Source organism: Pseudomonas sp. NDM (assembly GCF_003105095.1).
Lineage (GTDB): Bacteria > Pseudomonadota > Gammaproteobacteria > Pseudomonadales > Pseudomonadaceae > Aquipseudomonas > Aquipseudomonas moraviensis_A.
The window spans coordinates 56276-106279 of the sequence record NZ_QETJ01000006.1; the positions used below are offsets into that span (position 1 = coordinate 56276).

At 59.9% G+C, this 50004-nt stretch carries 44 protein-coding genes, 1 tRNA gene and 1 pseudogene (1 of these 46 running past the window's edge); 21 read left to right on the plus strand and 25 right to left on the minus strand.

Going from position 1 to position 50004, the window contains the following annotated elements; genetic code table 11:
- Window positions 1-205: the 5' portion of an ABC transporter ATP-binding protein gene (locus DCO47_RS02895; protein ID WP_042608622.1), read on the minus strand. The gene continues 569 nt to the left of window position 1, outside the view; 205 of the gene's 774 nt are visible here — the first part of the coding sequence; it begins with the start codon at window positions 203-205; its stop codon lies beyond the left edge, outside the window.
- Window positions 206-748: 543 nt separating this feature from the next.
- Between DCO47_RS02895 and gabP the strand changes: the two genes are divergently transcribed.
- The gene (gene gabP, locus DCO47_RS02900) at window positions 749-2140 is read left to right on the plus strand and encodes a GABA permease (RefSeq protein WP_116657397.1); all 1392 of its coding nucleotides are present in this window, start codon (window positions 749-751) and stop codon (window positions 2138-2140) included.
- Between the two features lie 71 nt (window positions 2141-2211).
- Here the strand turns inward: gabP and DCO47_RS02905 are convergent, their stop codons facing one another.
- From DCO47_RS02905 to DCO47_RS02960, 12 genes and pseudogenes are all read right to left on the minus strand, one after another.
- Window positions 2212-2664 carry a hypothetical protein gene (locus DCO47_RS02905; protein WP_041477513.1) on the minus strand — a complete coding sequence of 151 codons (453 nt, stop codon included), beginning with the start codon at window positions 2662-2664 and terminating at the stop codon, window positions 2212-2214.
- 6 nt (window positions 2665-2670) lie between these two features.
- Window positions 2671-3084 (minus strand): hypothetical protein, encoded by a 414-nt coding sequence (locus DCO47_RS02910; RefSeq protein WP_042608625.1) that lies wholly within the window; start codon window positions 3082-3084, stop codon window positions 2671-2673.
- 29 nt (window positions 3085-3113) lie between these two features.
- A complete protein-coding gene (locus DCO47_RS02915; protein WP_116657398.1) occupies window positions 3114-4088 on the minus strand; it encodes an alpha/beta fold hydrolase in 975 nt (324 codons plus the stop codon).
- Window positions 4089-4156: 68 nt separating this feature from the next.
- Window positions 4157-5215: a YhcG family protein gene (locus DCO47_RS02920; protein ID WP_116657399.1), complete on the minus strand. Its 1059-nt coding sequence runs from the start codon at window positions 5213-5215 to the stop codon at window positions 4157-4159.
- A gap of 179 nt (window positions 5216-5394) precedes the next feature.
- A complete protein-coding gene (locus tag DCO47_RS02925; protein WP_102899563.1) occupies window positions 5395-5742 on the minus strand; it encodes a hypothetical protein in 348 nt (115 codons plus the stop codon).
- A gap of 113 nt (window positions 5743-5855) precedes the next feature.
- Window positions 5856-6647, minus strand: a complete 792-nt coding sequence (locus tag DCO47_RS02930; RefSeq protein WP_116657400.1) for a TSUP family transporter — start codon at window positions 6645-6647, stop codon at window positions 5856-5858.
- 71 nt (window positions 6648-6718) lie between these two features.
- The gene (locus DCO47_RS02935; RefSeq protein ID WP_116657418.1) at window positions 6719-7801 is read right to left on the minus strand and encodes a hypothetical protein; all 1083 of its coding nucleotides are present in this window, start codon (window positions 7799-7801) and stop codon (window positions 6719-6721) included.
- A 311-nt stretch (window positions 7802-8112) separates the two neighbouring features.
- A tRNA-Phe gene (locus tag DCO47_RS02940) sits at window positions 8113-8188 on the minus strand.
- Window positions 8189-8279: 91 nt separating this feature from the next.
- A complete protein-coding gene (locus DCO47_RS02945; RefSeq protein WP_016772129.1) occupies window positions 8280-8552 on the minus strand; it encodes an oxidative damage protection protein in 273 nt (90 codons plus the stop codon).
- Complete coding sequence (mutY, locus tag DCO47_RS02950) at window positions 8549-9616, minus strand: A/G-specific adenine glycosylase (RefSeq protein ID WP_042608633.1); 1068 nt, start codon at window positions 9614-9616, stop codon at window positions 8549-8551. The genes DCO47_RS02945 and mutY overlap by 4 nt, the downstream gene beginning before the upstream one ends.
- A complete protein-coding gene (locus DCO47_RS02955) occupies window positions 9613-11829 on the minus strand; it encodes an AsmA family protein (protein WP_116657401.1) in 2217 nt (738 codons plus the stop codon). Before DCO47_RS02955 ends, mutY begins: the two co-directional genes overlap by 4 nt.
- 78 nt (window positions 11830-11907) lie before the next feature.
- A pseudogene (locus DCO47_RS02960) lies at window positions 11908-12126 on the minus strand (acetyl-CoA sensor PanZ family protein); the annotation flags it as partial.
- 228 nt (window positions 12127-12354) lie between these two features.
- Here DCO47_RS02960 and DCO47_RS02965 point away from each other — a divergent pair.
- From DCO47_RS02965 to DCO47_RS02995, 7 genes are all read left to right on the plus strand, one after another.
- The gene (locus DCO47_RS02965; protein WP_042608635.1) at window positions 12355-14019 is read left to right on the plus strand and encodes an OFA family MFS transporter; all 1665 of its coding nucleotides are present in this window, start codon (window positions 12355-12357) and stop codon (window positions 14017-14019) included.
- 264 nt (window positions 14020-14283) lie between these two features.
- On the plus strand, window positions 14284-14877 hold the full coding sequence (hisB, locus tag DCO47_RS02970) for an imidazoleglycerol-phosphate dehydratase HisB (protein WP_016772125.1): 594 nt from the start codon (window positions 14284-14286) through the stop codon (window positions 14875-14877).
- Window positions 14877-15515: an imidazole glycerol phosphate synthase subunit HisH gene (gene hisH, locus DCO47_RS02975; protein WP_042608636.1), complete on the plus strand. Its 639-nt coding sequence runs from the start codon at window positions 14877-14879 to the stop codon at window positions 15513-15515. Before hisB ends, hisH begins: the two co-directional genes overlap by 1 nt.
- Window positions 15516-15776 (plus strand): DUF2164 domain-containing protein, encoded by a 261-nt coding sequence (locus DCO47_RS02980; protein ID WP_042608637.1) that lies wholly within the window; start codon window positions 15516-15518, stop codon window positions 15774-15776. It abuts the gene before it with no gap.
- Window positions 15777-15879: 103 nt separating this feature from the next.
- Entirely contained in the window at window positions 15880-16617 is a 738-nt protein-coding gene (gene hisA, locus DCO47_RS02985; protein ID WP_116657403.1) for a 1-(5-phosphoribosyl)-5-[(5-phosphoribosylamino)methylideneamino]imidazole-4-carboxamide isomerase, read from the plus strand.
- Between the two features lie 9 nt (window positions 16618-16626).
- Window positions 16627-17397 (plus strand): imidazole glycerol phosphate synthase subunit HisF, encoded by a 771-nt coding sequence (hisF, locus tag DCO47_RS02990; RefSeq protein ID WP_116657404.1) that lies wholly within the window; start codon window positions 16627-16629, stop codon window positions 17395-17397.
- 73 nt (window positions 17398-17470) lie between these two features.
- Entirely contained in the window at window positions 17471-18226 is a 756-nt protein-coding gene (locus DCO47_RS02995) for an ABC transporter substrate-binding protein (protein ID WP_042608639.1), read from the plus strand.
- Here DCO47_RS02995 and DCO47_RS03000 read toward each other — a convergent pair.
- The 5 genes from DCO47_RS03000 to gpmI form a co-directional block, all read right to left on the minus strand.
- A complete protein-coding gene (locus tag DCO47_RS03000; RefSeq protein WP_116657405.1) occupies window positions 18207-19580 on the minus strand; it encodes a Vps62-related protein in 1374 nt (457 codons plus the stop codon). The two genes, DCO47_RS02995 and DCO47_RS03000, sit on opposite strands and share 20 nt — an antisense overlap.
- 118 nt (window positions 19581-19698) lie before the next feature.
- The gene (locus DCO47_RS03005; RefSeq protein ID WP_116657406.1) at window positions 19699-20475 is read right to left on the minus strand and encodes a divergent polysaccharide deacetylase family protein; all 777 of its coding nucleotides are present in this window, start codon (window positions 20473-20475) and stop codon (window positions 19699-19701) included.
- Between the two features lie 2 nt (window positions 20476-20477).
- Window positions 20478-21797: a S41 family peptidase gene (locus tag DCO47_RS03010; RefSeq protein ID WP_042608642.1), complete on the minus strand. Its 1320-nt coding sequence runs from the start codon at window positions 21795-21797 to the stop codon at window positions 20478-20480.
- A 31-nt stretch (window positions 21798-21828) separates the two neighbouring features.
- The gene (locus DCO47_RS03015) at window positions 21829-23115 is read right to left on the minus strand and encodes a murein hydrolase activator EnvC (RefSeq protein ID WP_042608643.1); all 1287 of its coding nucleotides are present in this window, start codon (window positions 23113-23115) and stop codon (window positions 21829-21831) included.
- Window positions 23116-23345: 230 nt separating this feature from the next.
- A complete protein-coding gene (gpmI, locus tag DCO47_RS03020; protein WP_083354002.1) occupies window positions 23346-24875 on the minus strand; it encodes a 2,3-bisphosphoglycerate-independent phosphoglycerate mutase in 1530 nt (509 codons plus the stop codon).
- Window positions 24876-25028: 153 nt separating this feature from the next.
- Here gpmI and DCO47_RS03025 point away from each other — a divergent pair, with 153 nt between their 5' ends.
- From DCO47_RS03025 to secB, 3 genes are read left to right on the plus strand one after another with little or no spacing between them, the layout of a single operon-like run.
- Window positions 25029-25442 carry a rhodanese-like domain-containing protein gene (locus DCO47_RS03025; protein ID WP_016772116.1) on the plus strand — a complete coding sequence of 138 codons (414 nt, stop codon included), beginning with the start codon at window positions 25029-25031 and terminating at the stop codon, window positions 25440-25442.
- Window position 25443: 1 nt separating this feature from the next.
- On the plus strand, window positions 25444-25698 hold the full coding sequence (gene grxC / locus DCO47_RS03030; RefSeq protein WP_116657407.1) for a glutaredoxin 3: 255 nt from the start codon (window positions 25444-25446) through the stop codon (window positions 25696-25698).
- A 57-nt stretch (window positions 25699-25755) separates the two neighbouring features.
- A complete protein-coding gene (secB, locus tag DCO47_RS03035; RefSeq protein WP_016772114.1) occupies window positions 25756-26241 on the plus strand; it encodes a protein-export chaperone SecB in 486 nt (161 codons plus the stop codon).
- 123 nt (window positions 26242-26364) lie between these two features.
- On the opposite strand, the gene trmL is transcribed toward secB, so the two are convergent.
- A complete protein-coding gene (gene trmL, locus DCO47_RS03040; RefSeq protein ID WP_065615411.1) occupies window positions 26365-26820 on the minus strand; it encodes a tRNA (uridine(34)/cytosine(34)/5-carboxymethylaminomethyluridine(34)-2'-O)-methyltransferase TrmL in 456 nt (151 codons plus the stop codon).
- Between trmL and DCO47_RS03045 the strand changes: the two genes are divergently transcribed.
- The 3 genes from DCO47_RS03045 to DCO47_RS03055 all read left to right on the plus strand — a co-directional run bounded on the left by DCO47_RS03045 (window position 26819) and on the right by DCO47_RS03055 (window position 29463).
- Entirely contained in the window at window positions 26819-27259 is a 441-nt protein-coding gene (locus tag DCO47_RS03045) for a hypothetical protein (RefSeq protein ID WP_116657408.1), read from the plus strand. The two genes, trmL and DCO47_RS03045, sit on opposite strands and share 2 nt — an antisense overlap.
- Before the next feature lie 190 nt (window positions 27260-27449).
- Complete coding sequence (locus DCO47_RS03050; protein WP_165839177.1) at window positions 27450-29105, plus strand: leucine-rich repeat domain-containing protein; 1656 nt, start codon at window positions 27450-27452, stop codon at window positions 29103-29105.
- Window positions 29074-29463, plus strand: coding sequence for a hypothetical protein (locus DCO47_RS03055; protein WP_133247387.1), 390 nt, complete (start codon window positions 29074-29076; stop codon window positions 29461-29463). The genes DCO47_RS03050 and DCO47_RS03055 overlap by 32 nt, the downstream gene beginning before the upstream one ends.
- Window positions 29464-30044: 581 nt before the next feature.
- On the opposite strand, the gene ntrC is transcribed toward DCO47_RS03055, so the two are convergent.
- From ntrC to glnA, 5 genes are all read right to left on the minus strand, one after another.
- Window positions 30045-31481 (minus strand): nitrogen regulation protein NR(I), encoded by a 1437-nt coding sequence (ntrC, locus tag DCO47_RS03060; protein WP_016772108.1) that lies wholly within the window; start codon window positions 31479-31481, stop codon window positions 30045-30047.
- Window positions 31478-32563 (minus strand): nitrogen regulation protein NR(II), encoded by a 1086-nt coding sequence (gene glnL, locus DCO47_RS03065; protein ID WP_039756599.1) that lies wholly within the window; start codon window positions 32561-32563, stop codon window positions 31478-31480. Before glnL ends, ntrC begins: the two co-directional genes overlap by 4 nt.
- Before the next feature lie 230 nt (window positions 32564-32793).
- Window positions 32794-33417 (minus strand): DUF4124 domain-containing protein, encoded by a 624-nt coding sequence (locus DCO47_RS03070; RefSeq protein WP_116657411.1) that lies wholly within the window; start codon window positions 33415-33417, stop codon window positions 32794-32796.
- A complete protein-coding gene (locus tag DCO47_RS03075; protein WP_116657412.1) occupies window positions 33414-33926 on the minus strand; it encodes a DUF4124 domain-containing protein in 513 nt (170 codons plus the stop codon). The genes DCO47_RS03070 and DCO47_RS03075 overlap by 4 nt, the downstream gene beginning before the upstream one ends.
- A 309-nt stretch (window positions 33927-34235) precedes the next feature.
- Window positions 34236-35642: a type I glutamate--ammonia ligase gene (glnA, locus tag DCO47_RS03080; protein ID WP_016772104.1), complete on the minus strand. Its 1407-nt coding sequence runs from the start codon at window positions 35640-35642 to the stop codon at window positions 34236-34238.
- Between the two features lie 327 nt (window positions 35643-35969).
- Between glnA and thiI the strand changes: the two genes are divergently transcribed.
- Window positions 35970-37424 (plus strand): tRNA uracil 4-sulfurtransferase ThiI, encoded by a 1455-nt coding sequence (thiI, locus tag DCO47_RS03090; protein WP_042608651.1) that lies wholly within the window; start codon window positions 35970-35972, stop codon window positions 37422-37424.
- A 139-nt stretch (window positions 37425-37563) separates the two neighbouring features.
- Window positions 37564-39384, plus strand: a complete 1821-nt coding sequence (gene typA / locus DCO47_RS03095; protein WP_016772102.1) for a translational GTPase TypA — start codon at window positions 37564-37566, stop codon at window positions 39382-39384.
- A gap of 284 nt (window positions 39385-39668) precedes the next feature.
- Here typA and DCO47_RS03100 read toward each other — a convergent pair whose 3' ends face one another.
- Window positions 39669-40106, minus strand: a complete 438-nt coding sequence (locus tag DCO47_RS03100) for a YkgJ family cysteine cluster protein (RefSeq protein WP_065615414.1) — start codon at window positions 40104-40106, stop codon at window positions 39669-39671.
- Between the two features lie 259 nt (window positions 40107-40365).
- Between DCO47_RS03100 and DCO47_RS03105 the strand changes: the two genes are divergently transcribed.
- From DCO47_RS03105 to DCO47_RS03130, 5 genes are all read left to right on the plus strand, one after another.
- A complete protein-coding gene (locus DCO47_RS03105) occupies window positions 40366-42816 on the plus strand; it encodes a glycogen/starch/alpha-glucan phosphorylase (RefSeq protein ID WP_042608653.1) in 2451 nt (816 codons plus the stop codon).
- Window positions 42817-43067: 251 nt separating this feature from the next.
- Window positions 43068-46649 (plus strand): DUF2339 domain-containing protein, encoded by a 3582-nt coding sequence (locus tag DCO47_RS03115; protein ID WP_116657414.1) that lies wholly within the window; start codon window positions 43068-43070, stop codon window positions 46647-46649.
- Window positions 46646-48010 (plus strand): DUF3999 domain-containing protein, encoded by a 1365-nt coding sequence (locus tag DCO47_RS03120; protein ID WP_116657415.1) that lies wholly within the window; start codon window positions 46646-46648, stop codon window positions 48008-48010. The genes DCO47_RS03115 and DCO47_RS03120 overlap by 4 nt, the downstream gene beginning before the upstream one ends.
- Before the next feature lie 313 nt (window positions 48011-48323).
- The gene (locus tag DCO47_RS03125) at window positions 48324-49334 is read left to right on the plus strand and encodes a class 1 fructose-bisphosphatase (protein ID WP_039756611.1); all 1011 of its coding nucleotides are present in this window, start codon (window positions 48324-48326) and stop codon (window positions 49332-49334) included.
- 3 nt (window positions 49335-49337) lie between these two features.
- On the plus strand, window positions 49338-49940 hold the full coding sequence (locus tag DCO47_RS03130) for a DUF924 family protein (RefSeq protein WP_116657416.1): 603 nt from the start codon (window positions 49338-49340) through the stop codon (window positions 49938-49940).
- Window positions 49941-50004: the final 64 nt, after the last annotated feature.

Below are 50004 nucleotides of genomic sequence, written 5' to 3' on the forward strand. Positions count from 1 at the left end.
CACCGGCCACCAGGATCTGGCCCTGATGCGGGTTTTCCAACAGGTTGATGCAACGCAGGAACGTGGACTTGCCGGAACCGGAAGAGCCGAGGATCGAGATCACGTCGCCGTCGCGGGCGGTCAGCGAGATGCCTTTGAGCACCTCGAGCTGTCCGTAGCGTTTGTGCAAGTTGCGGATTTCCAGCGCGGGCGTGGCCTCAGCCATGTGCGTTCCTCATATATGTTGCGCTCCTGCTGTTGGCGGGCCTTCCAGGCGAGGCGGCCAAGCTAGCATAGCGTTTCAATGGCAGCCAACAGCGCTACGAGCGGTAATCGGGTGGCCTGTGGCGGGTTGTCGCATCGGCGCAGCAGACTGTCGCCCCATCAACAACCGAACGGGTGTTTGATCATGCAGACCCGTAGGTGTCGCGTAAAAAAAGGCGCGATGTTGCCAGCTTTGGCGGGGTGTTGGAAGCGCTATCCGGCCGAACGTTCCTTATTCGCCCTTTTTCTGTGCGTCGCACACTTTTTCTGTGTGTTTCTGGTGCGCGGATTCGTCTTCAAAGTGAGTCGCAGGGTAACGTTCTGGCGAATAGCCAGTAAACTCAATGACTTGCATCGGATGCCAGAGCCCGCGGCCTTCAAGGACTTGAAACATTTTGGCGCAAATATTGCGTGCAGAATAAGGAACAGGTCGTTGGATTCTTTTTACGAGAAAGAATTTTCAGACGTGCCGGATGCACTCGCTTTCCTTGCAAAGGTAGTCTCTATGAGCAGTACCCCAAGCTCCACTGGCCTCGAACAGGGGCTCAAACCGCGTCATGTGACCATGTTGTCGATCGCCGGTGTGATCGGTGCCGGTCTGTTTGTCGGCTCCGGCCACGCCATTGCTGCCGCTGGCCCGGCCGTGCTGCTGGCCTACGCCGCTGCCGGTACCCTGGTGGTGCTGGTGATGCGCATGCTCGGCGAGATGGCCGTGGCTTCGCCGGACACCGGCTCGTTTTCGACGTATGCCGATCGCGCGATCGGTCACTGGGCCGGTTTCACCATCGGCTGGTTGTACTGGTGGTTCTGGGTACTGGTGATTCCGCTGGAAGCCAACGCCGCCGCGACCATCCTGCATGCCTGGTTCCCCGGTGTGGATATCTGGGCCTTCGCGCTGGTCATCACCATGCTGCTGACGGTGACCAACCTGTTCAGCGTGAAGAACTACGGCGAGTTCGAGTTCTGGTTCGCCCTGATCAAGGTGCTGGCGATCATCGGCTTTATCGGCCTGGGCCTTGCGGCGATTTTCGGCTTTCTGCCGACCAGTCAGGTCAGCGGTGTCTCGCACCTGTTCGACAGCGGTGGCTTCCTGCCCAACGGCATGGGCGCCGTGCTGGGCGCAATCCTGACTACCATGTTTTCGTTCATGGGTACCGAAATCGTCACCATCGCGGCGGCGGAATCGAAAGACCCGGGCAAGCAGATCTCCAAGGCCACCAACTCGGTGATCTGGCGGATCGGCCTGTTCTATCTGGTGTCGATCTTCATCGTCGTGGCGCTGGTACCGTGGAACGATCCTACCCTGGCCAACCTTGGTTCCTACCAGACCGTGCTGGAGCGCATGGGCATTCCCAATGCCAAGATGATTGTCGACATTGTCGTGCTGGTCGCGGTGACCAGTTGCCTGAACTCGGCGCTGTACACTTCGTCGCGCATGCTGTTCTCCCTCGGCAAACGCGGCGATGCCCCGGCCATGTCGACCCGCACCAACAAAAGCGGCACGCCTTACTGGGCGGTGATGTTGTCGACCGGCGCAGCCTTCCTCTGCACCTTCGCCAACTACGTGGCTCCGGCCGCGGTGTTCGAATTCCTCCTGGCCAGCTCCGGCGCCATCGCGCTGTTGGTCTATCTGGTTATTGCCTTCTCGCAATTGCGCATGCGTAAACAAAGCGTGGCGCGTGGCGAGAAAATCGAATTCAGCATGTGGCTGTTCCCGGGCCTGACCTACGCGGTGATCATCTTCATCGTCGCCGCGCTGACCATCATGCTGTTCCAGGAAGCCCACCGCGTGGAAATCCTCGCCACCGGTCTGCTGAGCCTGATGGTGGTGGCTGCCGGTCTGCTGGTATCACGCCGTCGCAAGCTGGAGAAGCGTGGTGCGGTGGTGTTGAACTGAGTCGTAACGTGTAATCCAAAACGGCCGCTGTCAGGGATGACTAGCGGCCGTTTTTTGTTTCTGAGAAGGGCTTATTCGCTCTTGTCTTCCTGGGTCTCTACCGACTTCCCATAAGCATCCAGCGCCACCCCGAAATCCGTAATGAACTGCGGCTCGCTCAGCCAGGCCTGGGCTTGTTCGATGGTCATTCCGTCGGCCCACATGCGGTAGTCGATGAGCATGTCGGCGGCCAGGTGAGTAGCGGCCATGCCTTCGTTGTCGGCGTTTTCCATATCGAGCAGTTCAGGATGGTCGACGATGATGAAGGCCAGCTCGCGCAGCAGGGTCAGCAGCATTTCGTTGCGGCTGACGGCTTCGGCGTCGCGCATTTTGCTGAACATCGCCAGGGTGTATTCCGGGATCGGCTCGGCGAGGTGGCCGAGGTCTTCATCCTGATCCAGCGGTTTGCGCCCGACCATACGGATCTGCTTGGCTTTGGCCTTGGCGCGTTTGGCGCGTTTCTGTTGCTTGTTCAGGGATGCCATGGGAGCTCAGTTCTTCTGTTGGGTTTGTGCGGCGATCGCGTCGGATGCCGCTACATAGTCAGCCTGGAAGGCCGGGGATTCGATCCACGCCAGCGCGCCAGCCTCGTCGGTTTCCTGCGACCACTGGCGATACTCGATCAGCGCGGCGAGGATGAAATCCATCGCGCCTTCTTCACCTTCCTGCTCATAGACCAGTTCCAGCAGCGGGTCTTCAAGGAACGCCGTGCACATGGCCTGTTGGCTGATCTTTTCGGCGTCGATCATTTTCTTGAACAGTTCGGTCAGGTCCACCGATTCGAAATCGATGCGGTCGTCGTTCGGGTCCAGCTCGACCGGCGCTTCGGCGCGTTTGGTGCGGTTCTGCTTGGCCTTGGTCTTGGCCCGGGCGGCGCGTTTTTGCTGCTTGTTGGCGGAGGCCATGGTGTGTTCCGTCGTGCGTGGAAAAGGGCTTAACTGCGCGGGACTGGCCGTCCGGGTGTGTCGAGGGCCAGTGCGCCGGTCTGCAGCCAGGTCAGAGCGATGGGCCATAGTGTGGCTTGGTATGCGCTACGAAAAAAGCCGAAATGTCCGACTTGTTGTTCGTTGATGTCCTGCGGTTCGATGCGCAAGTGGGTTTTTGTAGCGTTGCTGAGGTAGCCGAGCAGGCGTTCGATGGCCGGGACGGTGCCGTAGGGATCGTCGCTGATGCTGATGGCCAGGGTTTCTGCGCTCACATTGGCGAAGGGGAGGGTGCCGTTTTTTTTCAACAGTACTCGACCACTGGGGCGCTGTTCAAAACGCGGGGCAGGCGTGCTCCAGTCGCGCACAACGCCCGTTGGCGTGTCTTCCAGCCAGCCGAGGCGTTTGCCAGGAAAGAAGCCGCAGAGCAGCGTCAGCAGCGGCATCACAACGTGCCATTTGCCAAACATGCGCCAGCGGTGCTCGGGAGCGTAATCGCGCCAGTAGGCGAACTGTGCGCCGACGGTGACCAACCGTCGGATAGCTCGCCCCGACTCGGCCAAACCTGCCGCGCAACCCCCAAAACTGTGGCCGACCACATCAATTGGCTGACCGGGAAACTCGCGTTGCGCACGTTTGAGCATCGCTTCGAAATCCAGGGCGCCCCAATCGCTCCATGAAGCGTTCAAGCCTTTGATCGAAGCCTGTCGCGATTCTCCGATGCCACGGTAGTCGTAGGTAATGACGTCGAAGCCATTGGCGAACAGATAGGCGGCGAAGCGCGAGTAGTGGCGGCAGCGCACGGAGGTGGCGGCGTTGATGATGACCACCGGGCGCTGAGCATCGAGTCCTGTGTGGCGCCAGGTAAAGCCGCCAAGCCCATGGCCGTCGGCAGCCGCTTCCTTGAAAGGCTCACCTTGCGTCGCAGCCAACGTCGGGGACTTTGACTGCGTGTCCTGCATTGCGGGCATGTCCTGACAGCTCATGACAATCGACCTGGGCGGGTAAGCTGCCAACGATAGTCTGCGCACCGCCCGGTAACAATCCGCAGTTTTTAATCAGTGGATTGAGTGAGCATGCGCTCTTCGATCAAGGCCTGTTCGCGATTGAGTTCTGTGCGCAGCTCCTCTTCACTCGGCAGGATCGTCTTGTAACTGCTGGCAAACAGTTGCTCATTGCCTTTGAGCATTGAGTAGCGCGCCACCGAATCGTTGCTCTCGGCAGACAGAAGGATCCCGACAGTCGGCTTGTCCCCCTCGCTGCGCTTGAGTTCGTCGTACATGCGCACATACATGTCCATCTGGCCGACATCGCCGGCGCTGAGCTTGCCGGGTTTAAGGTCGATGATCACAAAGCATTTGAGCAGGTAGTTGTAGAACACCAGATCGATGTAAAGATCGACGCCGTCGGTGCTGATGCGTTGCTGGCGAGCAACGAAGGAAAAGCCTTTGCCCAGTTCGAGAAGGAAGCTCTGCAGGTGGTCGATGAGGGCTTGTTCGAGACTGCTTTCCCGAACCTTGCCGGCTGACGGCAGGCCGAGGAATTCAAGCATGACGGGATCGCGGATGAGTTCGCGCGGATTGCATTTCATGGCTTCGATGTTGGTGGTGGCTTCTTCGATCACTTCGGCTTTGTCTCGACTCATGAGGAGTCGTTCGTAATAGAGCGTCAGGATCTGGCGGTCCAAGGCGCGGCTTGACCAGTTCAGGTTGGCGCATTCGTCCATGTACCAGTGGCGTGCTTTTTCGTTGTTCACTCCTAGAAGCCGGCGATAGTGAGTCCAGCTCAATTCGTGACGCAGTGCGTCACGAATTGGAAACGCCTGATAAAAGAGGCGCATATAGCGCAGGTTTGAGGCATCAAACCCTTTCCCAAACTGCGCGGTCAGATCCTTCGCCAGCAAGGCAAGCAACTGCTTTCCATAGCCCGCACGCTGGGCACCTTGCTGTTCAAACTCGACGGTATGTCTGCCGATCTGCCAGCAGGTCTGCACTTGAATCGTATCAACCGCGCGCAGCACTTTTTGCCGCGCCTGACGAATCAACTCGCCCAGCTCTCCCAGCAAGGAGTCAAGTTTCGGGTCTTGCATGTCTGCAGGTTTTAGCTGGCTCATTGGGTCTTCCGCTTCATTGTGAACAGACGCAGAAGCATGCCCAAAGTCGCCGTTTGAATATGTCGGGAGAGACGGTGAAATCCGCAGGAAGAGGCGATGGATATTGCAGGACGTTGCCGAGGAAAGGGACGTTGACGTGCAAAGGTCTGTAGTCCATTTCGTACGCCTGACGGCAACCGCTAGCGCGACCGGGGTTTGCGCTTGGCCTTGGTCGCAGGTTTATCGATGCGTGTCAGTCGATGCCACGCCAGGCCTGCGACCAGCAGCAATCCGCCGAAGAGTCCTTGGAAAACGATATGAAACCAGTACCCACCCGGCTGCCCGGCGAGGGTGTAGACCTTGGCCGGCCCACCGCGAGTGGCGGTGGTGATCGTTTCGTGAATCAGGCCGTCGATGGAGGAGTAGCCCAGCAACGCGCCGGTACCGATCAAAAACAGGCTGATCATGATCGCCAGACTTCTGGACACCAGGCTTTCCGGTGGCGGCGTTGGATGCGGCAGGGGCACGCGGGTTCGTTTCTGGTTCATCGCGGGGATGACCCTCTTCCGTAAGGGGCGGGCAAAGTACCTCAGTTCCCGATCGATCGAAAAGCGTCGTCTGGAAAAAGAGCTACGATCTGCCGTTGTTCCTCTCCGTCCCCTCAATATGCAGATAGGACCTGAATAACCTCTACGCGCAGGGGGTTGGTTTCTACACTCAGCAGCTTGATGGCCAGGGCGCAGCAGATCACGATCAACATCGGCTTGATCAGCCGTGGCCCAACCCGAATGGCAGCACGAGCACCCAACTGAGCGCCCAGAAACGCCGCCAGTGCCATCGCAATTGCGAGTGGCCAGACAATCACGCCTTTAGTGATGAAGACAGCCAGTGAGCCGAGGTTGCATGAGGCGTTGGCCAGTTTGGTGAAGCTCATGGCTCGCATCATGCCAAGGCCGCAGAGAAGTACCAGGCCAACGATAAAGAACGAACCTACACCAGGCCCGAAAATCCCGTCGTAAAAACCCAGGATTGGTGCCACGGTGAACGAAAAAAGCATGATGCCGATTCGCTTGCGACGATCTTCATTGGCGAGCTTCGGAGAGAGCGCGAAATAGATGGCGACAAGGATCAGCATGATTGGCACGCAAACTTCGAGGTAGCGTTTGTCGATTGAGCTGACCAGCAATGCACCGCTGGCGCCCCCGACAAACCCGCAGATTGCCAGGAAGCGGCCTTCGCGCCATTCGATCATTCCTTTGCGGGCAAACGTGACCGTTGCCGAGACAGTCGCTGAGGCTGCCTGAAACTTGTTAGTGGCAATCGCACTGATCGGGTCCATGCCTGCCAGAAGCAGCGCCGGCAGGGTGATCAGACCGCCTCCCCCGGCAATCGCATCAAAAAAACCGGCGCAAAACGCGACGAGTGCCAACATGCCGATGATGTCCCAGGACATTCCTTTTCCTCTGTATTTGATATGGATGAGCAGCCAGGTGGACCGTTGCTCACTAGCGCTGTTGTTGAAACCTAGCCCTGGAGCAATAGCGGGTCATCCGAGATGACGATCGGGGACGAAAACTTTGAGATACCGAAAATTCTAATCAAAACCCGTCTGTTGTCTTTGATGACGTCACGGCAGTGCAGCGCTCGAGTGTTGTTTATTACCATCGCCGACTCTTGTGTCAGCACATGCTCGGAGGGCGTCGCCTTCTCGATACCTCGACGAAGAGCGGCGTAGGCGGTCTTTACAACGCTAGAGGCGTTGTCATTTACGGAAAAACGATATGAGTTAAACCGTGCTGCGAATCCCGTCCGGTCGTCGAACTCTAGAATCGAAACATTGCTCCCATCCTCCCCTTTGCCTTTGGAAAAGGAGTCGCTGCGAGTGAATTGGAAATTGCCTGAGGTCAGTGCCAGGCAGTTGTTGAAGCCGATACTTTCGAATATAGGTGTCAGGGGTATTACCCTTGTGGGTTCAAGGGACGGATTCCAGAGGGCCGATAGTATGAGAGACGAAGGAGAGGGGGAGCGTCCGTGTTTGGCGTTCACAGCACACCAGTAAGGTGCCTCGGTATGCGGACCAAGAGCAAGGCCGGAGTGGGAGCTAAGTTCTTTGATTTCCGGTTCGCCTATTATTTCGTTGGCTCCGCCCCCCTTGAAGTTGGCCACCAGGCGAACCAGTCTTCCTTCGTTGTCCATGTCGTAGGCAAAGGACTCGTTATCTACGAGTTTTAGCAGGATCTGATTGCGTGCGGCCACGCAGAGGACGTCGTAATGATTTTCCAGGGAGGGCAGATCTGGCAGTTCTACTGGAGGTTCGGAGTTGCTGATCTTTTGCAGCCCTTCGAAGATAAGGACGGACAGCAAGCCATCGGAATAGGTATTTAGCAGCTCACGCTGGGGCTGCGAAAATAAGTGCTTCAACTCAGAGGCAGCCAGAGATGCCTTGGATTTGGCCCCCGCTGACTGAGGTCCGCCCATGGCGGCCAGATCTTCAGTGAACCTATGAAGCAATGCTGACTGTTGGATAGTGAAGTGAAGGGCTTTGATTTCTTGGTCAATACCTAGCTCAGCGGCTTGCGCCTCCGAACCGATGGTGCGAATGATCATGTACATCCCTGTTTTGAGTCTGCTCCGGGGTGTCTGGAGCTCCTCGGCATATTCTGCTCAGCTCGATAATGGAAATATGTCGTCCGTTACAGTTTGAGCGTGCGGAGTGTTCCGGCAGATTCGAAGGATGACGGCAAGACGTTTGTAGGTCTTTTCGTTCGCGAGCCCGTCAGTGGTAGAGGTACTCGCTGGTGTGATGATCGGAAGGGAAAGCGTGCAGATGCCCGGCACTCTGACGAAAGGAAACATCGCTCCATCAAATCGCAGGCATAAAAAAACCCTGAATCTTGCGATTCAGGGTTTTCGGTATTTGGTGCCCAGAGACGGAATCGAACCGCCGACACGGGGATTTTCAATCCCCTGCTCTACCGACTGAGCTATCTGGGCAACGGGGCGCATTAAAAGGGTTTTTCGAATTTACGTCAACGACTTTTTGAAAATTTCTTAAATTAATTCCGTCGCTTACGAAATATGCAGGTTATTCGGCTGGCGGCACATAGCCTTCGGCCTTGGCGTATTCCTCGCCGGAGAAGTACTTGTCCATTTCGCCCTGCAGGTATTTGCGATCTTCGGCGTTCATCATGTTCAGACGCTTTTCGTTGATCAGCAGGGTCTGGTGTTTCTGCCAGTCGGCCCAGGCCTTGGCGGAGACGTGGTCGAAAATATCCTGGCCCTTGGCCCCCGGGAAAGGGGCGCGTTCCAGCGCGGGCAGTTCTTCTTTGTACTTGCGGCACATTACGGTGCGGGTCATGGCGACTCTCCTGCATTCAAGACGGCGGCCGCGCGTTCGAGCAAGGTCTTGACCGGGGCAGCAAGGCCCAGGCGCGGCGGGGTGGCGAGGTTATACCAGAGCCAGTCGGCCTCGGCCACGTGATGGCTGGCTTCCTGCACCTGAACCAGCCACGGTTCGATGGATAACTGGAAATGGCTGAACGTGTGAACCAGGCTCGGCAGCGCTTGCTGCTGACCCATGGTCAGCGAGTGCTGATCGGCCAGATGCTGCAGGTCTTCCAGATCATCCAGTTCCGGCAGGCTCCACAGACCGCCCCACAGGCCCGTAGACGGGCGGCGGTAAAGCAGAATTGCGCCTTCGCCATTGGCCAGCATCGGCATCAGCGTGCGTTTCTGCGGAATGGCCTTGCGCGGCTTGGGAATCGGGTAGCGGGTTTCCAGGCCAAGCATGTGCGCTTCACAGCCGCGCTTGAGCGGACACAGCAGGCAACTCGGCTTGCTGCGCGTGCAGAGTGTAGCGCCGAGATCCATCATCGCCTGGGTGTAGGCGTTGACCCGGTCGTGCGGGGTGAACCGCTCGGCGTTGGCCCACAGCTGTCTGGCGACCTTCGGTTCGCCGGGGTAGCCCTCTTGCGCCGTGAAGCGCGCCAGCACGCGTTTGACGTTGCCGTCGAGGATCGGCGCGCGCAGGCCCATGCTGATGCTGGCGATCGCGCCGGCGGTGGACAGACCGATCCCCGGTAGCTCGGTGAGTTTTTCCACGTCACGCGGGAATTCGCCACCGTACTGGCTGACGACGATCTTCGCGGTCTTCTGCAGATTGCGTGCGCGAGTGTAGTAACCCAGCCCGGTCCACAGGTGCAGCACCTCGTCTTCCGGCGCTTCAGCCAGCGCTTCGACCGTCGGCAGCGCTGCCATGAAACGCTCGAAGTAATTGAGCACGGTGCTGACCTGGGTCTGCTGCAACATGATCTCGGACACCCACACCCGGTACGGGTTGATGTCCTGCTGCCACGGCAAATCGTGGCGGCCATGGCGGTCGAACCACTCCAGCACCGCCGTGGAAAACTGCTCCGCTGTCATCGCTTGAACAGCCCCTTCAATGCGTTTTTCAGTTCCGGGCTGACTTTGTCCCCCAGTTTCTCGTCGATCTTCTCGCTCAGTTTGTTGCCGGCCATTTTGCTGGCGACCTGACCGAGACGGTCATTGTCGACGCGGCAGGCCTTGGCGCCCAGTTCCAGCGGACCACGGCAGCGCAGCGGCCACTCGATGCCGACGAACTTCTCGCCGACCTGACAGGCCGGGTCGGGCATGGCGCTGGTGTCGCCCTCGACGATGATGCCGACGCGGTAATCCATGCCCAAAACGCGCAGGTCGATATCGCCGTCACCGTTGACGGTCATGCCGGGGATGCGCACTTTCAGGTCCGGGTTGCTGGCGACGCCGTTGCGCACGGTCAGGTTGCCCTTGAGCTCTTCGAACGGTGTGTCCTTGCCGCGCGGCTCGCCACTGAGGGTCTTGCGGTTGAGGGTGGCGATGCCTTTGCACAATTGCTGTTCGAGATTAGCGTTGAGCAGCACACCATTGTTGATGACGAAACTGGCGTTGCCGTTCAGCGTGTCGATCAGCGCCTGTTGGCTATTGCCGCTGCCGGTGAGGCTGCTGGTCAGCGTCACCAGCCCTTTGACCGGGGGATTCTTGCCCTGGCTTTCGATGATTTTTTCCGCCGGCACGCGATTGAGGCGGGTCTGCAAGTTCAGCACCGGCGCGCTTGGGCGCACGTCGAGGGTGCCGTTGGCGACGAAGCCGCCGTTGTACAGATCACCACTCAGGTTAGTCAGCGTCAGCAAGCCGCCCTGGCCGGTGGCTTTGAGCGCGGCGTTCTGGATCGGCAGTTTGTCGAGAGTCAGCTGGCCGAAAGTCAGGTCGGCATCTACGTCCAGTTTCGCCAGGCGTTCCACCGGCAGCAGGCGCTCGGTGCTCCAGGCGGTTTTGCTCGGTTTGTCCGGCAGCGGCGTGGTGCCTGCCACCGCGCCGGCCTCGGTGCTGGCGACTTCGGCCTGACGCGTTTGCGTGGCGCTGTTGGCCTGGGCCGATTTCGCGGGCAGGTAGCGGTCGACGTTGAATGTGTCGGCCTTGAGAATGGCGCGCAGCGACTGTTTGGCGAAATCCTCGATGGCGATGCGGCCGCTGAAGCTGCTGTCATCGAGTTTCAGGTTGATGTTGTCGAACGACAGACTGGTCGGCGTGGCGGCGACGCGGCTGACCAGTTCGACTTTGCTCAGGCTGCCTTCGCCCATCGCCGGCAGTGTCTGGCCGATGCTGTCGACGAATTTCGCCAGATCGAACTGGGCGATGGAAATGCCCCCGCTGATCTGCGGCGTCTTGTCGAGGTCGTTGGCTTTCAGCTCACCCAAGGCACGCAACTGGTTGGCGGAAATCTTGATGCCGGTCCATTCGGCGACGTTCGCTGCCTTGTCCAGCAACAACTGGCCCTGGGCGGAGAAAGTCATGGTCTTGCCTTGCAACGGATCGCCAGCGAGTTCGCCGGTCAGCTTCAGGTCTTCGAATTTGTAGCGTTGCAGCGCGCGCTCGAAGCGCAATTCGCCGTTGAGCTCGGTGCGCACGCGCAACACCGGTTGATTGGTGCCGAGGAACGCGGTGGCCTTCACCGGGATGTTGGTCGAGTCGTGCACCGGGCCGGTGCTCAGCTGAATGCTTTCGGCGCTGAACTGCTTGCCGGTCAGCTCATCGGTGTATTCAACGCGGGCGTTGTTGACGGTCAGGCTGTCGATGTCGAGGCGGATCGGCTGCGCCGGTTTTTCCACGGCGACGGTCGGCTCGCTGGCAGTCGTGCCCGGTGTGGCGGGTGGCGTCGAGCCGGGCGCCACAGGCACCTTGCCGATATCTTCCCAGTTGCCGTGGCCGTTCTTGTCACGGTTCAGGCGCAGGTTGAGGCCTTCGACGCGCACATCGCTCATCTGCACTTCACGGCGCAACAACGGCAGGACGCGGACGGACAGACCGAGCATCTGCAAATCGGCAAACGGTTCGGCGGGTTTGGCCAGGGTGGCGACGCTGGCTTCGTGCAGTTCCAGGCCGAGCCACGGGAACAGGCTCCAGCCGATATCGCCATTGAGCGTCAGCTCGATGTGGGCCTTGTCGCGGGCTATCTGGCGGATCTCGTCTTTGTAGTCGTTGGGATCGAAGAGGTGGGTCAGGGCAAAACCTGCCGCCACAATGATCAGCAACAGCCCGAGAATTACCAGACCCAGGATTTTGCCGAACGCTTTCATGGGCGAGTCCTTGTAGTTAGTCGAATTCGTCATTTGGCCGGGGAGTATAGCGCTGCAAGCACCCGGTTCGGTGTGGCGTCATCTGCCGAGGGTCGGCGGTGGCACCTGCAACTTCGCCACCGGTGCCTGCGCTTGAGGATGCCCGGCGGGCGCGAGAGGGCGCAATCCGGCCCCCGCTTGCGACGCCATTTTTTGCGCTTGGTTCACCAGTCGTTCAGCCCCGCCAAGGCGACGGGTAACTTTTCGCACGCATAAATGGGACAAGTAGCAAACGGCGTGGTGCCTTTGCAGACGCGGGGTTGGCGGCTTCCCGAGTCGTACGAGAACAGATGACTTGAAAAAAGGTGATATCAGTTTGGTTTTTCTGTCACCTGAGAATGGTAACCTTCGCCAGTTCGTCCGCCCGTCTGCGACTTAACGTCGCGCCATCAAGGAGCTTCACCTAAAAAAACGGTCATGCCTGCGTGCATAAGGCCGAGGGTGAGCAGTGGCTGGCGAACCATACTAACAATTGGGGGATACACAATGAGCACGAGCATCACGGCGGACGGCCTCAAAGCCGACCAGCCTGCGTTCCTGTCCAAGGAACGCATCATCGCCAAGCCCGGTTTCAACCGCTGGCTGGTTCCACCGGCCGCTTTGGCCATTCACCTGTGCATCGGCATGGCCTACGGCTTCTCGGTGTTCTGGTTGCCGCTGTCCAAGGCACTGGGCGTTACCGCGCCGGTGGCTTGCGCACCGGACATGAGCTTTATCGCACAGGTATTTTCGTCGAACTGCGACTGGCCGATCTCCATGCTCGGCTGGATCTACACGCTGTTCTTCATCTTCCTCGGCTGCTCGGCAGCGATCTGGGGTGGCTGGCTGGAACACGCCGGTCCTCGTAAAGCAGGCGTGGTGTCGGCGCTGTGCTGGTGTGGCGGTCTGCTGATTTCCGCGCTGGGTATCTATACCCACCAGATCTGGCTGATGTGGATCGGCTCTGGCGTGATCGGCGGCATCGGTCTGGGCCTGGGCTATATCTCGCCGGTATCGACCCTGATCAAGTGGTTCCCGGACAAGCGCGGCATGGCGACCGGCATGGCAATCATGGGCTTCGGTGGCGGCGCGATGGTCGGTGCGCCGTTGGCGACTGCGCTGATGAGCCACTTCGCTTCGCCAGAAGGCGTGGGCGTATGGCAAAGCTTCGTGGCCATGGCGGCCATCTACTTCGTGTTCATGATCGGTGGCGCATTGTCCTACCGCGTGCCGCCAACCGGCTGGAAGCCTGAAGGCTGGACCGCTCCGGCGAAGAAAGCTTCGAACGCGATGATCACCAACCGTCACGTCCATGTGAACGTAGCGTGGAAAACTCCGCAGTTCCGTCTGGTCTGGCTGGTGCTGTGCCTGAACGTGTCGGCGGGTATCGGCATCCTCGGCATGGCTTCGCCACTGTTGCAGGAAGTGTTCGGCGGCAAACTGCTGGGCGTCGATGTGCCGTTTGGTCAGCTCGATGCTGGTCAACTGGCCTCGATCGCGGCGATCGCGGCGGGCTTCACCGGTCTGCTGAGCCTGTTCAACATCGGTGGCCGCTTCTTCTGGGCCTCGTTCTCGGATTACCTGGGCCGCAAAAACACCTATTTCGTGTTCTTCGCCTTGGGTTTTGCTCTGTACGCACTGATTCCGAACCTGGGTCACTTGGGCAACGTTGCGCTGTTCGTGGCGGCGTTCTGCATCATCCTGTCGATGTACGGCGGTGGTTTTGCCACGGTGCCGGCCTATCTGGCCGACCTGTTCGGTACGCAGATGGTCGGTGCAATCCACGGTCGTCTGCTGACTGCCTGGGCTGCTGCCGGTGTGCTCGGTCCGGTGCTGGTGAACTATCTGCGTGAATATCAGTTGAGCATCGGCGTGGAACGCGCAGCTGCCTACGACATCACTCTGTACATCCTCGCCGGCCTGCTGGTGCTGGGCTTCCTGTGCAACCTGATGGTGCGCCCAGTCGCTGACAAGTACTTCATGACCGACGCTGAACTGGCCGCCGAACAGGCGCTGGGCCACGACAAGGGGGCTGATGCCAGCACCGTTCTGGAGTGGAAAGCGGCGCCGGGCACCAAACCTCTGGCAATCGCTGCCTGGCTGGTGGTGGGTATTCCGTTGGCGTGGGGGGTGTGGGTGACCCTGCAGAAAACGGCGGTACTGTTTCACTAAGTAAAAAGGCAGTACCCCTGTTGGAGTGAGCCTGCTCGCGATAGCGGTCTGACAGTCACAGAAATGTTGATTGCCAGGTCCTCATCGCGAGCAGGCTCACTCCTACAGTTGTTTTTGGCGTGCCTGTAATGGCTTGTATGGACATGTCTACCCGCGACAGCCGGGCGTTCTATCCGTCAGGCATCTCTCCTCTCGTGTTTCTGTTTGCGCCTCGCGTGCCTATAATGGCTGCCTTTTTCGCCCAATGATTTTGCGGAGCTGGTGATGGCCGAACGTAAGGCGTCTGTCGAGCGCGACACTCTGGAAACCCAGATCAAAGCCTCGATCAACCTTGATGGCACCGGAAAGGCCCGATTCGATATCGGCGTTCCTTTTCTTGAGCACATGCTGGATCAGATCGCCCGTCACGGGTTGATCGATCTGGATATCGAATGCAAGGGCGATCTGCATATCGACGACCACCATACGGTGGAAGACGTCGGTATCACCCTCGGCCAGGCCTTCGCCAAAGCCATCGGCGACAAGAAAGGCATCCGTCGCTACGGCCATGCCTACGTGCCGCTCGATGAAGCGCTGTCGCGCGTGGTGATCGATTTCTCCGGTCGCCCGGGCCTGCAGATGCACGTGCCGTACACCCGCGCCACCGTCGGTGGCTTCGACGTTGACCTGTTCCAGGAATTCTTCCAGGGCTTCGTCAACCACGCGCTGGTCAGTGTGCACATCGACAACCTGCGCGGCACCAACACTCACCACCAGATCGAAACCGTGTTCAAGGCTTTCGGCCGCGCGCTGCGCATGGCCGTCGAGCTGGACGAACGCATGGCCGGGCAAATGCCATCGACCAAAGGCGTGCTGTAATGCAGACGGTTGCAGTTATCGATTACGGCATGGGCAACCTGCACTCAGTGGCCAAAGCGCTTGAGCACGTCGGCGCTGGCAAGGTGCTGATCACCAGCGATGCGAACGTGATTCGTGAAGCCGACCGCGTGGTATTCCCCGGCGTTGGCGCGATTCGCGATTGCATGGCGGAGATCCGTCGGCTCGGCTTCGATTCGCTGGTCCGTGAGGTCAGCCAGGATCGGCCATTCCTCGGCATCTGCGTCGGCATGCAAGCCTTGCTCGACAGCAGCGAAGAGAATGATGGCGTTGACTGCATCGGCCTGTTCCCCGGCGCGGTGAAGTTCTTCGGCAAGGACCTGCACGAAGACGGCGAGCACCTGAAGGTCCCGCACATGGGCTGGAATGAGGTGAAGCAGAACATCAGTCACCCGCTGTGGCACGACATCCCGGATCTGGCGCGTTTCTACTTCGTGCACAGCTACTACATCGCCGCCGCCAATGGGCGGCAGGTGGTGGGCAGCGGTCATTACGGTGTCGATTTCGCCGCAGCGCTGGCCGATGGCTCGCGCTTCGCCGTGCAGTTCCACCCGGAGAAGAGCCATACCCACGGCCTGCAATTGCTGCAGAACTTCGCCGCATGGGACGGTCGCTGGTAAATGGCTGGGAAGAAGTCCAAACCGCCGATCCTGACCCTCACTCCCGAGCAGGAGAGCGAGGCCAATCGCAAGATTCAGCGGTTCATGGAAGACCGTTTCGAACTCGACCTGGGTTCGTTCGAAGCGGCGGAAATTCTTGAGCTGTTTACCCGCGAAATTGCTCCGCACTATTACAACAGGGCGATTTTCGATGTGCAGACTCACCTCAAGGAGCGGTTTGAAAGCATCGAAAGCGACCTGTGGGCGCTCGAAAAAAATTAAGAGCAGCGGCAAGCGTCAAGCTGCGAGCTGCAAGAGATAGACGCGCGTGCGCGCTTGCAGCTTATGGCTTGCAGCTTGCCGCTCTTTTGACGAAGGAAAAAGCATGCTGATTATCCCCGCTATCGATCTCAAAGACGGTGCCTGCGTACGCCTGCGCCAGGGCCGCATGGAAGATTCCACGGTGTTCTCCGATGACCCGGTGAGCATGGCTGCCAAGTGGGTGGAGGGCGGTTGCCGCCGTCTGCATCTGGTCGACCTCAACGGCGCGTTCGAAGGTCAGCCGGTCAACGGCGAAGTGGTCACCTCGATCGCCAAGCGCTACCCGACCCTGCCGATCCAGATCGGTGGCGGCATCCGCTCGCTGGAAACCATTGAGCATTACGTCAAGGCGGGCGTGAGCTACGTGATCATCGGCACCAAAGCCGTAAAGGATCCTGCGTTCGTCGCTGAAGCCTGCCGTGCCTTCCCGGGCAAGATCATCGTCGGTCTGGATGCCAAAGACGGTTTCGTCGCCACCGATGGCTGGGCTGAAATCAGCACCGTACAGGTGATCGATCTGGCCAGGCAGTTCGAAGCCGACGGCGTGTCGTCGATTGTTTATACCGACATCGCCAAAGACGGCATGATGCAGGGCTGCAACGTACCGTTCACCGCTGCTCTGGCCGCTGCGACGAAGATTCCGGTGATCGCTTCCGGCGGCATCCACAATCTGGGTGACATCAAGTCGCTGCTTGACGCCAAGGCGCCGGGCATCATCGGCGCGATCACAGGCCGGGCGATCTACGAAGGCACACTCGACGTCGCCGAAGCGCAAGCTTTCTGCGATTCGTACCAAGGCTGAGGACTGACCATGGCGCTGGCCAAACGCATCATCCCTTGCCTGGACGTGGACAACGGCCGGGTCGTCAAAGGTGTGAAGTTCGAGAACATCCGTGACGCCGGTGACCCGGTGGAAATCGCCCGTCGCTACGACGAGCAGGGTGCCGACGAAATTACCTTTCTCGACATCACCGCCAGCGTCGATGGCCGCGACACCACGCTGCATACCGTCGAGCGCATGGCCAGCCAGGTGTTCATTCCGCTGACCGTCGGCGGTGGCGTGCGCACCGTGCAGGACATCCGCAACCTGCTCAATGCTGGCGCGGACAAGGTGTCGATCAATACCGCTGCTGTGTTCAACCCGGAATTCGTCGGTGAAGCCGCGCAGCATTTCGGCTCGCAGTGCATCGTTGTCGCCATTGACGCCAAGAAGGTTTCCGGCCCGGGTGAAATGCCGCGCTGGGAAATCTTCACCCACGGCGGGCGCAAGCCGACCGGCCTCGATGCAGTCGAGTGGGCGAAGAAAATGGAAGGCCTCGGTGCCGGCGAAATCCTCCTGACCAGCATGGATCAGGACGGCATGAAAAACGGCTTCGATCTCGGCGTTACCCGCGCCATCAGCGATGCGCTGGGCATTCCGGTGATCGCTTCCGGCGGTGTCGGAAACCTGCAGCATCTGGCCGATGGCATCCTCGAAGGGCACGCCAGCGCGGTGCTGGCAGCGAGTATTTTCCACTTCGGCGAATACACCGTGCAGGAAGCCAAGGCCTACATGGCGCATCGCGGCATCGTCATGCGCTAAAGCGTACAGGCCAGTGGACAGCATGGCGCGCCCAAGGCACTCTTGGGCACGCCATGGATTCCGGTAGCCCGACATGATCAAACGCCTGCTTGTTGTTCTCGCCAGCGCCTCATTGTTGTTCATCAGCAATGCCCGGGCGCAAAACAGTCCCGACACCGATCTGGTGCTGCTCACCGAAAACTTCCCGCCGTACAACATGGCGAAGAACGGCAAGAATTTCGCTCAAGGCGAAAACATCAACGGCATTGCCACCGACATCGTTCGCGAGATGTTCCAGCGCGCCGGCCTCACGTACAGTCTGACCCTGCGTTTCCCTTGGGAGCGTGTCTACAAACTCGCGCTGGAAAATCCCGGTTATGGGGCCTTCGTCATGGCGCGCCTGCCCGATCGCGAAAGACTGTTCAAATGGGTCGGACCGATCGGTCCCGATGACTGGATCCTGCTAGCCAAGGCTGACAGCAAGATCACTCTTGAAACCCTCAACGATGCACGCAAATACAAGATCGGTGCCTACAAGGGCGACGCGATCGCCGAGACGCTGACCAAGCAAGGCCTCAAGCCGGTGGTGGTGCTGCGCGATCAGGACAATGCGAAGAAACTGCTCAACGGCCAGATCGATCTGTGGGCCACCGGTGATCCTGCCGGCCGTTATCTGGCCCGGCAGGATGGCGTGACTGGCCTGAAGACTGTGCTGCGCTTCAACAGCGCCGAGTTGTACCTGGCGCTGAACAAGGATGTGCCGGATACAGTCGTTGCCAGGTTGCAGGCTGCGCTTGATCAGATGCGCAAGGACGGAGTTGTCGACGAGATCATGGGACGCTATCTGTAACCACTGGCAACTCTGTGCCTGCCGGCAACGCTGCGACTTCGTTATCCGCTTCGTGATCGACTGTCGCGCTTTGCGTGTGCGTGGCCTCAGCAGGCAGGTCTGTCGCGTTCGGTTGCGGTGGTGTGTACACGCTGAAGTGCAGGTTCCTGCCATCGGTGTAGCTGACGACGCTGCCGATCTGTGTGCCGTCCGCGCGAAGCAGCTTATAGTCACTTTGAGTCAGATACACCGCCATCGAGCTGTTGCCGGCGACGATAGCCGCGACATCGATGGGTGCCGGGTTGAGCCATTCGTTCGAGTGTGTTTCACAGTGGGTAAAGTCATTGTTCAACCGCGCCGAAAACAGAAAGGGTTGCGACAGGTTGCTTTGCCACTGTGCGCCGAACTCGATCAAAGTGGCATTGCTGAACAGGCGCAGTCGGTTGTTTTGCTGCAGGCGGGGTGCGACCCAGCGCACAGTCTTGTTGTTGTTTTCCGTGTTGTGGCAATGGCCAACGAGCTGATAGTGATCCGTGCGCTGAAGCAGATACTCAGGTGACTGATTGAACTGTTGGCGTCGGGTGAGCTGTGGGTCTTTTACGATGAACCATGGCAGTCGAGCGCTGTAAGCAGGTTGCTCGGGCGCCTGCAGGGTGGCTGGTGTTACATCGACAAGGACTGGCGCGGCGGGGCGCGCATTGACGTCAATCACAATCGGGATACGCAGGGAATAAAGGTTGAAATTGGCGGGTTTGGAATAACCGTTGACGCCGACGAAGGTGCCTGGCGCCAGATGGATTTCATCCGCAGGCGCCGAAGGCGGAATGGCACTCCATGTGCTGATGCTTTGTCGGGCCCCACTGCCCTTGTCTGTCCACACCGGTACGTTGAGGCCAGAAGCAATCAAGAGGTCGGCACGGACGCAACGGACAGCATTCAAGGAAGGCTTTCCGTGACCGTCGGAGCAAACCGAACCGAGCGCTACGTACCCTTGCGGAGGAATGGGTCGCCAGATCGCCCCGTCCTTTTTCGAACCTGAACCTGTGTCTTGCCAGATCAGTTCGTAGTCGTCAGGCCGGCGCAACGCGCTGCCTTTTGCGGGGTCTGCACTGGGTGTCGCCGCTTCGCAAACCACGGCCACCGCATGTCTGTCATTAATGTTGTCATGGTCATCAATCGCCACGTCGCCCAACGGGAAATAACCCGGCAGCACATCGGCTGGTGGCGTGGGCCGCCAGAAGGCCGCCGGTTTCACTCGGGAGCCCACGGTGTCCCAGATGCGCAGAAACTCCGTCGTGAAGCTGATCAGCAAGTTGTCGTTTCGGATGGGTTGCATTTGCGCGGTTGGCAAAGCGGCAGTCTCATGAGTAGGCATTGCAATTCCTGATAGTTGTAAGGCGACGCAAGGGCGTCGCGACCTGTTGCAGGTCGCACTATCGGAGACGGGGACGGTTATCGGGTGGTAACTATGTATGTGCCAGCGTCACAGGGTTTTACCGGTAGACGCCGTCCTTGCCATGGCCGGCCATGGCGCGGTTGCTGCGTACGCTGATCATCTGCCGGATATCGATCCAGTCGATGCCCTGCGCTTTGAGCTTGGGCAACTCGCGCTCCAGTACCGCCAGGGTCTGCGGGTACGGATGGCCGATCATCACCGCCGAACCCTGTTTGTGCGCCAAGGCGATCGCGGTCTGTAGCTGGGTGGCAATGGCCGCTTCGGTGCGCTCGTCATCGAGAAACACATCTCGGGAAACGCTGGCCAGATCGATCTTCTGCGCCTGCTGCGCCGCCACGGTCTGCGCACTGGTGCGGCTGTCAACGAAGAATTTGTGACGACGCTGCAACTCACCCATCAACCACGCCATCGCCACCGGTTGCGCGGTCATGCGGCTGCCCATGTGGTTATTGATGCCGGCGGTGAACGGGACTTTTTCGAACGCGGCATTCAGACGTTTCTGCAGTTCTTCGATGGGCAGTTCGGGGTGCCAGGCGTAGGGGCCGGTGGCCGGATCCATCGGCATGTGCAGAATGACGATCTTCCCGGCGCGATGGGCTTCGCGCGCAAACTCGGTGGCGTGCGGGGTATCGGGCATGATCGCCGCTGTGACCGGACCGGGCAGGGCGAGCACGCGACGATCCCGAGGCAGGTTCTGCCCCAGGTCGTCGATGATCAGCGTCAGGTAGGCTTTGTGCGGCAAGGAACTGGCGGGCTCTGCTTGCGCAAAACCCGCCAGACAGCACAACAGAATGCAGAGTGAACGCAGCAACATCCTCAGCGGCCGGAGGTGATGCTCAGGCCTTTGAGCAGGCTCAGGGCCTGGGCCAACTGGTAATCGTCATCCTGCGGCATCGCTTTGGCCTTGCCAGCCGAACCACTCGGCTTGTCGGCGCCGCCGTTGCCGTTGCCCAGGTGACCTTGCAGGTCCGCTTCCTTGAAGTACTCGCTGTCGGCTTCGTTGGTGATCTTCGCGCGGCGCACTTCAATGTCCGGGACGATGCCCTGGGCCTGAATTGAGCGGCCATTGGGCGTGAAGTACAGCGCGGTGGTGATCTTCAGCGCGCGATCATTGTTCAGCGGCAGAACGGTTTGCACCGAGCCCTTGCCGAAGCTGGTGGTGCCCATGACCACGGCGCGTTTCTGGTCCTGCAGGGCGCCGGCGACGATTTCCGAAGCCGAGGCGCTGCCACCGTTGATCAGCACCACCATCGGTACCGCTTCGCTTTCATCCTTGCCGGTGGCGGAGAAGCGCAGCTCGGAATTGGCGATGCGCCCCTTGGTGTAGACGATCAGGCCCTTGGTGATGAAATGGTCGACCACTTCAACCGCCGATTGCAGCACGCCGCCCGGGTTGTTGCGCAGGTCGAGAATGATGCCGTTGAGCTTCTTGCCGTTGTCCTTGCGCAGCTTGGCCAGCGCCTTGGAGACTTCTTCGCCGGTCTTGACCTGGAACTGGGTAATGCGGATGTAGCCGTAGCCCGATTCCAGCAGCTGCGCCTTGACGCTCTTCACCTGAATCACCGCACGCGCCAGGGTCACGTCGAATGGCGTGCCGCCGTCGCGAACCAGAGTCAGGGTGATCTTCTGGCCGATCTTGCCGCGCATCTTGTCGACGGCTTCGGTCATGGTCTGGCCGCGGGTTGGCTGGCCGTTGATCTTGACGATGAAGTCACCGGCCTGAATGCCGGCCTTGGATGCCGGGGTGTCATCGATTGGCGAGACGACCTTGATGAAGCCGTCTTCAGCACCGACTTCGATGCCCAGGCCGCCGAACTCACCGCTGGTGCTTTCCTGCAGTTCGGTGAAGTCTTCCGGGCCAAGGTAGGCCGAGTGCGGATCGAGGTTGCTGAGCATGCCCTTGATCGCGTTTTCCAACAGGGTCTTGTCGTCCACAGGTTCGACGTACGCGGCTTTGATCCGGTCCATGACCTCGGCGAAGGTGCGCAACTCTTCCAGCGGCAACGGCGCCTTGGCGGTCGCGGCAGTGCCTGCCGGAGCGACGGTCGGGGCCGGTTGCGCGGCGAACGCCAGAGGCGCGCCGATCACCAAGGCGATCGTCAGGGCCAGCGAGGTAAGGCGGGACAAATGCAGCATGTCGAACGAACTCCTGAATTAGGTAACGTGCTTATCCTTGCGCACGACACCATTGCGCCGGATCACTCGGGTGACCCTGCTGACGAATTGCGAAATACAGCGCTGGCGTGTCCTGACCGCCACTGTTACCGACAGTGGAAATCGACTCGCCAGCCTTGACCACATCACCCGCCGACTTGAGCAGCGTCTGGTTGTGACCGTAAAGACTCAGAAAACCGTTGCCGTGATCGAGGATCACCAGCAACCCGGCACCGCGCAGCCAGTCGGCAAACACCACGCGCCCACCATGTACGGCATGCACCTGGCTGCCGGCGGAGGCGCTGATCATCACGCCATCCCACTTGGTGCGGGCATCGTCGCCGCGGTTTTCACCGAAGCGTGCGAGTAATCGACCATCAACCGGCCACGGAAGTTTTCCCCGGGTTGCAGCAAAAGGCCCGCCAAACGTTTCGCCGCTGCTCGATACCAGCGCGCCGGGGCTTGATCTGACGGGTTTTCGTGGGGCGTCGCTGTTTTCAGCCTGCGCCTCACGCAAACGCTTTTTTTCCGCTTCCTGCTGGGCGATCAGCGCTTTCTGCCGCGCTTCTTCTGCCTCACGAGCCTGACGGGCCAGGGTTTCTTCAATGGTTTTAAGGACTTTAGACAGGTCTGCCTGATCCTGCTCGCGGGCGGCCAGTTTCTGGTCGCGGGCCTTCACGTCGTCATTGAGTCTGGCGAGAACCTGCTGACGCTCCTTGCGGACTTTCTCAAGTGCTTCGCGCTGGGTGTCGAGGTCGCTTTTCTGTACCAGCAACTGAGCCTGCTGCAGACCGATGTCTTTTTCGACATTGGCCAGTTGGCGCAGGGTTTCGTTGAAGTTCTTCAACTGCTCCAGGCGTGCCTGGCTCAGGTAGTCGTAATAGGTGAGGGTGCGGGCGAATTTCTCGGGATTCTGCTGGTTGAGCAGCAGCTTGAGGTATTCCTGGCGACCGTTCTGATAGGCCGCTCGGGCCTGAATGGCGATCAGTCGCTGCTGTTCAGTGCGCGCGCTCTGGAGTTTTTTTTTCTCTGCATCGAGCCGCTGCAGCTCGGATTCGCTTTTCTGCAGTTCTTTCTGCAGCGCATCGACCTGTTTCTGCAGCTTGCCCATCTCGGTTTCAGTGCCCTTGAGCTCCTTCTGCACGCCGGACTTTTCTTCCTGCAGCTTGCCCAGGAGCTTCTTCAACTCGGCAATATCCTGACGCGTGGCGTCCAACTGCTGTTGGGTTTGCGCGCGCTCGTCGGCGAAGGCCGGCTGGAGCAGACAGGTCAGAGCAAGGGCGATCAGGACGCGAAGCATAGGGGCGGGCGGCACCAGGGTAAGGGACGGCCTAGTATGCCCGCCCGAGGCTGCAAAAAAAACGCCCAATTGGGGCTGTGTGATAACTGGACAGAAAAACACCGAAAACCAGTGTAGGAGTGAGCCTGCTCGCGATGACGTACTCACATTCAATAGAGGAGTTGACTGTCAGATGGCTATCGCGAGCAGGCTCACTCCTACAGGGTTTTGCGGTGTTTTCTGGATTCTGGTCAGACCAGGATCGACGTCCCGGTCATCTCCGCCGGTTTTTCCAGACCCAGCAGCATCAGCATGGTCGGTGCCACGTCCGCCAGCACGCCGCCTTCGCGCACCTTCAGGTTGCGTTTGCCGACATAGATGAACGGCACCGGCTCGGTGGTATGCGCGGTGTGCGCTTGGTGGGTTTCTTCATCGGCCATTTTTTCGACGTTGCCGTGGTCGGCAGTGATCAAGGCTTCGCCGCCGACTTTTTCCAGCGCTTCAACGATACGACCGACGCAGGTGTCCAGGCACTCGACCGCTTTCACCGCGGCGTCGAACACACCGCTGTGGCCGACCATGTCGCCGTTGGCGTAGTTGACGATAATCACGTCGTAACGCTGGTTTTCGATAGCGTCGACGATGCGGTCGGTGACTTCCGGCGCGCTCATTTCCGGCTGCAAATCGTAAGTAGCGACTTTCGGCGACGGGATCAGGATGCGCTCTTCGCCCGGGAACGGTTCTTCACGACCGCCGGAGAAGAAGAAGGTCACGTGCGCGTACTTCTCGGTTTCAGCGATGCGCAGTTGGGTCTTGCCGTTTTTCGCCAGGTAATCGCCGAGAACGTTTTCCAGGCTGCCGGCAGCGAAGGCCGATGGTGCCGGAATGCTGGCGGCGTACTGGGTGAGCATGACGAAACCGGCCAGCTTCGGCTGACGGGCGCGCTCGAATTCCTTGAAATCGTCTTCGACGAACACCCGGGTCAGCTCGCGGGCACGGTCGGCACGGAAGTTCATGAACACCACGGCATCGCCGTCTTCGACTTTCACCGGCTCGCCGATGGAAGTGGCTTTGACGAACTCGTCGCTCTCACCACGGGCGTAGGCGGCTTCGAGGCCTTCCTGAGCGGTGGCGGCGTTGAATTCGCCGTTGCCGTCGACGATCAGGTTGTAGGCCTGAGCGACACGGTCCCAGCGGTTGTCACGGTCCATGGCGAAGTAGCGGCCGATGATGCTGGCGATACGGCCCTTGCCGAGTGCCTGGAAAGTCGCGTCGAGCAGTTCGATCGACGAAGCAGCGCTTTTTGGCGGTGTGTCACGACCATCAAGGAAGGCGTGCAGGTAGATTTTTTCCGCGCCGCGCTTGAAGGCCAGTTCGGCCATGGCGATCAGATGGTCCTGGTGGCTGTGCACGCCGCCATCGGACAGCAGGCCCATGAAGTGCACGGCTTTGCCGGCGGCTACGGCTTTATCCACAGCGGCGCAGATAGTCGGGTTCTCGAAGAACTCGCCGTCGCGGATCGCTTTGGTCACACGGGTGAAGTCCTGATACACCACGCGCCCGGCGCCGAGGTTCATGTGGCCGACTTCGGAGTTGCCCATCTGCCCGTCCGGCAGACCGACGTCCATGCCGCTGCCCGAGATCAAGCCGTTCGGCACCGTAGCCCACAGACGATCCAGCACAGGTTTCTTCGCCGCGAACACGGCATTGGATTCGGGGCTGTCGCTGTGACCGAAGCCGTCGAGAATCATCAGGACCAAAGGTTTGGGCGTAGTCGTCATGGAATCCACTCGTGGCTGATAAAGAAGAGGGCGATGGAAAACGGAGTTGGAGTTTAAAGCGAAGTTCCGACCGCGTCACCGCCGGACGGGGTTTGGCCGACCATAGTGGCTGTGTATACTGGCCGACATTTTAACGCCCTGGAACCTCCTTCGATGGTTGCTCACCTGATTGAATTTGCCACTAACCACTACATTCTTGTCGGTATCTTCGTCGTACTGCTGGCTCTGTTGCTGGCACACACGATGCAGGGCGGCGGTAAAAGCCTGAGCACCGGCGAGCTGACCGCACTGGTCAATAAAGATGCAGGCGTGGTGGTGGACATCCGTCCGGCCAAGGATTATGCCGCTGGCCACATCGTTGGCGCGGTGAACATCCCTCAGGACAAACTGGCGGCCCGCGTCGGCGAGCTGGAAAAGCACAAGGCCAAGACCATCATTCTGGTCGATGCCCTCGGTCAGACCGCCGGCACCCACGCCCGCGAGCTGATGAAATCCGGCTTCACTGCCGCCAAACTGTCCGGCGGGATTTCCAGCTGGAAGGGCGACAACCTGCCGCTGGTGAAATGACATGAACAAAGTCATCGTCTACTCCAGCGACTACTGCCCTTACTGCTCGCGCGCCAAGCATCTGCTCGCGAGCAAAGGTGTGGCCTTCGAAGAGATCAAGGTCGATGGCAAGCCGCAGCTGCGTGCCGAAATGACCCAGAAATCCGGGCGCACGTCCGTGCCGCAGATCTGGATCGGCGCAAAGCACATCGGCGGTTGTGATGATTTGTATGCTTTGGAGCGCGCCGGCAAACTCGACGCGCTGCTCAAGGCCTGAACGGCTGCACCCACGTACAGCACTCCCTAAAAGACCCAAGATCGATAAGGATCTGAGATGACTGACCAACAGAACACTGCAGCCAGCGAAGAAGAAACCGCACCGCAATTCTCCTTGCAGCGCATCTACGTACGCGACCTGTCCTTCGAAGCCCCGAAAAGCCCGGCAATCTTTCGCCAGCAGTGGGATCCGGCGGTCGGTCTGGACCTGAACACGCGTCAGAAAGCACTGGAAGGCGACTTCTACGAAGTGGTGCTGACCCTGTCGGTGACCGTGAAGAACGGTGAAGAAGTAGCGTTCATTGCTGAAGTGCAGCAGGCCGGTATTTTCCTGATCAAGAACCTCGACGCGGCTTCGATGAGCCACACCCTCGGTGCGTTCTGCCCGAACATCCTGTTCCCGTACGCCCGCGAAACCCTGGACAGCCTGGTCACCCGTGGTTCGTTCCCGGCGCTGATGCTGGCCCCGGTCAACTTCGATGCTCTGTACGCGCAAGAGCTGCAGCGCATGCAGGAAAGCGGCGAGACGCCGACCGTTCAGTAAGACGGTTCAGCGACACCCCATGTGGGAGCGAGCCTGCTCGCGAAAGCGGTCTGTCAGACACATCAATGTTGCCTGACACGCCGTAATCGCGAGCAGGCTCGCTCCCACATTTGTTTTATGGCGTTACTTGAAATCGTTCTGGCGCCACGCTTCGTACACGGCGACCGCCACGGTGTTGGACAGGTTCAGGCTGCGGCAGCCTTCGCGCATCGGCAGGCGCAGGCGCTGGTCGGCAGGCAGGGCGTCGAGCACATCCGCCGGCAGCCCACGACTTTCCGGGCCGAACAGAAACGCATCGCCGGGCACGAATGCGGCATCATGGAAAGGCCGCGAACCCTTGGTGGTAAACGCGAACAATCGCGGGTTGCCCAGGCTTTCCAGGCAACTGGCCAGGTCTGCATGACGTTGCAGCGTGGCATATTCGTGGTAGTCGAGACCGGCGCGGCGCAAACGCTTGTCGTCCATCTCGAAGCCCAGCGGTTCGATCAAATGCAGGTGGCAGCCGCTGTTGGCGCACAGCCTGATAACGTTGCCGGTATTCGGCGGAATTTCTGGTTGAAAAAGGATGACGTGAAACATGCACGGCTCCGAAGGTAAAGATGAGCGGCATTCTACGCCGCCTGTGGACAACCGTTCGAAACTATTCCCGCGAGTCATCGGTTCGCTGGCGATTGTCGGGTTGATGATCGGTTTGATGATCGGCCGCCTGACGACGCCGGATCCGAGCGTGTTGCAGCAGGTAGAAGTGACCGATAGCGGTTTGGTGGTTTGGTTCAACAACGAGCCGAAGCTGCACGGTGAGATCATCGATGGCACGGTGGCGTTGTTGTTTCAGGCCGAAGGTCCGGCGCAGAAAGGCCAGCTCAAGCTCAATGGCAAGGACGTCAACTGGCGCGTTCGTAAAAGTGACGGTGGGTTATTGTTGACGGTGCTGGCAGCCCGGCCGCTGCAGGGCAATTGGCTCGGCAGTGAGGTCGATGACCGCTGGCGGCTGGTGATTCGTTTGCAAACGAACTGATTGAAATCCTGCCGTCCTCCTCGAGACCCCTACGCTTCCTGACGTCGTTTCCCACTGCGCCTGTCTGGTTTTCCACTCTCCTTGAAATGCTTGCACACGCTATCGTGCGATCCTCTTCAAACCGGCAGGATGCCGAAAGCCTTCGCCCCTTGCTCGACTGCCAGGGGTGACCTTTTCAAGGATGAACAACATGCCAGTAAAACCACCTACCGGTGGCAGCACCCCCGTGAAAGTGGATGCATCGACCAGCCCGACCCGACCGGCCGAGGTGGGCACACCGCTCCCCGGCCCATCGGGCCGTAGAGATTTTGGTTCAGGACTCTCCCTCGATGACCTGCGGCCGCGCCCGGGTTCGTCCAGCGCTGTTGACGCAGATGCCGCTGGCACGACCCCGGCGGTCATTATTCACGCGGCCCCTGTTGAAACGCGTTTGCTTGCGCCTGGACCGGCGCTGGACGATTACGTAATCAATGCCCGGGCAATTCTTCCAGAAGTCAACAGTGAAGGTTTAACGGTATTCAAGAAGCGCACCTACGCTGAAGTGGCCGATGGCGAATTTGTGCTTGTCGCCGTGGATCCGGAGACGGGACTGCATCGAGCCCGGCGGCCAAGCGATTTGCTTCCAGGTCCGGTAATGCTGCGTGATGCCACTAGCGGTTTTTGGTACCCGCGTACGGTCGTTGAGCCAGCCACCCGAGCGCAGGTCCGAAGTTATCTTCCGGACATGAGCGATCAACACGCGGATGATTTTATCGCCCGGTTCGATGACAAGGACGTAGCGGATCTTGAGCTCAAGCGGATTCAGCTTGGGCTTGCGCAACTGGGCAGCGAAAACGTCTGGTTCCCGCACTTTCAGTCTCGCGAGGCCTGGGGTAGTGAAAAGCAGGCGACGATTGACATGTGGAGCACGTTACGCCAGTTGTACAAGTGGCAAGGTCAGCCTGATCTGCGGGTCTATCGTGATGGGCAGCTGTCGGGGTACAAGCTGGATATGAATCTCATGCTATGGCCGGTCGAGAGGCTGCATTCATTGAAATTCAAAGCAGTCGTCGAGCTTTCTTTAAGAGGAAATGCGCGGCTGAATCCTGAGGTGTTTTTTGCGCAGTTTCCCAACATTGAAAGCCTGACGGTAACAAGCGCGCAGTTTGCCACCGGGCTACATGCCTGGAACAACGCTGCTGGGCGTTATCAGTTTCAGATACTTCAATCACGACTCGAGATAAATTCGCGCTTTGCGACGCTATTGAACGGCCTGTCCCGTTTACGAGTGCTGAGCCTGCAGGATTGCAACTTTCCCGCACGGTTTTCGGTGAGCGGCATGACGCAATTGCAAGTGTTGAGGCTTGGGAACACATATGGCATGGCAGATCTTGCTGGCGTGGTGGCCGGGTTGCCCAGTCCTTCGCGCTTACAGGTGCTTGACCTGCATAAGAATAATTCTTTGCTGGTGGCGCCTGACATTACCCGGATGACCGAATTGCGTGTGCTGGATCTGACAGGAACCGGAATAAACCGTCTCCCTGGCGGGCTTGGTGCAGATAACGCGCGGTCAAGACTGGAAGTATTGAGACTGGGTGACAATGCGCTGTCGGTCGCACCATCACTCAAAGGAATGACTGCACTGCAGGAGCTGGATCTTTCCAATGCAAGGTTAGACAGTTTCCCGGAGGGCATCACCAGCGAGATTCCCGCGAAAGTGTTGAACCTGGCGAACAACCGCATCTCGTCGATTCCCGAATCCGTTGAACTCAGAGCCGGCTTCAATCTCATCGGCAATCCAATAACGGATCCGGCTTCGCTCCGCCGGCTGATACATGCACGTATCACAACAGGCACCGATATCTAATGATCGCTCGGCAAACCTTTGGCTGCGCAATGTGCCGCCGGGGAAAGAATTAACTGAAAAATTGGAGCTCTGGGACACCTTCGGTTCTCGGCCCGGCCTGCTGGACGCGATCCGGAGATTGAGTCGTACACCCGAATTTCATGTCGAGCATCCGCTAACGCAACGGCGCGTCTGGTGGTTCCTGAAAATCTACCGTGGGCGCGGCGCTGGCGAGCAGGCACGGCTCGACGACATTTTGCTCCATGAAACCAGCCCCGGAAAAATGCTGGACAGGCTGGAAGCCGAGATCCGGGAATATGACTCGGGGCGGCAAAATCCGCCTCTGCATCATTTGCCCAAGCGTCCGAGGCTTGATTAGCGCCGGGCTGAACACCTCAGCTGGCGGTGTAAAAGCGGGAATCCCTGACCTGCCTGTATCAGGGTTCCCAAAAGGATGGACTTCGCTGTTGGCGGCGGTCCGGTGTAAAGAGGGAACCCCCGGCCTGCCTGTACCAAGGATCCCAAAAGGGTGGGCTCGCCGCTTTGTGCCGTGAGCCCGGTGTAAAGAGGGGAATCCCCGGCCTGCCTGTACCAAGGTCCCCGAAACGGGTGGTGAAACGAATCACCTGTCAGAGGTATTGCAGGGGGCGTGCCAGGTTTTCATTTGTTGAAACAAAAAGCGCCTGCGAGATGCGAAAGCCCCGGAATTCGGGGCTTTCAGTTATTCAAAGATCGGATTTTCCAGCGCTTTCAGCTGTCGCGGTGACAATGCCGCTGTGCGCGATCGCAGGTCGTCGTGCATTGATGCGGTGCACGGAGAAGCCAATGTGGGAGCGAGCTTGCTCGCGATGGCGTCGGTTCAGTCACTGAGCCGCTCAATGACCTGACGCTTTTGCGAGCAAGCTCGCTCCCACACTTGATTACGGATGACCACAAATAAACTGTTCTACCGAAGGCCGATTACCCTTCCTCGCCCTCATCATCATCCCCACCATCAACCTTCATCCCCAGTTCCTTGATCTTGCGCGTCAGGGTATTACGCCCCCAGCCGAGCAAAACGGCAGCATCACGCCGGCGCCCGGCGGTGTGCTTGAGCGCCGTCTCGATCATGATCCGCTCAAACGCCGGCACCGCGCTGTCGAGCAGGCTCGACTGGCCACGGGCCAAGGCCTGATCGGCCCACTGGCGCAGGGCCTGTTCCCAGTTAGTCACGGGCGCCGAGTCCTGCGGCAGGTTGAGCAGCTCTGGCGGCAAGTCGCTGATGTGCACTTCACGGCCGGAGGCCATGACGGTAATCCAGCGGCAGGTGTTCTCCAGTTGACGCACGTTGCCCGGCCACGGCAGGTTCTTCAGGTATTCCTCGGTCTCGCTTTTCAGCAGCTTCGGCTCGACTGCCAATTCCTGCGCGGCACGGCTGAGGAAGTGCCGGGCCAGCGTCGGGATGTCTTCACGACGATCCGACAGGCGCGGGATGTGGATACGGATCACGTTGAGGCGGTGGAACAAGTCCTCACGGAATTTGCCGGCGTGAACCAGGGTTTCCAGATTCTGGTGGGTGGCGGCGATGATGCGTACATCGACTTTGACCGGCACATGCCCGCCAACGCGATAGAACTCGCCATCGGCCAGGACACGCAACAGGCGGGTCTGGGTATCCGCCGGCATGTCGCCGATTTCATCAAGGAACAGCGTGCCGCCATCGGCCTGCTCGAAGCGACCGCGCCGCAGGTTTGCGGCGCCGGTGAATGCGCCTTTCTCGTGACCGAACAGCTCCGATTCCATCAGATCCTTGGGAATCGCCGCCATGTTCAACGCGATGAACGGAGAAGCCGCGCGCGGGCTGTGGCGGTGCAGGGCGTGGGCAACCAGTTCTTTACCGGTACCGGATTCGCCGTTGATCAGCACGGTGATGTTGGAGTGGCTCAAGCGACCGATGGCGCGAAACACTTCCTGCATCGCCGGCGCTTCGCCGATGATTTCCGGAGTACGGGTCAGCGCCGGCACAACTTCCAGGCCTTGCTGCTCCTGCGCATGTTGATTGGCACGCTTGACCAGCGACACCGCTTCATCGACGTCGAACGGCTTGGGCAAGTACTCGAAAGCGCCGCCCTGATAGGAGGCGACAGCGCTGTCCAGATCGGAATGAGCGGTCATGATGATGACCGGCAGCCGTGGGTGCTGTTCGCGAATCCGCGCCAGCAGATCCAGGCCACTGGCACCCGGCATGCGGATATCGGAAATGATCACGTCCGGCTGCTGCCGGGCCAGACGACTCATCACGCCATCGGCGCTGTCGAAGCTCTGGGTAGTCATGCCTTCCTGCTGCAAGGCCTTTTCCAGAACCCAACGGATAGAACGGTCGTCATCGACGATCCACACGGTTTCACTACGGCTCATGTCGATGTGGCTCCTTGTTCCAGTGGCAGGAAGATCGAGAACGTGGTGTGGCCTGGATGGCTCTCACACTCGATCAGGCCCTGGTGCTGACTGATGATGTTCTGGGTAATGGCCAGGCCTAGCCCGGTACCGTCCGGGCGACCGCTGACCATCGGAAAGAAAATGGTTTCCTGCAGTTCCGCCGGGATGCCCGGACCGTTGTCGATGATCTCGATCTTGGTCACCAGACGATGGCGGATATGGCCGATGGTGAACTGGCGCATGGCGCGGGTGCGCAGGCTGATGCGGCCAAGGCGCAGTTCGTTCTGGCTGCTGATCGCCTGCATCGCGTTGCGCACGATGTTCAATACCGCCTGGATCATTTGTTCGCGGTCGATCAACACGTCGGGAATGCTCGGATCGTAGTCGCGCACCAGAGTGATGCAGCCCTGGCTCTCGGCTTCGACCAATTGGCAGACGCGTTCGAGGACTTCATGAACGTTGCACATCGCCAGCGAGGGCAGTTTGTTCGAGCCGAGCATGCGGTCGACCAGATTGCGCAGGCGGTCGGCCTCTTCAATGATCACGTTGGTGTAGTCGCGCAGGCTTTCTTCCGGCAGCTCGCGGGCCAGCAACTGCGCGGCACCGCGGATGCCGCCGAGGGGATTCTTGATCTCGTGGGCGAGGCCGCGCACCAGCATCTTGCTGGTTTCCTGCTTGGACAGCTGCGCCTCTTCCTTGGTGATGCGCAACAGGCGATCACGCGGGTGCACTTCAAGCAAAAGCAGAGTCGCGCCGTTGCTGAGGATCGGCGTCACCGCGTAATCCACGGTCAAAGTCTGGCCGGTGAGGGCGGTGAGCATCGCTTCACGCTTGGTGAACGGGTGCGCTTGCTCGACCGCTTGGCGCAGGGAGTTGAGCGCCTCGGGGGATTCGGTGAACAGCTCGCTGATGAACTGGCCGTGACTGCGTTGACCGCTGACGGCCAGCAGCATCTCCGCCGCCGGGTTCATGTACTCCAGGCGCAGTTCTGCGTCGAGCAGGATGGTCGCCGTGGTCAGGTTGTCGAGCAGCAAACGGTGGATAGCGTCGCTTATGGTCATCTGGACCCCTTTTGGAGCAAGGCGTGCGCGAGAACAAAGCGCTGATAACAGGAAAATGCAAAAACCAAACCAAGGCTCCGAAAAGAAGCGTTTAAGCCCTGAAACAGGCGTTTGACGCGCGTTTGTATGGCACGAAGCCAGCTCAAACGGGAAGTTTCGAACCAAAATGGGTTGAGTGGTGGGCAGGATGCAGTTTAGTGCACCAATAGAGTGCGCATTGCGGATGGGCGTTAAAAGAAGCGCAAAAACGGATTTTTCGGTTCTTCAGGTTTGTCCTTGAGCGGGCATTCCGGGCGGGCGCCGTAGTCGTCGGCCACGCAGGGTTTGATCTGGCGTTTCTGCGCCAGGGAAATGCGCAGCATGTGAAACGGCTGATTGGCGGTGCGCTCCACGGTACGCCCGGCGGCGTCGAGAATCTCGATTGAAAGGCTGTGGCTGCCGCGATCGATATTACTCAGGGCAAATACCGGACTGACGCCGGGCTCGCCCGTGGCCTTGCCATCGAGCAGCAGGCGATAACGATGGCCGCTTTGCAGGCCGGGCTCGCTGGTGACGCTGACGATCAGCTCGCCGGCGCTGCTGCGCAGAGTAGCGTCGGGCTCCGGAATCAGAATGCGCAGCATGTCGTAATGAAAGGGCGGTGGTTCGGCGGATTTTTTCGCCGTGGTGATCGGCGCGGCGGTGCTGGCAGGGACGGCCATGCGATTGCTGGTTGCGATGGGTACACGCTTGGCATTCGCCCGGGGCTGGTCGGTGTAGACGCGGTTGCCCTGTGCGTCGACATAGGTAAAGACCTCGGCCGAGGCGGGCAGCGCCATCAGCGTCAGGATGAGTATCAGTCCTGCGCGGATCATGGCGTGTGCACGCGTTGCACGGTGAAGACGGCTGGCGGGCTCTGCTGGATGACGGTCTGGCCGTCGATCACTTGCACCGCCAGGCGATGTTCGCCGCGATCGATGTTGACCAGTTGCAGAACCGGCACGTTGCTCGGCTGGCCATAGGGTTGATCGTCCAGCACCAGTTTTAGTTGATGCGGCGGTTGCAGGCGCGGTTTGATCAATACGTTGACCGTGAAGGTGCCATCGTTGGCGCGCAGGGCCTCGTCAGTGGGCAGGCCGGCGAGCTCAAGGATTTCGTAAGCGTTGCGCGGAGGCTGGCGCTCATCGGGACTGGGTGCTTGCGGAGCGCTCGGTGCTTGCGGTTCGACCCGATTGAGGGGCGGCAAGTCGACCGGTTGCGCCTGCACGCCGTCCGGCGGCTGGTTGCTGTATGCGGTGTTGCCGTTGGCGTCGGTGTACTTGTAGATCTGCGCAGCGGCGGGCAGGGCGATCAGCAGCAGAATGTAGAGAAACGTGCGACCCATGAAATCGACCGGGGTTGGAAACTGTGGGTAGCAGCATAGGACAGGTGAGGCGGTTGGCCCAGCCCGGTGCAAGTTCCCAAAGTGCCCTCACCCTAACCCTCTCACAGAGGGAGAGGGAACCGACCTTGTTGTTTGCATGAGTTACAGCAACCTGAAATTCCCCTGTGAACTCAGGTTTTGAAGAGCATGAAGATCAGTTCCTTCTCCCTCTGGGAGGGGGTTAGGGTGAGGGGGCTTTTGATCTGCAATGAAAAAAGGCCTCCCGAAGGAGGCCTCTTTTGTCACGCCGCTTTGCGCAGCGCTACCGGATCAGCAGCTGTAGTACAGCTCATATTCCAGTGGGTGTACGAAGGTGCGAACCTTGATTTCTTCTTCCGATTTCAGCGCGATGTAGGCGTCGATGAAGTCGTCGGAGAACACGCCGCCCTTGGTCAGGAACGCGCGGCCCTTGTCCAGCTCTTCCAGGGCTTCTTTCAGGCTGCCGCAAACCTGTGGAATCTCTTTCGCCTCTTCAGGCGGCAGGTCGTACAGGTTCTTGTCGGCGGCATCGCCTGGGTGGATCTTGTTCTGGATACCGTCCAGACCGGCCATCAGCAGGGCTGCGAAAGCCAGGTACGGGTTGGCGGCCGGATCCGGGAAGCGCGCTTCGATACGGCGGGCTTTCGGGCTCGACACGTAAGGAATGCGGATCGACGCGGAACGGTTGCGCGCCGAGTAGGCCAGCATTACCGGCGCTTCGAAGCCTGGTACCAGACGCTTGTAGGAGTTGGTCGCCGGGTTGGTGAAGCCGTTCAGGGCCTTACCGTGCTTGATGATCCCGCCGATGAAGTACAGAGCGGTGTCGGACAGGCCGGCATAGCCTTCGCCTGCGAAGGTGTTCTTGCCGTCTTTCCAGATCGACATGTGTACGTGCATGCCCGAACCGTTGTCGCCGTACAGTGGCTTCGGCATGAAGGTCGCGGTGCGGCCGTAAGCGTCGGCCACGTTGTGCACAACGTATTTCAGGGTTTGAACTTCGTCGGCCTTCTTCACCAGGGTGTTGAACTTGACGCCGATTTCGTTCTGGCCGGCAGTTGCCACTTCGTGGTGGTGAACTTCAACCGACTGACCCATTTCTTCCAGTGCGTTGCACATGGCGGTACGGATTTCGTGGTCGTGGTCGAACGGTGGAACCGGGAAGTAGCCGCCTTTCACGCCTGGACGGTGACCCTTGTTGCCGCCTTCGATGTCCTGGTCGGACATCCACGAACCTTGCTCGGAGTAGATCTTGAACATCGAGCCGGAGATGTCCGACTTGAATTTCACCGAGTCGAAGATGAAGAATTCTGGCTCTGGACCGGCGAATACGGTGTCACCGATACCGGTGGCTTTCAGGTGCTCTTCGGCGCGCTTGGCGATCGCACGTGGGTCGCGATCGTAGCCCTGCATGCTCGAAGGCTCGATGATGTCGCACACCAGAATCAGGGTTGGGTCTTCGGTGAACGGATCGAGTACGGCCGTTTCGTCGACCGGCATCAGGATCATGTCGGAGGCTTCGATGCCTTTCCAGCCGGAGATGGAGGAACCGTCGAACATCTTGCCGACTTCGAAGAAGTCGTCATCCAGCGCATCGCGAGCCGGCATGGTCACGTGGTGCTGAGTGCCTTTGGTGTCCGTGAAGCGCAGATCAATCCACTTGACGTCATGATCTTTGATGAGTTGAACCGACTTCGACATAGTGTCCTCCGGGTGAATTAGGGCGGGTAGTGGATGCCCTTAATAATGGTGATGCCGGCGCGAATACTCTGCCAAGGCAACCTGCCTCACAAGGGAGCAAATTGCATGCCAGTGCCCCAGCATGGGTTTTTTGCGCCAAATTCACGCTTATTAAGGTGCGCAAGCTACTGAATCGACAAATCTCGCCCCGTAATGTTGCGTTTGAATTCAGAAATGACCTGTTTTGGTGCGTGCAAAACCTTCTGCACATTAACTGGTTAAACCTTGAGCAATTTCCGCTATAATCCGCGCCCCCCTTTTTCGGCTGGCCGTTCGCGCGCTGTTTTCATGAAACTTATCGTAAAAGTCTTCCCCGAGATCACCATCAAAAGCCGACCTGTCCGGACGAAATTCATCCGCCAGTTGGCCAAGAACATCCGCACCGTGCTCCGTGACCTGGACCCGGCCGTGGTGGTGAACGGCGTGTGGGACAATCTCGAGCTGGAAACCCGCGTCACCGACCCCAAAGCCTTGAAAGAGATGGGCGAACGCCTGACCTGCATGCCGGGCATCGCGCACTTTCTGCAGATCGACGAGTACCCGCTGGGCGACTTCGACGACATCACCGAAAAGTGCAAACAGCACTACGGCGATGCGCTGGCCGGGAAGATTTTCTCGGTGCGCTGCAAGCGTGCGGGCAAGCATGCGTTCAGCTCGATGGACGTCGAAAAATACGTCGGCAGCAAGCTGCGTCGTGAGTGCGGTGCAGCCGGAATCGACCTGAAAGCGCCGGAAATCGAAGTACGTATCGAAGTTCGCGACAAACGGTTGTTCGTGATTCACAGCCAGCACAACGGCATCGGCGGTTACCCGCTCGGTGCGCTGGAGCAGACGCTGGTGTTGATGTCCGGCGGCTTCGATTCGACCGTGGCGGCTTACCAGATCATGCGCCGCGGCCTGATGGCGCATTTCTGCTTCTTCAATCTCGGCGGGCGTGCCCACGAATTGGGCGTGATGGAAGTCGCGCACTTCATCTGGAAGAAGTACGGCAGCTCGCAACGCGTGCTATTTGTCAGTGTGCCGTTCGAGGAAGTGCTGGGCGAAATTCTCGGCAAAGTCGATAACAGTCATATGGGCGTGGTTTTGAAGCGTATGATGTTGCGCGCCTCGTCCGAGATCGCCGAACGCCTGCACATCGATGCGCTGGTGACCGGTGAAGCGATCTCCCAGGTGTCGAGCCAGACGCTGCCGAACCTGTCGGTGATCGACTGCGTGACTGACAAGCTGGTGCTGCGGCCGCTGATCGTCGCGCACAAACAGGACATCATCGATACCGCCAACGAGATCGGCACCGCCGATTTCGCCCGGCACATGCCGGAATACTGCGGTGTGATTTCGGTCAACCCGAAGACCGCCGCCAAGCGTGGCCGGGTTGAGCACGAAGAGAAAGAGTTCGACATGGCGGTGCTCGAGCGTGCGCTCGCCAACGCCAAACTGGTGCCGATCGATCGGGTGATCGACGAATTGGGCCAGGATTTGCAGATTGAAGAAGTCAGCGAAGCGCTGGCCGGTCAGATCGTGATCGACATCCGCCACCCGGATGCCGCCGAGGATGACCCGCTGGAACTCGCCGGCATAGAGGTACAGACGATGCCGTTCTATGCAGTGAACGCACGTTTCAAGGAACTGGACCCTACTCGCCAGTACCTGCTGTATTGCGACAAAGGCGTGATGAGTCGCCTGCATGCCCACCATTTGCTCAGTGAGGGGCATGCCAATGTGCGCGTTTATCGACCGAGCTAAGTGCCCGGGGCTGTTTGCCTGTGGCCTGCGTCACCGGCCCCCCGACACCGCCGTCAAGCTGTAACGGCCATGCCGGACACTACTGCTAATCGCTGCCATGACTTGTCAGCAAACCGAATCCTCTGATCGAGATACACAAGTGATCGAAAATCTACGCAACATCGCCATCATTGCCCACGTTGACCACGGTAAAACCACCCTGGTAGACAAACTCCTGCGTCAATCCGGCACTCTGGAGCGCAACGAGCTCAACGACGAGCGCGTGATGGACTCCAACGACCAGGAAAAAGAGCGCGGTATTACCATTCTGGCGAAGAACACCGCCATCAACTGGAACGGCTACCACATCAACATCGTGGACACCCCGGGCCACGCCGACTTCGGCGGCGAAGTTGAACGCGTAATGTCGATGGTCGACTCCGTTCTGCTGCTGGTTGACGCTCAAGACGGCCCTATGCCGCAAACCCGTTTCGTGACCAAGAAGGCTTTCGAAGCCGGCCTGCGTCCAATCGTGGTGATCAACAAGGTTGACCGTCCAGGCGCGCGTCCGGACTGGGTTCTGGACCAGATCTTCGACCTGTTCGACAACCTCGGTGCGACCGAAGAACAACTGGACTTCCAGGTTGTTTACGCTTCGGCCCTGAACGGCATTGCCGGTCTGGACCACACCGCCATGGCGGAAGACATGACTCCGCTGTACCAGGCAGTAGTCGACCACGTTCCGCCTCCGGCCGTTGACCGTGACGGTCCGTTCCAGATGCAGATCTCCGCGCTGGACTACAACAGCTTCCTGGGTGTTATCGGTGTTGGCCGTATCGCTCGCGGTCGCGTCAAGCCGAACACTCCGGTTGTCGCCATCAGCGCCGACGGCAAGCGCCGCAACGGTCGTATCCTGAAGCTGATGGGTCACCACGGTCTGCACCGCATTGACGTTGACGAAGCAGCAGCCGGCGACATCGTCTGCATCAGCGGCTTCGACGAGCTGTTCATTTCCGACACTCTGTGCGATATCAACACCGTCGAGGCGATGAAGCCGCTGACCGTTGACGAGCCAACCGTTTCCATGACCTTCCAGGTCAACGACTCGCCATTCTGCGGTAAAGAAGGCAAGTTCGTGACCTCCCGTAACATCAAGGATCGTCTGGACAAAGAGCTGCTGTACAACGTTGCACTGCGCGTTGAAGAAGGCGACTCGGCTGACAAGTTCAAGGTTTCCGGCCGTGGTGAGCTGCACCTCTCGGTACTGATCGAAACCATGCGTCGCGAAGGCTTCGAGCTGGCCCTGGGCCGCCCTGAAGTGATCATCCGTGAAGTCGACGGCGTGAAGCAGGAACCGTTCGAAAACGTCACCATCGACATCCCTGAAGAATCGCAGGGCAAGGTCATGGAAGAGATGGGTCTGCGTAAGGGCGACCTGAGCAACATGGTGCCGGATGGCAAGGGCCGTGTTCGTCTGGAATACAACATCCCTGCTCGCGGTCTGATCGGTTTCCGTAACCAGTTCCTGACCCTGACTAACGGTGCTGGCATCCTGACCTCGATCTTCGACCGTTACGCTCCAGTGAAGTCGGGCCACATGTCCGGCCGTCAGAACGGCGTTCTGGTTTCGGTTGAAACCGGCAAGGCTCTGACCTACTCGCTGGAAACCCTGCAGGCTCGTGGCAAGCTGTTCGTAGAACACGGCCAGGAGATCTACAACGGTCAGATCGTTGGTCAGAACAGCCGCGACAACGACCTGGGTGTCAACCCAACCAAAGGCAAGAAGCTCGACAACATGCGTGCTTCGGGTAAAGACGAAACCATCGCTCTGGTCCCACCTGTTCGCTTCACTCTGGAACAGGCTCTGGAATACATCCAGGAAGACGAGCTGTGCGAAGTCACGCCTAAGTCGATCCGTCTTCGCAAGAAGATCCTCGACGAAAGCGAGCGTACCCGCGCTGCCAAGAAAGCCAAGGCGTAATTCAGCCCTGGAATAGAAAACGCCCCCGGTCGCGAGACCGGGGGCGTTTTTGTTTGTCCGGGATCAAAAGCCCCTCACCCTAACCCTCTCCCAGAGGGAGAGGGGACTGATTGGGGGATGCTCAGGAGATGCATCGACCTGAGCGAATTCTGCCGAATCCAGAATCGATTTGGCGGGCTTCACCGAATCCATAATCGACTGGTTTTTTCAGGTCGGTGTATGGCGCCAGACACCTCGGTCGGCTCCCTCTCCCTCTGGGAGAGGGCTGGGGTGAGGGTTTGCTGTTAAAACTTCTCAATCGCTCGGAAATTCTGCTCGCGCACCACTTCTTTCGGCTTGTAAGCGCAATACCCCGGCCGCGGGCCGATTTTCGGGTGGTTGCGGCAGGTGTCCGGGCGCTTGTCATAAATGGTGCACAGGCGGCTTTTACGATCGAGGTAATAGCAGTCGTTGTTGCTCATGCGCTGCAGGGTGAAGATCCCCGACTTCTGATTGAAGCGTTCGACCAGACCTTCCTTTTGCAGACGCTTGGCGATGTTCTTCGGCGGATCGCCCAGTTCGAACTCGTCGACCACACCGATGCGCACCAGATCCTTGATCTTGACCTCGACCGGCAGCGTGCAGCAGCTGGACATGCACGAGCCGCACATCGGCGCCGAGTATTTGGCCCACGTATCGAGACGATCAATCTCGGCGGCGGCGATCAGGTTGGGCTTCATCATCGGGAGTTACCAGGGGTATGTGCATCAGGGCGCGCGATCATACCGGGAGCGGTGGAATTTTGAACAACCTTTCGCCGGATATTTTCACCGCGATCGCATTTTGCCCGCCAAGGCGGCACGGCCCCTGCATTCATTGGTTCATCCGCCAAGGTTATGTCGCACCGGCGCACAGTCCGGGCAAATACTGCCGAACCAGAGCCGTAACCGCCGGTCAGACCGTCTAGGCTCAGAAATTTCCCGCTCGCTCGAGGTCCTGTTGATGACTCAAGAACCACTAGTTCGCGAAGCAGAGGTGGCCGCATTCCGCGACGCCGTCCTGACCAAACTCACCTATGCCGTGGGCAAAGACCCCGATCACGCCTTCGACCATGACTGGTTCGAAGCCATCGCCCTGGCGGCGCGTGATCACATGGTCGAACACTGGATGGACCACACCCGGCAGATCTACCGCAAAGGTCAGAAGCGCGTTTATTACCTCTCGCTGGAATTCCTGATCGGCCGCCTGCTCTACGACAGTCTGAGCAACCTCGGCCTGCTCGACGTCGCCCGTGAAGCGCTGACCGAACTGGGCGTCGACCTGGAGCGCATCCGCCTGCTGGAGCCCGACGCGGCGCTTGGTAACGGCGGCCTCGGTCGTCTGGCGGCGTGCTTCATGGAAAGCATGTCGACCCTCGGCATCGCCGGCCATGGCTATGGCATTCGTTATGAGCACGGCTTGTTCCGGCAGGCGATTGTCGATGGCTGGCAACAGGAACAGACCGAACACTGGCTGGATTTCGGCAACCCATGGGAGTTCGAACGGCCGGAAGTGGTGTACCCGATCGGTTTCGGCGGCAGCGTCGAAACCGTCACCGACGCCAACGGCAAAACCCGTCAGGTCTGGTCGCCGGCGGAAACCGTGCGTGCGATCGCCTACGACACACCAGTGGTCGGCTGGCGCGGGGCAAGCGTCAACACCCTGCGTCTGTGGCGTGCCCGCGCCATGGAAGATCTGCACCTGGAACGCTTCAACGCCGGTGACCACTTGGGCGCCGTGGCTGAAGTGGCCCGCGCCGAAAGTATCTCCCGTGTCCTCTACCCGGCAGACAGCACCGAAGCCGGCCAAGAGCTGCGTCTGCGCCAGGAATACTTCTTCGTTGCCGCTTCGCTGCAGGATCTGCTGCGCCGCCACCGCAATATGCACAGCTCGGTGCTGACCCTCGGTGATCACGCGGCGATCCAGCTCAACGACACTCACCCGTCGATCGCGGTGGCCGAACTGATGCGCCAACTGGTCGATGTCTACGACGTCGCATGGGACGCGGCGTGGCAAGTCACCGTCGATACTCTGTCGTACACCAACCACACGCTACTGCCGGAAGCGCTGGAAACCTGGCCGGTCGGCCTGATGGAGCGCATGCTGCCGCGGCACATGCAGATCATCTATCTGATCAACGCCCAGCACATCGACTCGCTGCGGGCCAAGGGCATTCACGACTTCGATGTATTGCGCGCCGTGTCGCTGATCGAAGAAGACAACGGCCGGCGGGTGCGCATGGGCAACCTCGCGTTCCTCGGTTCGCACAGCGTCAACGGCGTGTCCGGTCTGCATACGCAGCTGATGCGCAAAACCGTGTTCGCCGAACTGCACAAGCTCTATCCGGAACGGATCAACAACAAAACCAACGGCATTACCTTCCGCCGCTGGCTGTATCAGGCCAACCCGGAACTGACCTCGATGCTGGTCGATGCCCTCGGCCCGGACGTGCTCGACCATCCCGAGGAGCGCCTGCTCGACCTCGAACCGTTCGCCGAGAAAACCGCGTTCCGCAAAGCCTTCGCCGAGCAGCGCTTGCACAGCAAGAAGGCGCTGGCCTATCTGATTCACGAGCGCCTGGGGATCGCAGTCAACCCGGCGGCGATGTTCGACGTGCAGGTCAAACGTATCCACGAATACAAACGCCAGTTGCTCAACCTGCTGCACACCGTGGCGCTGTACCAGGCGATTCGTGCCGAGCCGGAAGTCGACTGGGTGCCACGGGTGAAGATCTTCGCCGGTAAAGCGGCGGCGAGTTATCACCAGGCCAAACTGATCATCAAACTGACCAACGACATCGCTCGGGTGGTGAACAACGACCCGACCGTGCGCGGGCTGCTGAAAGTGGTGTTCCTGCCCAACTACAACGTCAGCCTGGCCGAAAGCATCATCCCGGCGGCGGACTTGTCCGAGCAGATTTCCACCGCCGGTTTCGAGGCGTCGGGCACCAGTAACATGAAGTTCGGCCTCAACGGCGCGCTGACCATCGGCACCCTCGACGGTGCCAACGTGGAAATGTGCGAGCGCATCGGAGCCGAGCACATGTTCATCTTCGGCCTCAGCGCGCAACAGGTTGAAGCGCGCAAGCAGAACCACGAGTTCAGCGCCGTGCCCGATATCGCCGCCTCGCATCGGTTGAACGATGTGCTGCAAGCGATTCGCAGCGGTGTGTTCTCGCCGGATGACACCTCGCGTTACACCGGCCTGATCGACTCGTTGATCGACTATGACCGCTTCCTGGTCTGCGCCGACTTCGACTCCTACTGGGAAGCGCAGAAGCGCGTCGATGCGCACTGGCATGACTCGCAGAACTGGTGGCGCTCGGCGGTGCTCAACACCTCGCGGATGGGCTGGTTCTCCTCGGACCGGACGATTCGCGAGTACGCCACGGATATCTGGAAAGCTTTGGAGTAACTTTCCCCGACAAATCTGCGCAAGGCCCGACGTTTGTTGGGCCGGATCGATATACTGAGCGCCGGTTACAAGGCATCAATCACCGCCGTACCCTGTGGGAGCGAGCCTGCTCGCGAAGCGATCGTCGACTTAAACAGAAATGTTGGCTGACAATCCGCCTTCGCGAGCAGGCTCGCTCCCACACGGTTTGTGCCTAGACTGAAGCCATCGCCGGACTCGCCTCGCCTCGGGGCTGCTTAGGGATATCGACCATGCAATGGATGTTCATGTTGATCGGGCTGGTGCTCGGTGGACTGTTTGACGAGTCATTCAGTGGCGCGCTGTTAGGGGCGCTGCTGGGACTGGTCATCGGCCAGACGCTACGCATTGCACGCCTTGGCGCGCAGGCGGCGGCGCAGCAGCGCCAACTCGAACAGGTGCGGGAAGCCTTGCAGGGCGTGGCTCAGCGGCTGTTTGTGCTGGAGGGCTCGCCCTCGCATGCGCCAACCCCGCCACCTGAAGTCGAGCCGGTCGCCGAACCCGTCGACGTGGCTGAGCAGGCCGCCCCGACCCCTGAGCTGATCTGGGAGCTGCCTCCCGAGCTCGAACCGATCCCAGCCGCCGCCCGCGAAACCAGTCAGCCGCTACCGGCCGATGTCTGGCGCGCCGAGCCGGCGCCTGCTGCCTCTCCACAACAACCAGCCGAACCCCGTGGCCCTAACCTGGTCGAACGCGGCATCAGCGCGGCGCGCAACTGGCTGTTCGGCGGCAATACCGTGCTGCGCGTCGGCGTGGTGCTGCTGTTTTTCGGTCTGGCGTTTTTGCTGCGTTACGCCACCGAAGGCATGGTGGTACCGATCGAGTTGCGTTACGCCGGGGTCGCGGCAGCGGCATTGGCCCTGCTGGCGCTGGGCTGGTGGCTGCGCCGGCGCAACAGCCACTATGCGTTGATGCTGCAAGGCACCGGGATCGCGGTGTTATACCTGACGGTGTTTGCGGCGATGCGTCTGCATCCGTTGCTCGATCCCTCCGCCGCACTCGGCCTGCTGGTGGCCGTCACGGTGTTCTCGGCGATTCTGGCGATCACTCAGGATGCGCTGGGGCTGGCGGCAGCGGCGGCACTCGGCGGTTTCGCCGCGCCGATTCTGACGTCTACCGGCGAAGGCAATCACGTCGCGCTGTTCAGCTATTTCGCCTTGCTCAATGCCGGCATTCTCGCCATCGCCTGGTTCAAGGCCTGGCGCCTGCTCAACCTGATCGGCTTCGTCGGCACCTTCGGCATCGGTTTTGCCTGGGGCCTGCGTTCATACACCCCGGAACTGCTGTGGAGCACCGAGCCGTTCCTGATTTTGTTTTTCCTCATGTACCTCGCCATTGGCCTGCTGTTCACCCGGCGCAAATTGCGCGAGATGGCGGATGCCCCGGCGGATACTGACCGTGAGGCGTTGCTGCAGTGGTCGGCACGCAAGGGCGATTACGTCGACGGAACGATGCTGTTCGGCCCGCCGATCATTGGCTTTGGTTTGCAGTTCGCGCTGGTCCAGCACCTCGAATTTGCCGCGGTTTTCAGCGCGTTGGCGCTGGGCATGATCTATATGGCGCTGGCCAGAGTGCTGATGGGCGGGCGGGCGATGCTGCTCGGTGAAACCTGCCTGGCCCTGGGGGTGATTTTTGCCAGCCTGGCGATTCCGCTGGGGCTCGATGCACGCTGGACGTCAGCGGCGTGGGCCGTCGAAGGCGCGGGGATTTTCTGGCTAGGGTTGCGTCAGCATCGACCGTTCGCCCGGGTTTTTGCGCTGTTGCTGCAACTGGGTTCGGCGTTGGCGTTTCTCGGTCGATTGCAGCTCGGCGAGAGCAGTCTGCTCGACGGCGCACCGCTGGGCGCGCTGATGCTCGGGATTGCGTTGCTGTTCAGCTTCCATCAATTGCGCAAAGCCACGCCGGAGCAAAGTTCGCCGTGGGAGCGCCAAGGTCTTGCGCTGCTGGCTTGTCTGGGCCTGACGTTCCTTTATCTGCTGGCACCGTTGTTCCTGTTCATCCAGGGCACGGCGATCAGTTGGGCCTTGGCCGGGTTGGCGACATTATTTGTCGGGCTGCGGATTCAATCGCGCACGTTCCTGTTTACCGCGTTCGCCGTGCAGTTGCTGGGCGGCGCGTTGTTCCTGTTGCGCCTGCAAGGCGCCGGTGAAGATTCGGCGGCGGTATTGAGCGCGGGCTGGAGTGGTTTGCTCAGTGCGTCCTTGATCGGTCTGGCGTTGATCGCCGGCATGCTCCTGGCGGCGCGGGATGAAATGGTGCGCGCCGATGTGCGCCTGCTGCATGGCTTGTCGGTGGTGCTGCTGGCCGGGCTGGTGCTGATCAATCTGGCGGTGCTCTTTGTCTTGCCGTGGCAGACCGCGAGTGCGGTGTGGGCGGCCAGCGGCTTGCTGATCATCTGGCTGAGCCTGTACCTGCAACAGCGTCTGAGTTTCGTCTTCGGGTTGCTGTTGCAGGTGATCGGCGGCGCCGCGTTTTTGCTCGCCGGCCCGGAATTGCTCGGGCCATTGTCCAGCGAAGGACTGCGGCCTCTGGGCCATGGTGGCTTCTGGACGCCGCTGGTGCTCGGGCTGGCGGCGCTGATCGGCGCGTGGCGCCTGCAACTGGGCAACCCTGCCAGTGCTTTCGATGCGTTGAGTTTGCAGCGCTTGTCGCAAGTGCTGCTGGTCTGGGGCGCCGCGTGGTGGGCGCTGGCGTGGATCAGCGAAGTGCTGCGGTTTGCTTCGCCGAATCTGCAGGGCACGTTGTTGCTGTTGGTGGCGGCGATCAGTGTGGCGCTGTGGACGCTGTTGTCGTTGCGTCTGAGATGGCCGGCGCTGGGGTTGCTCTGCACCTTGCTGATTCCGGCGGCGGCGCTGGTCTTGCTCGGTGCGTGGCATGCGCGTTATCACCCGGCCGCCGACTTCGGCTGGCTGGCGTGGCCGCTGCTGTTCGCGGTGCATTTCTTCAGCCTGCGCCGCCTGGCGTCGATGTTGCCGGCGCGTGCGTTGAGCGCGGCCCATGTGCTGGGTTGCTGGCTGCTGATCGGCGTGCTGGCGCTGGAGTTGCGTTACGGCCTGCTGCTGATGTCCGAGCAATACAACGCCTGGCGCTGGCTGGGCTGGGCGATTCTGCCGAGCGTTTATCTGTTGCTGATGGCGGCACCGCGCGACTGGCCGTGGCCGGTCGCCGCGTTCACCCGCGAGTACCGCTTGTATGCGGCGGCACCGTTGGCGGTGCTGATGCTGGCGTGGTTCTGGCTGGCCAATGGCGTCAGCGATGGCAATCCCGAACCGTTGCCCTACGTGCCGCTGCTCAACCCATTGGAGTTGGGTCTGCTGTTTGCGTTGTTCGGTGTTTATGTCTGGTCGCGCAGCGCCGTTACGCAGTTGTCGGTCCGCCAGGATTACGCCGACCACGCCACGCAACTGATCGCCGGGGTCTCGCTGTTCGCTTTCTGTACCGCGCTGGTCACTCGCGCTGCGCATCACTGGGCCGGCATTCCGTTCGAGCTTGATCAACTGCTCGCTTCGATGCTGGTGCAGGCCGGTCTGTCGATCGTCTGGACGTTGATGGCGCTGGGGCTGATGATCGGCGGCCATCTGCGCCATCGCCGCGAAGTGTGGCTGATCGGCGCGGCCCTGATTGCGCTGGTGGTGGCCAAACTGGTTTTTGTCGAACTGAGCAACCGTGGCGGTCTCGCCCGGATCGTCTCGTTTATCGGTGTTGGCGTGTTGCTGCTGGTGGTCGGCTACTTTGCACCGCTGCCGCCCAAACGCGTCGAGGCTGAACCGGCGGCGGACAAACCCGCGCCGGAAACCGAAGGAGTTGCATCTTGAGTCGCATGCTGAATCTGGGGTGGTTGGCGCTGGGCGTGGTGATGGTGGCCGGCGCTCAGGAAAAACCGGCGGACTTCGCCTCGCAGCTGCCATTGTCGGTGAGTGGCAACGGCCCGTGGTATCGCCTCGACCTGCCGCTGAGCGCGCAATTGCAGGCGCGCCAGACCGATCTCAGCGACCTGCGCGTATTCAACGCTGCCGGCGAAGCGCAGGCTTACGCTTTGGCTCGCGAGTCTGCTCAGACCCGCGACGACGGCAAGCTGCACGAGGTCAAGTGGTTCCCGCTGTACAACGCCGCCGACGCCAGCGAGCGTGCGCCGAATGTGCGCGTGCAGTCGACCACCAACGGCACGCTGGTGGAAGTGCAGCCGTCCTCGCAACTGGAAGCGGGCGAAGAAGTGCTGCGCGGCTGGTTGCTCGATGCCAGCGCGATCAAGGCGCCGTTGCAGCAACTCATCCTCGACTGGACCAGCGAACGCGACGGTTTCCAGCGTTTCAGCATCGAGGCCAGCGACGATCTGCAGCACTGGCAATCCTGGGGCGAGGGCCAGGTGGCACGCCTGACCTTTTCCGATGAGCGCATCGAACAGCACGAAGTGACCCTTCCGCGACAGACTGCGCGCTATGTGCGCCTGCTGTGGGAGTCGCCGGGCTCGGCACCGATCCTCACCTCGGCGCAACTGAAAAGCAGCGACCCGCGCAACCTGCCGCTGCCCTTGGTGTGGTCGCCAAACGTGGCCGGCAGCAGCGCCAAATCAGGGGAATACAGCTGGCAGCTGCCGATGGGGCTGAATGTGGAGCGGGTGCAGGTGGAGCTGAAACAGCCGAACAGCCTGGCGCCGGTCACGTTGGCTGGCCGGCGCGAAAGCAACTTGCCCTGGCAGACAATCAGCAGTGGCTTGCTGTATCGCCTGACCCAGAACAATCAGGACGTGGTGCAGAACGAAATCGCGCTTTCCGGGCAGACCGTGCAGCAACTCAAGCTGATCGTGGATGAGCGCGGCGGCGGTCTGGGTGAGCAGGCGCCGGACCTGAAATATGCGGTGCGCGCCACGCAGGTGATTTTCCTAGCCCGGGGCGAAGGGCCGTATAGCCTGGCGCTGGGCAACTCCAATGTGAGAGCGGCGAACCTGCCGCTGGCAACGCTTATTCCGGATTTCAAACCGCAGATGCTGGCCACGCTGGGCAAGGCCACGGTGCAAGACGAGGCGCTGGTTACGCAGACCTCGACGGCGACGACGGCTGCGGTGGCCGGGACCAACTGGAAGAAGATCGGCTTGTGGGCGGTGTTGCTGCTCAGCGTGGTGTTTCTCGGGGCGATGGCGTTCAGCCTGTTGCGCAAGCCCCCGACCAGCACCTGACAAGGCGGATGCTGCGCATCCGATCGCGAGCAGGCTCACTCCTACAATGGACCGCATTTCCCCTGTAGGAGTGAGCCTGATCGCGATAGCGGTCTGCCTGCCGACAAAAATCCTGAAACCGTCGCTTCGCCTAACCACCACCCGGCCCATTTCCAACTACGCTCAATCCGACACCTGAACTCTCCACCGACAATCACGTCTCATACAGGCAAATAAACCCAGGCGCACGTTAGCCGGCGTCTTTGCTCGCTAGGTTTTCAGACTCCCTGTAAACTGCGCGGGTTTTCCGCCCCCCATTCCACCGGAGCCGTCCATGTCCCGCGTTACCTTGAGTCGCTATTTGATTGAGCAGACCCGCAGCAACAACACTCCTGCCGATCTGCGCTTTTTGATCGAAGTGGTGGCGCGTGCCTGCAAGGAGATCAGCCACGCCGTATCCAAAGGCGCCCTGGGTGGTGTTCTGGGCAGCATGGGCACCGAGAACGTACAAGGCGAAGTGCAGAAGAAGCTCGACGTGCTGTCGAACGAAATCCTCCTTGAAGCCAACGAATGGGGCGGTCACCTGGCCGGCATGGCGTCCGAAGAAATGGACAATGCCTACCAGATCCCGGGCAAATATCCGAAGGGCGCCTATCTGCTGGTATTCGACCCACTGGACGGCTCGTCGAACATCGACATCAATGCCCCGGTTGGCACGATCTTCTCGGTATTGCGTTGCCCGAACGAATACCTCAGCCAGAACGAGCCGCTGAACGAAAAAGCTTTCCTGCAGCCAGGCACCCAGCAAGTGGCCGCCGGCTACGCGATCTACGGCCCGCAGACCATGCTGGTGCTGACCTTGGGCGACGGCGTCAAAGGCTTCACCCTGGATCGTGAAATGGGCAGCTTCGTCCTCACTCACGAAGACATCACCATTCCTGAAACCACTCAGGAATTCGCCATCAACATGTCCAACCAGCGTCACTGGGAAGCCCCGGTGCAGCGCTATGTCGGCGAGCTGCTGGCCGGTGAAGAAGGGCCGTTGAAGAAGAACTACAACATGCGCTGGGTCGCGGCGATGGTCGCCGACGTGCATCGCATCCTGACCCGTGGCGGTCTGTTCATGTACCCGCGCGACAGCCGCGAGCCGTCCAAGCCGGGCAAGCTGCGCCTGATGTACGAAGCCAACCCGATGTCGTTCCTCGTTGAGCAAGCCGGCGGCGCGTCCACCGATGGTCATCAGCGCATTCTCGACATCCAGCCGGAAGGCCTGCACCAGCGCGTCGCAGTGTTCCTTGGTTCGAAAGAAGAAGTCGCCCGCGCCACGGCCTACCACAAGGAATAAACCATGCACGCGCCCTGGCAGCCGTTGCTCGACTGGTGGTTCGGACACGCCGAATCAGCCAACGCAGTAGCGGCCGAAAAGGGCAAGTTGTGGTTCGGTAAGCGGAAAAGCCAGGACCTCGAAGCGCAGACGCGTTTCGGGGTCTTTGTCGATCAGGCCCTGGCCGGTGAATTGACCGAGTGGACGCAATGTCCCGAAGGTTGGCTGGCGGTTGTGCTGTTGCTCGATCAACTGCCGCGCATGATCTATCGCGACACCCCCAAAGCCTTTTCCGGTGATCTGCTTGCACAGAAACTTGTCGCGCAAGGCGTTGCGGCGGATTTTGATCGGCAATTGAAGGCGATTCAGCGGGTATTCATTTATCTGGTGTTCGAACACTGCGAAAACCTCGCGGTGCAGAACGAAGCCGTTTCCAGATTTATCGAATTGGTGTCTGAACAGCCGGAATCGGAGCGCGCGGTGTTTGCCGATAACCTGGACTATGCCGAGCGGCATCGGAAGGTGATTGCGCAGTTTGGAAGGTTTCCGCATCGCAATGCGGTGTTGGGGCGGGAGTCTACGGATGAAGAGTTGGTATTTCTTTCCAAACCCGGGTCGCGGTTCTGACCGCAGAAAAGATCGCAGCCTTCGGCAGCTCCTACATGAGTAAAGCATTCATTCTGTAGGAGCT

What these genes read in the sequence shown, in the direction of transcription:
- DCO47_RS03000 (WP_116657405.1), bottom strand. Translation starts at nt 19,580, where the DNA reads ATGCCTACTCATGAGACTGCCGCTTTGCCAACCGCGCAAATGCAACCC.
- gabP (WP_116657397.1), top strand. Translation starts at nt 749, where the DNA reads ATGAGCAGTACCCCAAGCTCCACTGGCCTCGAACAGGGGCTCAAACCG.
- DCO47_RS03015 (WP_042608643.1), bottom strand. Translation starts at nt 23,115, where the DNA reads ATGCTTCGCGTCCTGATCGCCCTTGCTCTGACCTGTCTGCTCCAGCCG.
- DCO47_RS03115 (WP_116657414.1), top strand. Translation starts at nt 43,068, where the DNA reads ATGCAATGGATGTTCATGTTGATCGGGCTGGTGCTCGGTGGACTGTTT.
- glnL (WP_039756599.1), bottom strand. Translation starts at nt 32,563, where the DNA reads ATGACCATAAGCGACGCTATCCACCGTTTGCTGCTCGACAACCTGACC.
- DCO47_RS03100 (WP_065615414.1), bottom strand. Translation starts at nt 40,106, where the DNA reads ATGATGAAGCCCAACCTGATCGCCGCCGCCGAGATTGATCGTCTCGAT.
- DCO47_RS02955 (WP_116657401.1), bottom strand. Translation starts at nt 11,829, where the DNA reads ATGAAAGCGTTCGGCAAAATCCTGGGTCTGGTAATTCTCGGGCTGTTG.
- DCO47_RS02965 (WP_042608635.1), top strand. Translation starts at nt 12,355, where the DNA reads ATGAGCACGAGCATCACGGCGGACGGCCTCAAAGCCGACCAGCCTGCG.
- hisH (WP_042608636.1), top strand. Translation starts at nt 14,877, where the DNA reads ATGCAGACGGTTGCAGTTATCGATTACGGCATGGGCAACCTGCACTCA.
- DCO47_RS03105 (WP_042608653.1), top strand. Translation starts at nt 40,366, where the DNA reads ATGACTCAAGAACCACTAGTTCGCGAAGCAGAGGTGGCCGCATTCCGC.
- DCO47_RS02995 (WP_042608639.1), top strand. Translation starts at nt 17,471, where the DNA reads ATGATCAAACGCCTGCTTGTTGTTCTCGCCAGCGCCTCATTGTTGTTC.
- DCO47_RS02915 (WP_116657398.1), bottom strand. Translation starts at nt 4,088, where the DNA reads ATGAGCTGTCAGGACATGCCCGCAATGCAGGACACGCAGTCAAAGTCC.
- DCO47_RS03010 (WP_042608642.1), bottom strand. Translation starts at nt 21,797, where the DNA reads ATGCTGCATTTGTCCCGCCTTACCTCGCTGGCCCTGACGATCGCCTTG.
- thiI (WP_042608651.1), top strand. Translation starts at nt 35,970, where the DNA reads ATGAAACTTATCGTAAAAGTCTTCCCCGAGATCACCATCAAAAGCCGA.
- mutY (WP_042608633.1), bottom strand. Translation starts at nt 9,616, where the DNA reads ATGACAGCGGAGCAGTTTTCCACGGCGGTGCTGGAGTGGTTCGACCGC.
- DCO47_RS02925 (WP_102899563.1), bottom strand. Translation starts at nt 5,742, where the DNA reads ATGAACCAGAAACGAACCCGCGTGCCCCTGCCGCATCCAACGCCGCCA.
- DCO47_RS03050 (WP_165839177.1), top strand. Translation starts at nt 27,450, where the DNA reads ATGCCAGTAAAACCACCTACCGGTGGCAGCACCCCCGTGAAAGTGGAT.
- hisB (WP_016772125.1), top strand. Translation starts at nt 14,284, where the DNA reads ATGGCCGAACGTAAGGCGTCTGTCGAGCGCGACACTCTGGAAACCCAG.
- trmL (WP_065615411.1), bottom strand. Translation starts at nt 26,820, where the DNA reads ATGTTTCACGTCATCCTTTTTCAACCAGAAATTCCGCCGAATACCGGC.
- DCO47_RS02905 (WP_041477513.1), bottom strand. Translation starts at nt 2,664, where the DNA reads ATGGCATCCCTGAACAAGCAACAGAAACGCGCCAAACGCGCCAAGGCC.
- DCO47_RS02980 (WP_042608637.1), top strand. Translation starts at nt 15,516, where the DNA reads ATGGCTGGGAAGAAGTCCAAACCGCCGATCCTGACCCTCACTCCCGAG.
- DCO47_RS03070 (WP_116657411.1), bottom strand. Translation starts at nt 33,417, where the DNA reads ATGATCCGCGCAGGACTGATACTCATCCTGACGCTGATGGCGCTGCCC.
- gpmI (WP_083354002.1), bottom strand. Translation starts at nt 24,875, where the DNA reads ATGACGACTACGCCCAAACCTTTGGTCCTGATGATTCTCGACGGCTTC.
- glnA (WP_016772104.1), bottom strand. Translation starts at nt 35,642, where the DNA reads ATGTCGAAGTCGGTTCAACTCATCAAAGATCATGACGTCAAGTGGATT.
- ntrC (WP_016772108.1), bottom strand. Translation starts at nt 31,481, where the DNA reads ATGAGCCGTAGTGAAACCGTGTGGATCGTCGATGACGACCGTTCTATC.
- DCO47_RS02945 (WP_016772129.1), bottom strand. Translation starts at nt 8,552, where the DNA reads ATGACCCGCACCGTAATGTGCCGCAAGTACAAAGAAGAACTGCCCGCG.
- DCO47_RS03025 (WP_016772116.1), top strand. Translation starts at nt 25,029, where the DNA reads ATGGTTGCTCACCTGATTGAATTTGCCACTAACCACTACATTCTTGTC.
- DCO47_RS03055 (WP_133247387.1), top strand. Translation starts at nt 29,074, where the DNA reads ATGCACGTATCACAACAGGCACCGATATCTAATGATCGCTCGGCAAAC.
- DCO47_RS03045 (WP_116657408.1), top strand. Translation starts at nt 26,819, where the DNA reads ATGCACGGCTCCGAAGGTAAAGATGAGCGGCATTCTACGCCGCCTGTG.
- DCO47_RS03005 (WP_116657406.1), bottom strand. Translation starts at nt 20,475, where the DNA reads ATGTTGCTGCGTTCACTCTGCATTCTGTTGTGCTGTCTGGCGGGTTTT.
- DCO47_RS02920 (WP_116657399.1), bottom strand. Translation starts at nt 5,215, where the DNA reads ATGAGCCAGCTAAAACCTGCAGACATGCAAGACCCGAAACTTGACTCC.
- DCO47_RS03130 (WP_116657416.1), top strand. Translation starts at nt 49,338, where the DNA reads ATGCACGCGCCCTGGCAGCCGTTGCTCGACTGGTGGTTCGGACACGCC.
- grxC (WP_116657407.1), top strand. Translation starts at nt 25,444, where the DNA reads ATGAACAAAGTCATCGTCTACTCCAGCGACTACTGCCCTTACTGCTCG.
- DCO47_RS02935 (WP_116657418.1), bottom strand. Translation starts at nt 7,801, where the DNA reads ATGATCATTCGCACCATCGGTTCGGAGGCGCAAGCCGCTGAGCTAGGT.
- DCO47_RS02930 (WP_116657400.1), bottom strand. Translation starts at nt 6,647, where the DNA reads ATGTCCTGGGACATCATCGGCATGTTGGCACTCGTCGCGTTTTGCGCC.
- DCO47_RS03125 (WP_039756611.1), top strand. Translation starts at nt 48,324, where the DNA reads ATGTCCCGCGTTACCTTGAGTCGCTATTTGATTGAGCAGACCCGCAGC.
- DCO47_RS03075 (WP_116657412.1), bottom strand. Translation starts at nt 33,926, where the DNA reads ATGGGTCGCACGTTTCTCTACATTCTGCTGCTGATCGCCCTGCCCGCC.
- secB (WP_016772114.1), top strand. Translation starts at nt 25,756, where the DNA reads ATGACTGACCAACAGAACACTGCAGCCAGCGAAGAAGAAACCGCACCG.
- DCO47_RS02910 (WP_042608625.1), bottom strand. Translation starts at nt 3,084, where the DNA reads ATGGCCTCCGCCAACAAGCAGCAAAAACGCGCCGCCCGGGCCAAGACC.
- hisF (WP_116657404.1), top strand. Translation starts at nt 16,627, where the DNA reads ATGGCGCTGGCCAAACGCATCATCCCTTGCCTGGACGTGGACAACGGC.
- hisA (WP_116657403.1), top strand. Translation starts at nt 15,880, where the DNA reads ATGCTGATTATCCCCGCTATCGATCTCAAAGACGGTGCCTGCGTACGC.